Here is a 44,340-nt window from a genome sequence, read left to right on the forward strand (position 1 = left end):
GCTATGTGGCGCGGGAGATTTATCACATTGTTCGTAACACGTTTCCGGTTCCTGAACGCCCTGAAGTGATTCATCCTTAGAATACAAAAAACTTGACATCTATAGGAGCATCAATACCGTACACAAGTAGAGTTGTTATTTGTAATTGTGAATAGGGCATCTTAAGAAAGATAAATGTAAGAGGCAATAGCTGCTGCATGTTACGAACAATCGCTTATGTAAGATTCGTCAAGTGACCCAGAATTTACTTATTGAAGGGCGTTACAAAGAGAATACAGCTAGATATTTACGTGCTTATACCAATTCCGTATGAAATGCAGGCAGCCTTACAATTACTGAAAGTTTTAGGGAAAGACGAAGATTAAAGTGCAACCTCAAATCAATTGGTATTAAGGATGCTGGAAGAATTACGTCGTTCTACTTTGCTTCATGAGGTACCACACGCTTGTGTTGAAACATACAAGCCCAGGTCAACTAGCAGGATGTCGTCAAGTTCCTCCAGCTAAAGCAATTATTCAATTTTTCAGTTTATAGAAGCCGTGTATGACTTATTAAGTCTGCACGACTACTGCTTGCCTGTTTGCTTGTAAACCTTATTCTCACTAAGTGTCAAAGTACAAAGATGCCATACTCCAACGTCGTTACTAACTGGAACTCATATCCTGCTGCTAATCTTCAGGTTGCTGTTTCTGGCTCAAATTATGATGCAGCTGGAGATCTCGCGAGTAATGCAGATCTAACCAACGATCCGTCGGGTGTTGCTTTATATTCTCGCTTTGACAACTCAACAGGCACAAAATATTTGCTTTTGAGAGCTGCTGTAAACAGCAGCTTTTCTCAGAAATTAATCATTAACTTCGATGTTGATGCGGGCACTGGGCTAGATGGCAAGATTGATTTTGCCCTTGTAGCTGACATGGGCGCTCTACCCAACAGCTACACGTCAGGCACCCCTGTTGCAGACGGACTTTATGTTGCAGGTAGCCAGAGTGGCAGCGTAAACACGCGACCCAATAACACTGACTTTTATCTAGCAGCGCAAGCAAGTGTTCAGAGTGCTCTGAAAATTGCTGACTCGGCGATCGCAAAAACCACGATTTTAGGGACTACGTATGTAGATCTGATCATTAACTTCAACAACATGTATACGCTTCTCCAAGATGCTTCCAGCACCGATGGAGATGCGCAAGTTGTTGCGTCACCCTATCCGAATTTCAACGAAAATACACCGATTCGCTTTGCTCTGACTTCATCTGCTAACCTGAACAACGTTAACAAAGACATCTCGGGTACTCCCACCAACGACCTAGCAGCACCGTGGACATCTTATCTCAGCTCAACAGCATCGTTTACGAACTTGGTGACAGCAGCAACACCACCGAACATTGTGGCAATTCCAGAGAATGCAGGGGGTGGGATCAACGCGACAGAAGCCGCTGATGGCACATTAGTGACTGTTGATCTTACGGGAACGAGTGCTGTAGCAGGAAATATTCTAACGCTCACTTGGGGTGGTCAAGCCGTTACCTATACCCTAACTGCCACCGATATCACGAACAACAGTGCCACCGTTACTGTTTCTGCTGCCACAATCACCACTCAAGGCAATGGCACGTTTAACGTTACGGCAAAAATTGGCTCTGGCACAGCTTCCGCAGCGTTCCCGGTGACAGTAGACACGATCGCTCCGACCGCTCCAACGATTTCTAGCATTCCAGAAAACGCAGGAGGTGGGATTAACGCAACAGAAGCTGCTGATGGCACGATCGTTAATGTCAGTTTAGTTGGAACTGGAGCGATCGCTGGAAACATCTTGACTGTGAACTGGGGCACTCAGACTACAACCTACACGCTGACCGCAACTGACATCACCGCCAATAACGTTGCTTTTCCTGTTTCGGCTACCACAATTGCGGCTCAGGGCAATGGCACCCTCAACGTCACAGCAAAGCTGACTGACTCCGTAGGAAACACCAGCGCAAATTCTGCTCCCTCCTCCGTCACTGTTGATACCGCTGCTCCCCTAGCTCCCACGATTGCCAGCATTCCAGAAGCCACAGGTGGCTTGAATGCTACGGAAGCAGCAGACGGAACGTTGGTCAACGTTAGTCTTGCTGGAACCGGAGCGAGCGCAGGTAACACGCTTACGCTCAGTTGGGGCACTCAAACGATCACCTACACGCTGACTGCCACCGACATTACCAACAACAGTGCCGCTGTGGCTGTCCCAGCTAGCACGATTACGGCTCAAGGCAATACGACCTTCAACGTCATTGCCAAGTTGACAGATCAAGCAGGCAATGTGAGTTCCAACTCCAATGCCTTCCCGGTGAGTGTCGATACGATCGCACCCACCGCTCCATCCATCTCCACTATTGCTGAAGCAACAGACGGACTCAACGCCACTGAAGCAGCTGATGGTACAACAGTAAACGTTAGCCTGACTGGAACTGGAGCTGTTGCTGGCGATACGTTAATACTGAACTGGGGCGGCGAGTCTATTAACTATGTCCTGACTAGCAGTAATATCAGCAGCGGTAGTGTTGCACTCACCGTACCAGCGTCTACCATTTCTGCTCAAGGCAATGGCAATGTTAATGTGACTGCAAGCCTCATTGACAAGGCAGGAAATGTCAGTCCCACTTCGACTGCTTTTCCAGTCACGATTGATACGTCTGCACCTGCTGCACCTGCGATTAGCAGCATTCCTGAAGCCACAAACGGCATTAATGGTGTTGAGGCTGCTGATGGCACGATCGTCAATGTGAGTTTGGCAGGAACCGGAGCTGTCGCAGGCGACAAACTTACAGTGCTTTGGGGCACACAGACCGTTAGCTACACTCTGACTGCGAGCGACATCACCAGCAACACGGTTGCTGTCACCGTTTCTACTGCCACCATCGCTGCTCAAGGAGATGGCAGCTTCAATGTGACTGCTCAAATTACCGATCAGGCAGGCAATAACAGTCCCACTTCCAGTGCATTCTCGGTTGCGGTAGATCAAACAAGTCCCACCGCTCCATCTATCTCCAGCATTCCTGAAGCAACGGGCGGACTCAATAGCACTGAAGCCAGCGACGGCACAGTTGTTAGCGTTGCTCTGACCGGAACGGGATCTGTTGCAGGAGATATCCTAACAATCAATTGGGGAGCTCAAACGGTCACTCACACGCTCACCAGTGTAGACATTACCAGCGGCAGCGCGATCGTCACCGTTCCCGTTAATACTATTACTGCTCAAGGGCAAGGTGCTGTTAGCGTTACGGCTCAAGTGAGGGATCAAGCCGGTAACTCCAGCCCCACTTCTAATCCTGTCGCAGTCACCGTTGATACGATCGCACCCACCGCTCCTCCAACCATCGATATCCCCGAAGCTACTGGCGGAATTGACGCAACAGAAGCGAGTGATGGCACAACGGTCAACGTTAGCTTGACTGGAACAGGAGCAGTCGCAGGCGACACTCTAACCATCAGTTGGGGAACACAAACCGTTCAATATACCCTGACCGATGCTGATATCACGGGCAGCAGTGCAGCGGTCACTGTTCCAGCTTCTACCATTTCTAGCCAGGGCGACGGCAACTTTAACGTGACCGTCAAACTGGTTGATCAGGCAGGCAACGTCAGCCCTGATGGTTCACCATTTGCAGTCACCGTCAATACGGCTCCTGCAAATGCTCCTACCATCAGCATTGCAGAAGCAATCGGCGGACTCAACAGCACCGAAGCCGCAGACGGCACGCCTGTTGTCGTCAACATCAGTACGACTGGAGCAGTCGCTGGCGATACCCTGAGCGTTAACTGGGGTCCGCAAGTCATCAACTACACCTTAACTGCAAACGACATCAACAGTGGGAGTGTCTCCGTAACAATTCCCACCAATACGATCGACACAGAGGGTAATGGTAGTGTAAAGGTTTCTGCCCACGTGGGTGCAAGTCCTTCTTCATCACTACTGACGGTGCTGGTCGATACGGTTGCTCCCATAGCTCCTGCAATCACAAGCCTTCCTGAAGCTACAGGTGGACTGAACAAGACTGAAGCCGCAGACGGCACGATCGTCAACATCAACTTAACAGGAACAAACGCATTGGCTGGAGACACCCTGACCCTGAATTGGGGTGGTCAGACAGTCAACTACATCTTGACCAGCACTGACATTAGCACCAACGGGGCGATCGTTACCGTTCCTAGTGGCACGATCGTCACTCAAGGAGACGCTACTTTTGATGTCACGGCGCAACTGACCGATCAAGCGGGCAATAGCAGCCTCAAATCCTCACCTGTCTCAGTGACGGTTGATAGGACTGCTCCGACTGCGCCTGTAATCAGCAGCATTCCAGAAGCAGATGGCGGGCTAAATGAAGCAGAAGCCTCAGATGATACCCCCGTTACTATCAGCCTCGCGGGAACCGGAGCGATCGCTGGAGATACCCTAGTCTTGGCTTGGGGAGGTCAAACTCTCAGCTATGTACTAACCGACAACGACATCACAGCTGATCGCGCAACAGTGGTTGTGCCAGATGCGACGATCGTGACTCAAGGAGATGGCACTTTTAACGTCACGGCAAAACTGATCGACCAATCTGGCAACAGCAGTACCGATTCCTTGCCCCTCTCTATTACGGTTGATACAGTCGCTCCCACAGCTCCTGTCATCGCCAATATCCCTGAAGCATCCGGAGGACTTAACGCCGCTGAGTCCAAGGATGGCACCACTGTAAATGTGACATTAGGTCTTTCTGGTACAGGTGCTGCCGTGGACGACATCCTCACGGTTAGCTGGGGAGGACAAACGGTTGATTACACGCTGACCAGCAGCGATATTACCAGTGGCAGTGTAGTTGTTCCGGTTTCCGCCTCGACCATTTCTGCACAAGGTGATGGTACGTTCAATGTCACTGCTAAGCTGACAGATCAAGCAGGAAACTTCGGCCCTGGCTCTAACCCAATCTCTGTTACCGTTGATACGATCGCGCCTTCTGCTCCAACCATCACCAGCATCCCAGAAGCAACAGGTGGGATTAATGCGGCTGAAGCCAAGGATGGCACAACTGCCAATATCAACCTCAGCGGCTCCGGTGCTGAGGTTGGAGATACACTCACCCTTAACTGGGGTAATCAAACGGTTGAGTACACCCTCACAAACGCAGATATTGCCAACGGCACCACAATTGTTACAGTTCCGACGGCAACGATCACTGCGCAAGGCAACACAGCGTTTAATGTCACGGCGCAACTCACGGATTCAGTTGGCAATGTCAGCCCTGCTTCTGCCCCAATTGCCGTCGTGGTTGATACGGTTGCTCCGACGGCTCCTCAGATCACGGACATTACAGAAGCCGCAAATGGACTAAATAATTCAGAAGCAGCAGATGGAACGGCAGTTAATGTCAGTTTGGCTGGAACTGGTGCAGCTGTAGGTGATACCGTGACCCTAAGCTGGGGCAGCCAAACGGTCAGCTACGTCTTGACAGACAGCGATATCACGAGTGAGAGTGCGAGTATCGTAGTCTCATCGGCGGTCATCACAGCTCAAGGCAATGGCACCATTGGCGTTACTGCTAAGCTGAGTGATCAAGCTGGAAACAGCAGCCCCAATTCTGCTGCCACGTCCGTTACCGTTGACACCACTCGTCCACTTGCCCCAACGATTAGCAGCATTCCAGAAGCAGTCGGAGGCATCAACACAGCAGAAGCCGTCGACGGTACGACAGTAAACGTCAATCTAGCTGGAACTGGAGCGATCGCCGGTGATACCCTTACCCTAAATTGGGGAACTCAGACCTTTGATCAGGTACTAACCAACACCGATATCACTAACGGCACTGTAGCAGTCACAGTTCCCGCCGGAACTATCTCCACTCAAGGCAATGGCACGTTCAACGTTACTGCGAAGCTAACTGACCAGGTCAGCAATAGCAGTCTTAATTCTCCTGCGGTTCCTGTTCAAGTCGATACGATCGCACCCGCAGCTCCCTCAATCAGCAGCATTCCTGAGTCTTCAGGCGGAATCAATAATACAGAAGCTGTTGATGGAACAACAGTGAATGTCAGCCTTGCAGGAACCGGAGCCATTAAAGGGGATACGCTCACCCTGAATTGGGATGGGCAAGCGGTCAACTACACGCTGACAAATAGCGACATTGCAGCAAACAGTGCGACAGTCACAATTCCCACCTCAACCATCTCTGCTCAAGGTGATGGTACGTTCAACGTCACTGCCCAAGTTATTGACCAAGCAGGAAACAGTAGTGCAGATTCATCTCCCTTCTCCGCCACAATAGACACAACTGCACCTACAGCTCCCGCCATCACCAGCATCCCCGAAGGCACAGATGGAATTGACGCAACAGAAGCAAGTGATGGTACAACCGTCGATGTTGGACTGACCGGAACAGGTGCGATTGCGGGTGACACGCTCATACTCAACTGGGGCACCCAAACTGTTAATTACATTCTCACAGACGCAGACATTACAGCTACCAGTGCTACGATCACAGTTTCTACTTCGACGATTGCTACTCAAGGTGATGGTACGTTTGATATCTCAGCTAAGATAGTCGATCGAGCAGGTAACACTAGCCCCAATTCTGCAACTGTACCTGTCACAGTTAACACGGTAGTTGCCAACGCTCCATCGATTAGTATTCCAGAAGCGGCGGGTGGCTTAAATAGCACTGAAGCAGCTGATGGCACCTCAGTTCTGGTAAATCTTAACGGTACTGGAGCTACCGCAGGAAATACGCTTGCCATCAGTTGGGGAAGTCAAACCGTCAACTATGTTCTGACGAGTAACGACATTACAAGCAACAGTGCTACTGTCCTCATTCCAGTTACCACCATTACTGCCCAAGGAAATAGCACGTATAACGTCTCAGCTCAGATTGGCTCAGGTCCCTCTTCCTTTGCCATTCCTGTCACAGTAGACACGACCGCACCCACTGCACCTACCATTGCCAGCATTCCGGAAGCCAGCGGTGGATTGAACAAGACTGAAGCCGCAGACGGAACTTTGGTGAACGTCAGTCTTGCTGGAACAGGAGCTTTGGCAGGTGATTCCCTTACTCTAAATTGGGGCAACCAGCTCGTCAGCTATACGCTCACAAGTACCGATATTACGAACAACAGCGCAACGGTTACGGTGCCTGCTTCCACCATTACCACTCAAGGCGATGGTACCTTCAATGTCACCGCTAAGGTGATTGACCAAGCAGGAAACAGTAGCCCCGATTCAGCTCCTGCCCCTATCACAGTAGACACGATCGCACCCACGGTTCCTGCAATTACAACTATCCCAGAAGCAACAGGTGGCATCAATGGGGCTGAAGCGGCTGATGGCACAACCGTAGATGCTAGCCTGACTGGAACAGGAGCGTTAGCTGGCGATACGGTCACCCTCAACTGGGGTACACAAACGGTGAGCTACATTCTGACAGACAGCGATGTCACTAGGGGCATCACCATCATTACGGTTCCGGTTGCCACGATTGCCGCACAAGGAGATAGCACCTTTAAGGTCACTACCGAATTGCTCGACCAAGCAGGAAACAGCAGCCCTATTTCTACGCCCACTACCGTCACCGTAGATACGATCGCCCCTGCTGCCCCTGTGATTAATATCATCTCCGAAGCCACAGGTGGCATCAGCCAGACTGAAGCATCTGATGGCACAACCGTAGATGTCAATCTGACAGGAACAGGCGCATTAAGCGGGGATGTTCTGACTCTCAACTGGGGAGCGCAAACTGTCAACTATACCCTGACCGATAGTGATATCACCAACAGCAGCGCAATGGTCACAGTTTCATCTGCAGCAATCACTGCACAGGGTGAAGGTAACATTAGCGTCACTGCTAAGATCACCGATCAAGCGGGCAATATTGGCTCTCTTTCACCAGCGGTTTCAGCAATCGTTGATACAACACTACCCACCCTGACTAGTGCAGCAGTCAATGGTACGACCTTAACGCTCAACTACAGTGAATTGCTCAACAGTGGTTTCACACCGTCTACAGATGCTTACACCATTACAGTCAATGGCACTGCTGCAGCCGTTAGTGCGATCGCCCTCAACAACTCTACCGTCACTCTGACGCTTGCCAACCCCGTTAACCAGGACGATACCGTAGCTGCCAGCTACACCCAACCCGGAAGTAACTTGACTCAAGATGCTGCGGGAAATCCTGCAAATTCTTTCACCAATCAGGCAATTATCAACAACACGGGAGACACTACATCACCTACCCTTACTAGCCTTACTTCCAGTTCTCTCATCCTTAACAATGCAACAGTAGACAACGGTACTTTCACGCTAACGGCAGTCTACAGCGAGGCAATGAATACTGCGGTCAACCCCACCCTGAGTTTTCCAACAGCAGGAGAAGACCCAGCGTCTACCATCAGCTTTGCTAGTGGTAACTGGACAAACAGCACAACCTATGTTGCAACCTACAATGTCGCTGATGCCAACACTAACCTGGCAAATATTGATGTTCAGATTACGGGTGCGAAAGACGGCGCAGGCAACCTCCAAACTTCTGCCAATTTTGCTGACCTGTTCGGTATTGATACGCTTAACCCCACTGTCAGCCTCTCTTCAGATGCACCTACGGAAGTTAAGAGTTCTTTTACAGTCACTGCGAGCTTTAGTGAAGCAGTAACAGGATTGACGAGTGATGATATTACGGTCAGCAATGGCACCATTACTACTGCTCCGACGAGTGACGATGGTGGCATCACCTATCGCTTTACCGTTAGCCCCAATGCCACTGGTGTAGTCAACGTTGAGCTGGGTGCAAACATCGCTCAAGACAAAGCAGGGAATAGCAACAGTGCTGCGCCTAGCGGGCTGAACCGCACTGCCAATCTCACCACATCTTCAGCCCCATCTTCTCCAGTACTATCCAGCAGCAGTGACACAGGAGCATCTAACTCTGATAATCTCACCAGCGACAACACTCCTACCCTGATAGGAACAGCAACAGCCAACACCACCATCAAACTGTTCAACGGAACCACTTTACTTGACACTACAACCACTGGTGCAGACGGAAAATGGAGCTTTACTCCGCAGTCACCGCTTCCAGATGGAGTCTACCAGCTGAGCAGTGCGGTTGTTGATAGCTTGGGTAATACCAGCCCAACGTCTACTCCACTCACCATCACCATTGATGCAACCCCACCTACTGCTGTCCTTGACGTGAGTGCCCCGCCCACAGAAGACAATCCACAAGGTAAGCTGGTCATCCGTTTTAACGAACCCATCAAGAACTTTGATTTATCTGATTTAGCACTGACGCACGATGGTGCACTTGTGTCGCTAGAAGGGGCCACCCTAACAAGTCCTGATGGAATGACCTGGACGATCGGCAATCTCAATGGACGCACCAATGAAGGCGGTAACTACACACTTGCCTTCACCAGTACCAACGACATCAGTGACTTACTAGGCAATCGTTTTGCTAGCACAGTACAAGGCAGTTGGACAGCAGAAGAGTGTCAACTGGGTGAGGCAATTGCAATTGACTTCACAGGGGGTGGTAAGCGTGGCAAGGTGCAAAAAGGCAATAGCAGCAAAAATCGGCTTAGCGGTACTCGCAGAAATGACCTCCTTAGAGGGTATAAGGGCAATGACATCTTAAAAGGCAAGAGTGGCAATGACAGGCTAGTTGGCGACAGTGGCAAAGACGTTCTCACAGGGGATAGTGGCAACGATCGCCTGCTCGGCGGCAGTGGCAACGATCGCCTTACGGGAGGTCGTGGCAACGATCGCCTCACGGGAGGTCGTGGCAACGATCGCCTTAGTGGTGGTACAGGTCACGACTTAATCAAGGGTGACCTTGGCAACGATCGCCTTAGTGCTAGCAGCGGCAATGACATCTTAGTAGGTGGTCGGGGTCGAGATCGGCTAACCGGCGGTCGGGGTCAAGATATGTTTGTCTTCAACACCCTGAAGGAAGGCGTTGATCACATCACCGATTTTAATGTCACCACTGATTTACTGGATCTACGTCCTATCTTTGCTCGTAAAGAATTTGGCGGAGCAGCAGCGGCACAGCGATTTCACGGTCAATTGATCCAGCGGGTTCAAGTGGGAGCCAATACAGAAATCCGTGTTGATAGTGACGGTCTGAATTCCGGCAGCAACTACACCACACTGGTCGTGCTAGATAATGTCAGCGTTGGTACTTTCGACTGCATTAACCTTGTGCTGACGGGAGATGCTTGTCGGCTGGCGAAACCCACTCCAATCCGGTTCAACGTGGGTAAACGTGGGGTAAGCATCAGGGGCACATCAGGCAACGATCGACTATCTGGTAAGAATAGGAACGATCGCCTTGTAGGAGGTACAGGCAACGACATCATGAAGGGCAACGCAGGAGCCGATCGGCTCTTCAGCGGCAGTGGAAATGATGTCTTAGATGGTGGGTCTGGACGGGATCAATTAACGGGAGGTATAGGACAGGACCGACTATTGGGACAAAGAGGCAGTGACGTTTTGATTGGTGGGTCAGGTCAAGATATTCTTACGGGTGGACGAGACAAAGACCTGTTTGTCTTCGAGAAACTATCCGCAGAGGGCGATCGCATCACCGACTTCAATGTCAGACAAGATGCACTTGACTTGCGCCGCATCTTCGCCAAACCTGCCTTTGCTGGAGGACGAGCACATGCCCTCCATACCCAATTAATCCAGTCTGTACAGATGGGTGCTGATACCCAAATCCAAGTTGACGCCGACGGAATCGGGGCAGGCAAAACGTTTGTCACCCTTGCTACGTTGCAAAATGTGACAGCTACAGCAATTAGCTGCCGTAACTTTGCCCTATAAAACAAGGTTAATGTAAGCAAGTCACCCCACCTGCTTACATTAACCATACTCTTTGGACTAGGTGGACAATTCGCATTATTTCAAGCTGGAGGATTAAGTCCAGGTTTAAGTAATGCTAATAACGTTTCTCTAAAAAGAGGCTACAGATGGAAGGGCACCCCGCTCCGCAGGGTGCCCTTCCATCTGTAGCCCTAATTTTTGGAATTGGTATATCCCCTCATTCTCCCATCCTCACCTCAACGTTTCAGATTTCTTGGTAACAAATATGTTTGCTTGAGACAGAAGATTGTTATACAAACACTAGAAGTTCATGTACAAGCAATCGCGTAATAGAACCTTAGTGCAGCTGAAATTTGAGTTTTCAGGGTTGCTATTTGGGTTTGATTTGCCTCCATCTCTGCGGCTAGACTATTGGGGAATTCTTTGCTGAGGAACTCTAGTTGGTTTTCGGCTTGCTCGATCCGTTCCATATCAACAGCATCCGTGGCGATCGCCTCTAACTACCGCGAGAGCTGATCCTGGGCAGACTTGAGTCCGAAGGTCCATCAGGGGAGGGCACCTGTGAGAATGGCGATCGCATCTCCTGCTGCACCTGACCCAAAAATTCCGTTGCCTGAAAATCAGATTAAACGCTATACGACCGAGGCTGGTTGCTGCTGTTTTTGTTCGTCTCTTCTTAAGTCAGGGTTATTAAAGTTGAAAGGATGAGGCGATCGCTCTATCAACTTCATATGAGCATCAACGTCAAACAGATGCCACACCCGTAACACGATTATTGCAGTAACCTACCTAGGCTAGCTGGAGATCAGAAGTCTCCATGAGCAGCCTGTGAGATGAACTCCAAACGCTTACGCTGCTCTAGCCACTGAAGACAAACCTGTTTGACTAACTGAACATCTTCGGCAGCTAACTGTTCATCGTCCTGTTCAGAAGCAAGAATCTGAGCCACTTTCACGGCTTGATCACGCGGTATACAAGCCTTAACTAGCTCAGATTGAAAAAGCTGCTCTTTCTCCTGGACGGACATCGGTAACCTTCGGTTCATAGCTTTTGCCTTGGAGTCACCTTCAAATCTTCTAAAGTGCCTTCAATAGATCCTATTTTTATAACTGACGCTGAACTGGTAGGACAAAGGACGACGAGCCAGCCACAACCACAAGAGTTTAGCCGTTAACACGTTCTAATCTATCCGCTAAAAGGGTATATATGCTTACCACTTTAGATAGAGAAGATTTAGATCGATAACAAACTTCTTCGCCCTCAGTTTTGTAGGAAAACATCATAACGGCACAAAAAATAGTGATCTGTGGGTTCTGTAGTGCACATTTTTTGCCATTTCAGCTAGGTACAGTGTGGCTCAAATAGGCACTGTCGAATTCGGATTGAGGAAGGGTTTGACGCTATGGCAGATACATCCGTCCTATTCCTACCCAGAAGGGCGAGAGTTCTCTGTCGGAGGAGCGAAGTATCGAAGCAATAGGCTTTGTAGACTTTCAAAAGCTTCTGGTTAATGCTTCGCCCCTACAACCGGAATTGAAGCGTTTGACCAGTAAATGTTGAAAATCTTCCATCTCTTTACACTTTTAGGAGCTCAATTATGAAACCAGGACAATACTTTTCCCTGACCGTCGGTATCATCTTCTTACTTGTTGGCATAGCCGGATTTATTCCAAGCTTTGTTACTCCCCCTGCCGCTGACCCTGATATGGTGGGTCTCGGAGTCACTAATGGATACGGTTATCTAATGGGGTTATTCCCAATCAATGTTCTACACAACGTTGTTCACCTGACAGTAGGGCTTCTAGGAATTCTTGGCGCTACCTCATTGGGTAGTGCTCGTCTTTTTAGCGGAGTGCTAGCACTCTTCTATGGAACGCTAGCGATCTTGGGACTGTTTCCTGCGACTCAGTCCACCTTGGGTTTAGTCCCCATTTTTGGTAACGATGTCTGGCTACATGCACTTACCGCTGCGATCGCCACCTACTTTGGATTTTTTGCTACGCCCAACCTGGCAGAACTGGGTGAAGAAAGCATTCAAAATTAAGCTGCTACTTTCACTCTAAATGACGGGAAAAAAGAGGTTGGGCTTTGTCCAATCTCTTTTCTTTTGTTTTCAACTTCTTTTGTTCGGTGTTGAATCCTGCTAGACAAGATACTGTGTCCTTTGATTATTCGCGTAGAAGTTCCCACGTTTTGAGACCTCCTATGCCAAGGTGAGTGGGACTTACAGCAATTTCTCAATGGGTAAGCTATAGCGTAGGGGTGGTTCGCGAACTGCCCCTACAAAGTTTGTAATTCATACAAGTAGAAATTGCTGTAAAGTATGCGCGTAGTGCTATGAACACGACATGACATCGTAGGGGTGAGTTTGATAGACAATGGAACTGAGGTTCAACAGCAAAACCTGCCCCGCCGAAAGTAATAGTTAATTGAAATGGCGCAAATCAGCTATGAGAGGCACAGCTCTTTAGGAACACACCTCTCACAACTTGCGTAGAATACAGCGAACAACATTACAACTGTGTCATGGTGGGGTACTCACTCAGTAACTCATCCCTAGAGAGAACATCTCTAGAATCTTGGGGTGACCACAGAAGCTCAAAGACCAACAGCTCATTCGCAGGAATAGCTCCCAGGCGTTGTAGGGCAGCTTGCAGTTCAGTTGTAGAGTGAATTGCGCTCAATAGAGGACGATCGCCTCCAGTACCTAACAGCAACGTAACGACAATATATCCACTGTCAGGATTATTCTCAGTGCTAAATTGGGCTGTCTGTCGATGTACCTGCCCTCCTACGTTAGCCAGAGTCTCTGAACCAAATTTACTGCGCTCTTCAATCGAGAGTTGCTCAAATAAACGGCTTGCTTCCTGGCGGCTGTTTGCCGTTTGAGAATCGACTCGAACATGGCTCCAATATTCAGGCGATCGCAAGAGCGTCAACACGGTTTCTTGCAGCATTGCACTCAAGCCTTGTTTGGTTTGCAGGTTGTGACGAGTAGCAATTTGCTCAAGCGCTGCCTGAAGAGGGCGTGCCCCTGCCAACAGGGATACCTGAAGTCGGGTAACGGTAACAATGTCATTTAGAAGTTCTCCATTGGGCGATCGTCGTCCGGTTAATCGGTTGCCCGAACGGCTACCCAAGGTGTTAAGCCGCGATGCCATCAGGAAAAAGGGAGCAAAGAAGAATAAGGCGATCGCCGCCAAAACAAAGATAGGCGGAATGCCAATGCTAGCACTAGGGTAGCCCGGACCTGAATCGTAAGGTGAACCGTAGGGAACGGTATTCGGAAGGGGAACTACGACAGGCGGTTGACGGTAGCGATCGCGGGTGTAGTACGGATCTGATCGCCTGCTGGGATAACTGTAGGGGTCATTGTAAGGTGAACCGTAGGGATCGCTGTAACCATAGGGATCACTTTGATAGGGCGGTTGTGCATAGCCCCCACCTCCCCCATAACCTCCCCCATCGGGGACGGGTTCAGCGGGAGCAGGTTCATCAAATGACCCTCCTCTTGCCCGTCCTCCCGTTGTTGCCACGGCGCGATCGCTCGTATCTAAATATTCAGCAAGCGGCAAATGGGCATTGCCCATGTGAATAAGACCAAAGCTAAGGGCAGTTGCTCCTAGCAGCCGGAGTTTTGCCATGAATCCCATGAGACCATTCCTACCAATACCATTTGGCTCATGCTATGAAAAAATCCCAGCGCGCTCGTCTATTGAAGGAAGATATTGGATTGGAACTAAAGGTAGAAAGCTTTGCTTCGTTTGTCTTGGGATTAAGAGATGGAAGCGCGTTGTGCCTCCACCTCTTAATCAGGAATTTGTGCTACATCGTGACAAACGTGGTCTGTGCTGCTGCAATCAGCTCACTGCTGTTGATGCCACGCAGTGTCGCCAGTATGCTGTCATCAGCGCTAATGACCGTGCTGCCGCTACTTTGGGAGAACGAAAGCTGGTCATAGGTGACTCCGTTCATCAGGGCGATAAGATCTTCGCCAATGCGGAAGTCGCTAAACGTATCAGCATCCTCACCAGTAGCGATAACAAAGCGATCGCGGCCTTCCCCACCTAATAGGGCATCTTGCCCCAACCCCCCATAGAGCAAGTCATCGCCCGCATCACCATAGAGTTGGTCATTGCCTTCGCCGCTATAGAGCTGGTCATCGCCGCCCTGCCCAAAAAGGCGATCGTCGCCTTCACCGCCACTGAGAAGGTCATCGCCACCCGCATCATCGCCAGCCTGAACCGTGTTTAAGTCACCCCGGATCAGGTCATTGCCCTCCTCACCATAGAGAAAGTCATCATTGACTGAGCCTGCGATCGTGTCGTCGCCTTCATTACCCCGAACTAAGTCGCGATCGGGACCACCTAAGAGAGTTTCTGCCTGGGGAGTTCCTTCGACTAGAGTAGGCAAAGCATTCTGACCAAACAGCGTCCGGTACATCAACTCATAGATGTACGTATTTTCGTGAGAACTAGGCAAGTCTCCCGCATTCAAGCCATAGGTTTTGGTCAATACGCTGTCAGGAACATCGTTCAGCGTGGCATAGGCAATGCCAAAGGGGAACGTGTTTCCGTTAGCATCTTCAGCCGTGATAAAGGGTTCAGTGTTCCGTCCCTCTTGTCCATCAAGGGGCACTTCAACCGCATCAGAGTCATCAGGCAGGGTAGGGTTTACTTCAACCGTGCCGACGGGTTCATCTGCTTCATCAACGTCATAGACTTGAGGTCCACCCGCATTGCTATCAGCAGATGTAACTAGCAGCGTATTGGGGTCCTCATTGTTGATGAAGTCCATCGCTACGCCGATCGCATCATCTGCCCGTCGAGTTGCTTCAATCAGTCCACGACCGTTGTTGTTGTTACCAAAGTTATCGGTGCCTTCTTCTTCCAGCACCACCATGAAACCATCGGGGTCACGGTTCAGGATGGGCAAGGCTGCTTCTAGCATTTCGGCAACGGTGGGTGGGTCTTCGTTGCCTGGTTGTCCATAGTTGTCTAATCCTGCTTCCGCGTTGGCTTCTTCGGTCGTGTCATTGTAGGTATCTTCTGCCGCAAATATGCCTAGGACATTGGTCGTGTCTTCAGAAAGGTTTTGTAGTTGCTTACGGTTGTAGACTACTGTGTAGCCTAAATCCTCAGCTTCCTCAATCAGGTTGCGTCCGTCGGTGCGAGTACCCTCTTCACCAAAGAAGCCTGTAGTTCCTTCTGGCAAATAGTCTGTTTCACCCCCACCTAAAATAACGTCAACACCCGATTCCACAATTTCTGCGGTGATAGCTTCGGTTTCACTGCGGCTTTCCACATCGGCTAAAAAGACCCCTGTACCAGGTTCTGCGATGAAGCCAGAGTTGATTACAGCAGTCGCTTTACCAGCGGCGATCGCCTCCTCCATGATGGTCAGGCCCTGTTTCCCAGAGCGTGAAATTACGGGTTCACCCTGTTCATCTAACCCGTAGGAATCGGCTTGAGGCGTAGTGCCCATTGAATGAACGACTGCTCCGGCATTGGAACTGGGGGTCAGTTCATCTTCGATGCTGTTGATGTAAACGCCTGCATCAGACATCATGTCCCAGTTGAGGCGACCGTCGGGACCTTCTTCCTCTAACCGAGCCAGGGTGAAGTAGGCTGGGGTGGTGCCATCGGGGTGAATGAAGATGACGTTGCCCGTGTCCTCAGTAGTGGCAGGAGCAGAGACAGGTTCCGGCGCTTCAACAGGAGATGGCAGGGCTTCATCAAACAGCGTTTGATACATCAACCGATAAATTGTTGTGTTGTCGTGGGTGCTGGGCAGCAAATCGGAATTTAGCCCATAAGCTTTGCTGACAACGTCAGAGCCAAAGTCTGGTAGCCCTGCATAAGAAATGCCATAGGGAAAGCGAGTGCCGTCTTCATCAGGTCCGGTAACAAATGGTTCTGTGTTGCGTCCTTCCTCACCATCAAGGGGCACTTGAATAGCATCGGAGCGATCGGGCTGAGTGGGGTTTACGGGAGTAGTGCCAACGTTGCCACCCGCTTGAACGTCTACATCGGTGGTTTGCAGTCCGCCTGCATTGCTGTCTGCGGTAGTGATTAACAGCGTGTTTGGTCGTTCGCTGTCAATGAAATCTTGAGCAACGCCGATCGCCTGATCTGCCCGAATCGCAGCTTCTACAACACCCCGACCGTTATTGTTGTTGCCAAAATTGTCCGTTCCTTCTTCTTCTAGAACGACAAAGAAGCCATCCTCATCCGCAGCCAAAATCGGGAGAGCCACCTCCAGCATTTCAGCAACGGTAGGTGGGTTAGGATTTCCCGGTTGCCCATAGTTCTCTAGTCGCTCAGCAGCGTTGGCTTCCTCGGTGGTGTCATTGTAGGTGTCTTCTGCCGCAAAAATGCCCAGGACTTTGTCGGTGCCCTCGGGCAAACTTTGCAATTGCTCAGGGGTGTAGATCACCGTGTAGCCCATCTCCTCAGCTTCTTCAACTAGGTTGCGTCCATCGGTGCGGGTGCCCTCTTCGCCAAAAAAACCTATGGTTCCTTCGGGTAAATAGTCGGTTTCGCCGCCACCCAGGATGATGTCAACGCCCGATTCAACAATTTCTGCAGTGATGGCTTCGGTTTCGCTACGGCTTTCTACATCGGCGAGAAAAACACCTGTTCCGGGTTCTGCAATGAAACCAGAGTTAATTACAGCGGTCGCTTTGCCAGCGGCGATCGCCTCCTCCATAATTGTCGTTCCCTCATCAGTCAAACCTTCTTGAGCAGAAAGGGAGGTAATCGAGTTGCCCTCTTCGTCCAATCCGTAGGAATCTGCTTGAGGCTTTACCCCATAGGCATGAACAACTGCACCCGCGTTCGAGGTTGCTGTGAGCTGGTCTTTGATGTGCGATAAATAGGAGCCAGCGCTATCCATCCGATCCCAGTTAATGCGACCATCTGGACCCGCAGTCTCATAACGCGCCAAAGCATAGTGAGAGGGCGTAGTGCCATCAGGATGAATGAAAATGACGCTGTTGTTATTTGGAGTATTGCTGCTGTTATCTGACATGGTATTGTCTGGTGTAGAAATTAAGAGTGGATTGAGCAAACCATCGTTAATTCGTTGAGCGTCATCAAATCGCCACTAAGTATTTCTGCTTGTCCAAACATGTCCTATTCCTGAAACTGAGGCACAGCAAAGCCTCCGTGAATCTCGCAGAGCTTCACAGGCTGCAATGACCACAATGCGGGTGCGTAGCCTTTAATTTGAGCTCAAATTTTTAGGAGTAGCCGTGTTGGAGATGAGGGAGTCGGGTTAAGTGAGCGGTCAACATGTACAAGGATTAACCCGCTACGTTAAGAAATGCCCCTAGTAGGACGTTAAGAGTAAGTAAAGCTTGACCGATCTCCGTCTACAGTCATAGAAAGGTCAAACTTGAAATGTAAACAAGCTAACAGCAGTTTTTCACAAATTATTCAAGATTTCTGAGCTTAAGATTTCTATATGTTGCGAGATAGTCACTCTCTACTCATAAAATCTTAGGATCTGTTCTGGTCGGGCAATCGTTTGCGCTTGAATGGTTTTTCCGCCACGCCCGCTTTCTTTACGTCCCCTAGAATCGTTAAAATACAAGCGATATCTGAGTCAATGTAACTAAATCACCGCCATATTATGAGTGTAGTTAGCCAAGTTATTCTCAACGCCGACGATGAACTCCGCTATCCTACTAGCGGCGAACTTGAAGGTATCAAAGAGTTTTTGCAGACCGGGGAGCAGAGAATTCGGATTGCTGCTGCCCTTTCTGAGAATGAGAAAAAGATTGTGCAAGAAGCCAGCAAGCAGCTTTGGAAAAAGCGCCCTGACTTTATTGCTCCAGGCGGAAATGCTTATGGCGATCGCCAGCGTGCCCTCTGCCTGCGCGACTACGGCTGGTATTTGCGCCTAATTACCTACGGAGTTTTGGCGGGCGACAAAGATCCAATTGAGAAAATTGGTCTAATCGGCGTGCGTGAAATGTACAACTCACTGGGTGTACCAGTTCCTGGTATGGTTGAGTCGATTCGCTGTCTTAAGAGAGCTTCGCTCAGCTTGCTCACTGAGGACGATGCTAAGGAAGCCGCGCCTTACTTTGACTACATCATTCAAGCAATGTCGTAGCGTTGACACGAACCTAAAAATTAACTAAATTTGGCTCCCCACGTTTTGTAGAAATCCTGGCCGCTAATGGTCAAGCTTTTTACAAAATGCGGGGAGATTTTGATCTCAAGCTAAGTTAAAAAAACTCCAACAAAGCGCATGAAACTGGGAAAAGTAGTCAAATCAAATTCTCACTGTGACTATGTCGTGCAGCTAGACGACAAACTAGAGGTGAGCAATCCGCCTCAGGCAGAGGACTATGGATTTGGCAGCTTTGTCAAACTGGAAGAATTAGGCGGACGGCACTGGGCAGTCGGGTTAATTTACAATACTCAACTGTTTAATCCCACGTTTCTCAGCAATGGTCCCCGTCTTTCTAGCGAACCAGACCCTCTGTTTGCGCCGGATTTGGTTACCGAAACCCGAACTTTGCTGGGCACGGTTTTGGTTGGGACGCTGGAGGTGGAGGACGATCGCACCTACGGAATTCATGGAATTCCCCGCATCGTTGTTCCGGTCAATACTCCCGCATACAAAATGTCTGAGGCTGAGGTACACCAGTTTCACCGGAATCAGATGCAGCGTCCTCAGTTTTGCTATTACAGTCATTTGCTGCGCTGCGGCGGCAGTTTTGCGGCTCAACTCACCCAACAGGTGCTACAAGAGTTGGCAGACAGCAACTTGTTCCCAGATGCCGATCAGCGAGCTTTAGAAATTCTTTGCAAAGAGTTGTCCTGGAAGAATACGATGGGGGCAATGCGCTAGAGAATGTTTGACTAGAGCTTGCTAAAGTTACTATTGCTTACCAAAAGTCGAATTTTCCCAATCGACTGTAAAGTACGCGCAAAGTAGGCGCTGTGTATTGCCAGGTGTTTCAAAAGGGTGCGGTTTCTATTAGGGCTGCGCTAGGCTATGAAAAGCTAATAAAAAACCGACAGATTCCGTACGGAGACTGTCGGTCAGTCGTGTGTTCCCTGTTGATGACTCGGCTAGAGTTGAGTCTCCTACAGTATGTCTGGACTTAGATAGGGCGATCGCGATCCTGATCAGTCTCGTCCGTGATTGTGATCACAGATCGCGATCGCTCTATCGTCTTCCTTTAAAGGCGAGGATTCACATCTTTAGCCATTTCGCGATATTGCTCTGGGTCGCTAGTTGGTTCACTTACTAAAGTAGTAGCTTCCGGCTCAGGCAATTTTTGCTTAGGGGCAGTGGCGGCTTCAGCAGCTCCGCTGCCTTCTGAGGTTTGGTCAATTTCGCTGGTGCTAAAGGCTTTTGAAGCTTCATAATCATCCTGAACGTTCACATCAGGCTGTTTTTCAGTACCAGCAGCAATATTCTCAACGGCTAGTTGAGCATCAAAGTTTTGACCTTCTTTAGGAGATTCAGGCATAAAAGACTCCGATAGTGTTTATGTATTAGCAGAGCCATCCTACCGAGTCCGATCGCCCTTCTCTAATATCCCTGGGAGAGATTCGACCTCTCTCTTCAGACGGGAATTGAGCAATCAAAAAACGGTGCCATCGCTCTCCAGTTGAATCGGTGGAGTGCCGCCTCTGAGCGTTGCAGCAACCTGTCGTCCTGCACTCCAGGTACCGCCCTGTAGAACTTTGACTAGGGGCAGGGTCGTTTCTTCCATCCCTAGTTTGGTACGAATGGCTGTGGCGATGTGGTCTAGCAAAATTACAGTCAGCGATCGCCATTCAACAATCACTTCGGACTGTGGTAGATGTGGGGTTTGGGTGACAGCCGCATGTTTTGCCTGTAACAGTCCCAAGTCCAAACACAATCCGCCGTTGCGGTATTCGGGCAGTCCGGTGAGCTGGTCTAGCCCAGTAATTTCTAATCCCAGTTCTTGCAAAGGCTCTAGGAGGGAGTAGGTCAGCCATTGAGAAAGCTTGTGAAAGGGCACGAGCTGTGAACCTAACTCCGTATCGCGTAGGGCTGAATGCGCCCACACGTCACCCAGATTGACGTGGGCGATCGCAATTCGTCCTGCCCAAATGTCACCCAGTCCAGCCAAAATCGCCTGTAGAACCGCATTGGTGGGCAGTTTTCCATCTACTGCCTGATTCACCAGATAGCGCACTAGATGTCCGGGACGCGGTTGCTCGCTGCCAAATAGCTCAGAATGTTGCGATAGGACTTTACCCAGGTTTCGCAGTAGGTTCAAGCGTCCCTGCAGTCCGACTAAGGGATTCTCGTCTGTAACCTGAAAACCTTGTGTTAAGTCGGATTCGGTTAACTGCTGTAGTCCCGCTGCGTCTGCTTGTAGAGTTTGGCGATCGCTGGAAAACAGCCCATCACAAAATAGGTTGAAGCTGGCAACTGCCAAACCCTCAGAGCGGCAAAATACTTCACCCGTTTCTGACTCGATGTACTGCCAGGTGGCTCCAGCTCCAGCATCAAGCAGCACGCTGGTAATCGCCAGGTCAAACTTTGCCTCTGCTTTTTCAATCGGGGAAAGGTGAGCAAGGCGCTGATCGATCTGTGCCAAACGCTGCTTGCTTGTGCCTACTTCAAAGTGTCGCCAGCGGCTATGGAATGGAATTTGCAGGTTAGGATAGGCTTGCTGGGTCACCTGAATCACGTAGTCGGCAACAGATTCCAACTGGCTCAAGTCACAGCGAAAATGCTGAAGCTGATCCTGGCACGCCAGGTCAAAAATCTGCCCGCACCGTTCCCGAATTGCTGCTGGAGAACGCAGGTAAGCGATCGCCTCTCGCTCTGCTGCTGATAAGTTCTGCACATCAATGTCCATTGTTCAGCACCCCATTTAGCACTCTGCATCGCGTTGATGTCATTTTGTAGGGCGCGGCATTGGGAAACTCTATGCCCGATTCACCGTCAGGTTCTTGTCCGAATGCTACGCCCGATTCGGATACAACTTCTGGCGAACCTCATGCGCCGTTCACCGTTGATTTTTGTTTGAACACCGCGCCCGATTCGACCGCCATGCAGATTTATGCCGAGCTGGGCTTAGCATTCGGATTGATGATTTTGCTTTTTAACGCTAATTTTTGCCCGAATGCCAAGCCCCTACAACGGTTGACTTTAGGAACGCTGCATTTGCAGATGAATTCACACTAGTTACAAGCGGTCATATGAGTAGATTCTAAGCTGCGTATTGTTGAACGGCTAGCACCAGTTTGTCTGTCCAGTGCTGCACCAGTTCAGCGTCGGCTGCTTCCACCATTACCCGAATCACGGGTTCCGTGCCGGAGGCTCTGACGAGAATGCGGCCGCGATCGCCCATCTCGGCTTCTGCCTGAGCGATCGCCTGCTGTAAGCGGGCGTTTTCTTTCCAGTTGAGGCGGCGATCGCGGTCTTCTACGCGCACATTCCGCAGCAGTTGCGGATAGGTTTGAAAGCTCTGATCAACCATTTCAACAAGGGAAACGCCAGATTGACGCACGATAGTAGCCAAATGCAGCGCCGTTAGTAACCCATCACCTGAGACACTGTAATGCGGACAGAGAATATGACCAGACTGCTCACCGCCCAGCATATAACCGTGTTTCACCATTTCTGCATGAACGTACTGGTCGCCTACGGCAGTGCGAATGAGCTTACCGCCTTGCCGCTCCCAGGCGCGTTCAAAGCCCAGGTTTGCCATTACGGTCGAAACGATGGTGTTGCCGGGAAGCCGGTTTTGCTGGCGCAGAGTTTCGCCCCAAAAATAAAGAATGTAGTCGCCATCTACAACGCGTCCCTGAGCATCGACTGCCATAGCCCGGTCTGCATCACCGTCAAAGGCTACGCCCAAATCGGCATCGTGTTCTTGAACAGCAGCTTTGAGTGACGCAAGGTGGGTAGAGCCGCAGTTGACATTGATGCGATCGCCATCTGGGTAGTCGTGCAGACAAATTACGTCTGCCCCCATTGCCTCAAAGACTGCTGGGGCTAACTGTGCTGCTGCGCCCCAAGCCAGATCTAGCACGATTCGCATTCCTGTCAAGTTGCCGTGGGGAATCAGCGGTTGCTGAAGCGACTCGACATACGCTTTTACCAGTTCTGGTCGGTGATAGTGCTGTCCTGGCTGAAAAGCAAGCTGTTTTTGCTGGCTAGCCCAACCGCCTTCACCCCGCAGCGCGGATTCAATTTGGGTCTGCAATTGGGGTGAGAGCTTAGTGCCGTTTGCGGCAAAAAACTTGATGCCGTTGTCTTCGGGGGGATTGTGGCTCGCAGAAATCATCACGCCGCCAATCGCCTCTGACGTGCTGGTCAGGAAAGCCACGGTAGGCGTAGGGCACAATCCCAAATTCCAAACTTCTAGACCCGCTGCGGTCAATCCAGTAGACAACGCAGTCGCTAACATCGGGCTAGAGTTACGAGAATCTTGTCCCAGGATGATCAGCCCCGGTTTTGCTGTAGTTGCCTGCAATACTCGACCGGCCCAAAACCCCACCTGTAGTGCTAGGGGCACGCTCAGCAAGTCATCCACTTGCCCACGAATGCCGTCCGTCCCAAATAGCTTTGTTGCAGGTAAAACGAGAGGTTCCCAATCCGCGCTGTGCAGCGTCACGGGTTGAGTTGCAGTAAAACCTGAGTTAGTCTGACTGGGACGGGATGTCCAGTCAGAGGATACAGAAGATAAAACCATATCAGACACTCCACACATCTCACACACTGGAGCATACCACCTTCGTAAAGATCCCTAAATATTTCCGATGAGAGAGCCACAATTCGTGCTTGCATTCTTCTCATCCTGAATAGTTGCAGTGGATTACATCTCTCTAAAGGTTTTTTCTCAAGAGGACGCTTCCCGTTGAACACACTCTTGTACAGACGCAATGAATTGCGCTTCATCAGGATCAATTCGTGTGGAGACGTAAATAGGACGCACCGGAGTGCGTCCTATCTAAAAATTCAAATCTAAAAATTCAAAACAAATTTTTCTACAGCCCGACTTCTGCCAGGAGCGATCGCATTTCTACCCAGGTCAACCCCTGCTGAATGTAGTGAGGAATTTGGGGGTTGTAAGGACTTTCTACTCGATCGATTGAGATGATTTCTGCCTCATCCGGTAAGACTGGAATATCTGGGTCAGCGGCAGTCGGGTGCATCAGCGAACTGGAAAAGCCCCTGAAAATTGCGATTTGGTCAGCCTCTCCGGCGATCGCCACTTCTACCAGCAGCACTTCATCTGGACGTTTAATCGTGTATTGTTCCAGTCGATGCCCCACGCCGCGCTCCATATGCTTCACCTCTGCTTATTTGCGCTTATCAATGGATCTACTGCTGCACCGCAGAACGTCCCTGTTTGCCCAACCTGACCAGAACAAAGTAAATCAGATACAGCATGTAGATAATCAGTCCAACAATTCCCAGAAAACCGAGGAAACCGGGAGCCGAGTTGGCGTGAAAGAAATCTTTGTAAATCAGAGGAGCTTCTAACCAGACCTGACAAATCGGCAAGCCAAATGTTTCTCTCGACAAGGCACAGCGCACAAAAGGAACGGTAGCGATCGCTGCCACAATGCTATAGACGGTCACTGCCCAACGCCAGGAAGTAAAGGTCAGCTTCAACGGCTTGATGGGCTGGTCGTCAATCTCCTCATTTAAGTCCACCCAAAACCAGAGGCAAATGGGGATCAGAACTGTCGCTATCAAACCGGCGATGAAACCGACTAAAATTCCCCCAATCATCAGATAAACCGTGATAGCTAACAGGCTAGCAACACGCCAGTAGATTAGCAGGAGCCGCTGCATCGGTTCATTCTTTTGCACAAATGCCCAGATCAAAAGAATCAGGGGAAATAGAACCGTGAATAGAAGAGCCAGTCGGTAATCAGTCCAAACGAGCGATCGCAGAAGTTCCTCTTGCATAACTTGCCTAACTTAATGTCCCAGAAAAACCCAAAACTTCCGATTTTTCCACACTCCAGCGTAACATTCTCAGCTTCATCCCGATTTCCCCTACCCCTAACTCAGGAAATCGTACATACTCAATCAATACGCTCGTCCCAACTTCTAATCATTTCATTTCAAGAGAACCATGAAGCTGATCAAGCTTCTATTTATCCGACATGCTCAATCCCTTGGCAATCGGCAGAAACGAATGCAAGGGCATGGCGATTTTGAGCTTTCAGCCGAAGGAGTAGAGCAGGCAAAAAAGCTGGCTCAGCGGTTGGTGCTGGAACATAAACGTCCCAGCTACATCTACAGCAGTCCTCTCAAACGAGCAGCCCAAACTGCAGAAATTTTGCTTACCCATGTTTTGTCTGCGACTGCTGCATCTTTCAAGAGTGCGTCCAGCCTGAATCCGGTTTCTAGCTCAACTCCGGATGAAGCTAAGCTCCTTAGTCTTCAGGTGGAGTACGCCGATGAGTTGAAGGAATTTCAGAACGGAATTTTTGAGGGATTGACCTGGGCTGAGGCAAAACAGCGCTATCCGGCTCTATGTGAAGCGCTGGAAAATTCTCCAGATTGGATTCAGATTCCCGGCGCAGAGTCGCTGCAAGAGGCTCGCGATCGCGCCCGCCGATTTATTCAAACTCTGCTGACTCGCCATACAGAAGACACGCAAATTTGGGTTGTCACGCATAGCTGGATTTTGCAGCATTTGATCGCAGAATTATTGGGAAGCGATCGCTCCTGGCGACTGCACGCCCACAACACCGCCATATTCGAATTTTGGCTCGACCGCTCCCGCTGGCATCACACCAATCAAAACCGCCTCAACACTGACCTGTGGCAAATTCGTCGCTTCAATGATTATCGCCATCTAGGTTAACTGGACAAGCTTGCAATGCTGTTTGAATAACCTTGAGGAGATCGGTGCGACTGACTCCACCAGCAGCTTGCAATGAATATAACGGTTCTTGCTTGAGTGGAATACAAAGCATGGCATAGAGCAGTGGCGCAATGCACTACTGTTCTATGCTGTGCAATTGAGAATTGATATAGATGCTGCCATGAAGGCGATCGCTAAAACTGTTACTGACGTTCACGAAGGCGATAAACGGAGATACTCTAACATCCGGAAATTATTAAAAATCAGTAACGCTTAGGGCCTGACCGTGCGATATTGTTAAGGCAAATATGGGGTATTCTCAAATACCTAACTCATTGCTGAATCACCATGCCAACCATGGTCAATCCAATGGACGATATCGCTAGACAAGCTCGTCAGGGCAGCGTCGCCGCGATCATTCAAGTTCTCAACGAAAAGCTGACAGACTCTGGTGTAAGAACCAGGGTCATTTTGGCTGAAGGGATTTTACAACTCTTGTGTGAAGCCCCTCGTCTCGACCAGCTAGAAAAGCCTGTCCTAGTCAACCAAGTTCGTCAGATTCTAGAATCACTTCAGCCTCGCGGCATTCGGCGCGTCAGAATTAACAGCCGCATTGTGCGAGAACAGCAACTCCTATGGTTAGAAGAAATTAACCGCGATCCAGAGAACCAAGTGCTTTGGTCAGAAGAAATTCGTCTATCCAAGGTAAATCCGTTACAGCGACTCTCCCAAGATTGGAAAACTCAAAAAACAGAGTCGAGTAAATCCTTACCCAAGGCAGTAAAATCTTCAACTCTGCGTGAAAAACGGCAGTTTTTTCGCGGCATCTTAGGGGGAGCTGTTCTCTGCTTGCTGCTGCTGCTGGGGGGAGGGTTACTCTACAGCCGATTGGGGTTCGGGCTGCTAAATCAAATTCAACCGGATGGGTTGGCAGAGTCTGAAGCTAGAGAAGAAGCTACAAGCGTTGCCAGTCCTCCGCTTGATGCTCCAGATTCCTCAGCGGAGGCTCAGCCAGAGAACGAAGCTTCAGGCTCAGCGGCAGTTACTCCGTCGGGAGACCCGTTTGTCGAGGCAGTTAGGCTGGCAGAACGGGCAGCAACAGAGGGGCAGATCGCTCAGTCTTCCGCCGATTGGCTGGAGTTAGCAACCTACTGGCAGAGGGCTTCTGACTTGATGGCGCAAGTTGCTCCCGGAGATGGGCGTTACCAAACGGCACAAAACCGGATGCAGGTCTATCGGCAAAACAGTGAAGCAGCGCTTCAGCAGGCTCAGAGCAAACGCACCCAGCCAGAGCAGCCCACTCAAACAGGCAACTAAGCCTACTAGACTGGCAAAATCCAGCTATCATAGCGTGGTGGTGGTATTTAAACAGTGTTTTCAGTAGCGTTTCAAGTTGACGCTGCTCAAATTTCTGTGCTGGCACCTCTACAACGTTCGTTGCAGCAACTGAAGATATGGGCAGACAACGGTTACTTTTGGCGGTGATTTTGGCGCTGGCATTTGCTGCCGCGGTAGTGATTGTAGCGGTGCCAGTGCGGTTAGGGCTAGATTTGCAGGGCGGGTCACAACTGACGCTTCAGGTCAAAACGACTGAGGCTGTCCCAGAAATTACGCCAGAAAAGCTGGAGGCAGTCCAGCAGGTGGTAGAAAATCGGATTAACGGACTGGGTGTGGCTGAAGCCGTGGTGCAAACGGCAGGCGAGGACCAGCTTTTGGTACAGCTACCAGGAGTCAGCGACCCTGAGCAGGCAGAACGAGTTTTAGGTGGCACAGCTCAGCTAGATTTTCGCTCCCAACGCCCCGGCACGGAACAGCAGCTTGGAATCACTTTTCAAGCCCAGCAGCTTTTGCTAGCTGAGAAAGAGCGAATTCGAGACGGCGGAGATGAGGAGGCGATCGCCCAAAACCAGGAGGCTCTCGATCAAAGCAATGTTGCGATCGCTCAATTCTTTGACAAAACTGGGCTAACAGGCGACATGTTGCAAAACGCTTTTGCAGCCCCCATTGGCACCAATTCCTGGGAGGTTGGGCTCGAATTTAACCAGGAAGGCGGTGAAAAATTTGCCCAATTGACCAAAGGTATCGCGGGTACAGGACGGACTCTAGGCATTTTCCTGGACAACGAGCTGCTGAGTGCCCCAACAGTTGCCGTTGACTATGCTCAAACAGGCATTACGGGCGGAAGGGCCAGCATCACCGGCAGATTTGACGCTCAAACCGCAAGTGAGTTAGCCGTTCAGTTGCGAGGGGGGGCTTTGCCCGTTCCGGTTGAAGTGGTTGAAAACCGGACTGTTGGTGCAACTCTGGGACGAGATAGTATCCAGCGCAGCATCTACGCAGGAATCGGCGGCTTGCTGCTGGTGTTGATTTTTATGGTGGTTTACTACCGTTTACCCGGTTTAATCGCGGATATCGCTCTGATCATCTACTCAATTCTCACCTTCGCTATCTTCAGTTTGCTGAACGTAACGCTAACGCTTCCTGGAATCGCAGGCTTTATTCTCAGCATCGGTATGGCAGTTGATGCAAACGTGCTCATTTTTGAGCGTACCCGTGAAGAGTTGCGGGCAGGAAAGACGCTCTATCGCTCTGTTGAAGCGGGATTTTACCGTGCTTTCTCTAGCATTCTCGACAGTAATGTCACCACTTTGATTGCCTGTGGTGCCTTGTTTTGGTTGGGCGCAGGTTTAGTCAAAGGATTTGCACTGACGCTGGCGATCGGTGTTTTAGTCAGTATGTTCACAGCGCTGACCTGTAGTCGGACTTTGTTATTGGTGGCGCTAGGGTTTCCAGGGTTACGGAAGCCCAAGTTGTTCTGCCCTAACCTGCCCACTTCCACCTCATCTCAGGCAGGAGTAACGTCATGAAGCTACAGGTAATTCGACAGCGATCGCTCTGGTGGACGATTTCCTCGGTGATTATCCTGAGCGGCATCGTCGCAATGGTGATCTCTTGGAATCAGATCGGTTCTCCTTTGCGTCCCAGCCTCGACTTTGTTGGAGGCACACGCCTACAGCTAGAGCTAGACTGCACCCAGCCCAACAATTGCGATGACTCGATTGAGCCAGGAGAAGTCCGTCAAGTTTTAGCAGAGCAAGATTTGGGCAGCAGCAGCATTCAAGTCTTGGGAGACGAGCGGCACGCCCTCTCCATTCGTACCAGTGTGCTAGATGTCAATCAGCGAACTCAACTGCTAAGTGCGTTAAGTGAACAGATTGGTACCTTTGACCCTCAAGCCACCCAAATCGATACCGTTGGACCTACCCTGGGTCGTCAACTTCTCTCCTCAGGGTTATTAGCGCTGGTTGTTTCCTTCGTTGGCATTACGGTTTATCTAAGTCTACGATTCCAACTGGATTACGCCGTTTTTGCCATTGTTGCGCTATTCCACGATGTGTTAATCACAGTGGGAATTTTCGCCATTCTGGGATTAACCATTGGTGCTGAGGTAGACAGCTTGTTTATCGTGGCTCTGCTGACTATCGTGGGCTTTTCGGTGAATGACACTGTTGTGATTTATGACCGAATTCGCGAAACGATGCAGCAGGAGCCAAGTCGCAATATTAACGACATTGTAGATGACGCGGTAAATCAAACTCTGACGCGATCGATCAATACTTCGGTTACAGTGCTGTTGACCCTTTCCTCAATTTTCTTGTTTGGTGGAGAGACATTAAAGTATTTTGCCCTAGCATTAATTATTGGGTTTACGATGGGTGCTTATTCCAGCATCTTTATTGCGAGTACTTTGCTCGCTCTGTGGCGAGAGCGTTTTGGGCAACCAATTCCTGTCCCTTTAGATTCTTCTAGCTCAGACGATGCCTGACCATGGTTGAGTCCGAATCTTCAGCCCAAGACCATCCTCTGCATTATGATCCGGCTTTTCGGCGGGAGCTTGAGCGGCTACATCGGCTCACAGTTTATGGCAGGTGGGGAACGGTTTGTTTGCTGTGGCTACTGTTGGCTCCGCTGAGCCTATGGAGCTTGCGCTCGGAGTTTGTGCTGTGGATGGACTACTTCACTTGGACGGCTGTTCGCTATACGATTGCCTATAATCCCATCCAAGCCTTTTTTTTGTCATTGTGTATTGGTATGACGGTCGCGGTTTTGTTGTGGCAGAGCCGCAACATTCTTTGGGGAATCTCCGACCGCCAAACCAAACGCCTAGAAAAGCAGCTATTGCAAATTCGCCAACAGGGCCCAAGTCACCCGCTCTGGCGCTGGGTGACGAATGAGCGTTCAGCGCCTTAGTCAGCGCCTAACAAACTGACCAACAGTGCCTTTTGAGCATGAAGGCGGTTTTCTGCCTGATCCCAAATCTGCGAGTGGGAGCCTTCCATCACCTCTTCGGTAATTTCTTCGCCTCGGTGGGCAGGGAGACAATGCAGCACGATCGCCTTGGGATCAGCGATGTCCAGCAGTTGTTGATTGACCTGATAGGGTTGAAAGACGGGAATGCGAGTAGCGGCTAAATCTTCCTGTCCCATGCTGGCCCAGACATCCGTGTAGAGAACGTGTGCGCCATCCGCTGCTGCTGCTGGATCGGAAGTGAGTAGGATTTGGGTGCGATCGCCTGCCAACTTCTTTGTTAACTGGACAATTCCCTCATCTGGCTGATACTCGGCTGGAGTCGCCACTCTGACATTCATTCCCACCAGCGCACAACCCAACATCAAGGAATGCGCTACGTTGTTGCCATCGCCTAAGTAGGTCAACGTCAGCCCCTCTAAGCCGCCAAACTGTTCTTGAATGGTCAACAGGTCTGCCAAAACCTGACAGGGATGCTCTAGATCGGTTAACGCATTGATGATCGGAATCTGGGAATAGTGGGCAAAAGTCTCTAACTCCTGCTGTTCATACGTCCGAATTGCCAAAATATCGAGATATCGATCCAACACTCGCGCTGTGTCAATCGTCGGCTCCCCCCGGCTAACCTGCGTAGTGCTGGTGTTGAGGTCAATCACCTGTCCACCCAGTTGATACATTGCCACCGAAAAGCTAACGCGAGTTCGAGTAGAAGCCTTCCGAAAGAGTAGCCCTAAAACCTTGCAGCAGCGGGAGCGAACTTTTCCTGCCTTTAAAGCTGCTGCCAAATCTAAAAGACCTAATACTTCATCAGTATTTAGGTCAGCTAAACTGAGCAAATCCCTTCCCTTTAGCGCTTCTACACTCATCCCTACGTCCCAAGTAAAACTGTCCTAAAAACCCTACCAGATATTTTCAAAGCAAAATCAAGTTGAGTCCGTTATTTTTGCAAATTTGTGAAGTTACCATTCCTTGTTGGTTCTTTGGCATTTGAGAACGCCCAATGACCCATGACTTCTTCAAGTGCTTTCTTGAATCGCAAGCACAAACTGTGGATCTAAGCGATCAGATAAGTTAGGAATCTGGGCAATTTGTTCCTGATTTTTGAGGAAGTTTGCTAGATCATCCATTGGCTTTAAAACATAGAGATTGCTGTCAGAATTATTGAGCATCTCAATATTCGCGTTTAGGTTTGCCAGCTTAACTCCTTTTAACTGTTCGCTTAGATCTTGTGGAGTTAACTCTAGCTGCTCAGCGGCGATCGCCAACCCCTCGTTAGGATTAGTGGTGAGGAATTCTAATCCTTTAAGGTTGCCTTGAATAAAAGCGGCGATCGCCGCCGAATTGTCTGAGATTGCCCCAGTGTTAAAGATGAATAAATCAGCGATCGCCGTCGGTGTTGCTAACTTTGAACTGTCATAAATAACCCGCCCATCTGACTGAGCCTGCTCTGCGGTAAACAGAAACGGTGCATAAGTGACAGCAACCTCAACATTGCCAGATTGATAAGCCGCCGCTGCCGCATCTGGCGTAACATTAACCAGCGTTACATCCGCTTCGGATAATCCCGCTTCAGACAACACTTCAAGTAAAAAGAAATGGCTGACTCCACCGATTTCAACCGCAATTTTTTTATCTCTGAAAGCAGCAATATCTGGAATGCTATTTCGAGCAAGGATGCCGTCACCTCCATTGGAAGTATCTACCACATAAACCACACGGTAGTCTGCCCCATTCGCCGCAAGCAAAACCGCCTCCGACGGCACCAGTGAAAGACCGTCGATCTGCCCTGCGGCAAAAGCAGCACTGGCATCTGTCCCAGAGCTAAACACCTTCACATCCAGATTTAGCCCCAATTCCTCAAAAAATCCTTTTTCCTGAGCAATATACAGAGGGCTATAGCCAATCCAGGTGACGATCCCCACCGCAGCAGAGGTAGAATCTGCTGCGGTCTGAGAGGGTTGGGCAGCCTTAGTACAGGCATGAAGAGCAATTCCCCCTGCAGCGCCAGAAATAAGCTGTAAAGCCTGCTGCCTAGTCCAACTTGATCCTATGAACGTGACCGCCTTTGCGCTAGGTTCGCCAAAAGCATCATGACATTTGGGTAAGTAATTTGTGTAATCTAAGCTACACCCATCAGGATGTGACTAGAGCGGGATGTAAGGTGAGAATTTCAACCCCATCTTCAGTGACAACGATTGTATGCTCAAACTGAGCCGAAAGCTTGCGGTCTTTGGTCAAGGCTGTCCATTTGTCAGCCATCACCTCAACTTCCCAAGTCCCTTCATTAATCATTGGCTCAATCGTGAATACCATCCCGGGTCTCAACTTTTTGCCTTTACCTCGGGTGCCGTAGTGCGGAATTTGGGGAGCCGTGTGAAAAATACGGCTGACTCCGTGTCCAACAAAGTCTCGAACGACTGAGAAACCTTCTGCTTCCGCATATTCTTGAATGACTGCCCCAATATCACCAATACGGGCACCAGGTTTCACTGCTTTAATGCCCCGGTTTAAGCATTCTTCAGTAACCTCAACTAGCTTTCTAGCAAGGGGAGAAGGTTCACCCACAAAAAAGGTGCGGGAGGTGTCGCCATGATAGCCATCCAGAATTGGAGTGACATCAATGTTGATGATGTCACCCTCCTTTAAGATTTGCTTGGCATTAGGAATGCCGTGACAGACGACCTCGTTAATGCTGGTACAGATAGATTTTGGGAAACCGTGATAGCCTAACGGAGCGCTTTTAGCACCATGTGCCTGAGTCCAGCGCTCAGCTTCATCGTTCAGGTCTAAGGTGCTAACTCCAGGCTTTACCATCGGGGCGAGGTGGTCAAGGAGTTCAGCCGCCAGTTGTCCAGCCCGACGCATTTTATCAATTTCTCGGCTCGACAACAAAACAATGGGTTCGTTATCCATGAATTTCTAGCTACTATGTTTCCCTTCTTTTACTTTAACCTGCTCTCATTGGACTTCTTGCAGATTGAAGGTTTTGGCTGGGATCAGTAACGCTTACCGGACTAGCTTTTCCGTTGGTGAGGCGTAACATATTTAGCAGGAAATGCAGCTGTTTGCTTTACCTTCATGTGGGTCTAATGTGCATGAATTCAGTGCATTCGACCACAGGGGACTGGTCTGCAACAGGTCAGGTTGAGAGAACAAGCCAGATTGAGGAAACAGATCGGGTCGAGGAGAGTAGCCACGTGCATCTCGCCGCCGCATCATTCTGACAAACGTACTCCAGTTCAGCGCTTTTTGTTTCATTCTTTCTTTTAGCGCTTTTGCTGCAAGCGTATAGCCACCGTCTGCTCCGTCTACAAAATGCACCTGAGGACCGTTTCGCTCAAATACCATGCAGGTCATTAAGGCGCGATCGGAGGTATACGTCCCGTATACTAGTTTGCCTTGCTTGTATTTTGTTTCCAAGTAGCTATTTAGTGCCTCCCGTTGCGCGGCTGTGCCTGAAATCACCATCCGTAGCATGTCGTCAAACTTTTTATAGTCAGTTGCGCCAACCACGATGTCTTTGTAGGTGCCCCAATCCATTTCCCCTGCCTGAGTTTTGAAATGCATTAGGAACAGACCTAAAAGGTTTTCTAGCTGGATTTTCCATAAATACAGCTGTTTATGAAGCCGACTGCCTGATTTTGCCCGTAGTTTAGTTTCCTTTGAAAGCTTTTTAGAGCTGAATGTTAAGTTAAGCGTCTTGCTATGAACGGGACGATAGTCTACCTCATCGCCATAAATTTGCTGAATTTTATTGATGATTTCAGCGTAGAGGCTTGCTAAGTTTTCGCTGCCATAGGCAGTTGCCATAACTATTAGGCTGACAAATTCTCCATGCTGGCTAGGAATGTCTTGCCAACGACACTCTAATCCAGACAGATCTACATCTGCGAAAGACTTTTCAGGTGTAATCCTATAAACTTCTGTAGCGTTTGGGTCTTTCAAAAGCTCTGTTGCGTAGGTTAACCCACCTCCAATGAAAACACTTTGGCTGTAGTTTTCTGAGACTTTTAGTTTGGCAACCTTTACGTCGTAGTTAGCGGCAATCGCCACTGACACAGGCACGATTCCGACGCGTAGATCCATCCCAAATTCTTGAACTGCCAACTGTTGTACAACGCTCAAAGCCTGTTTTGTTTTAGCAAAAAGACTCGGTGGAATCAGAATGGTTGCCCCATCTCCACCAAACACAAACGGAATATCGGTTGTGTCCTTATGACTATTTGCTCCATTTCCCAATGTGTTTAGCACTGCAACAATTGAGCAAGCGCCTAGCAGATTGACATCCTTGTAGTGCCCTGACTCAATTGCCTTAGTTGATTCAACAATGTCAGTAATCACGATGTACCAGTCTTCTGGCACGGGTATGAAATTGCTGGAATTAGTGATATCCAGAAAGTCCGTTAAAGTTGGAAGTTCTGAGTAGAAGTTTGCTGTAGACATGCTTTTGTCCTGATCTTGAATCAAACTGCTGGATCGCGATTCAAGCACCCAATAAAAGTCATTAAAGCAGTCGTTGCTCTGCTGACGGTATATTCTAAAGTTAGAAACAAAAGGTGAAGAACTAGAGAAAATAACTGAATTTATTTTGGAGATTTTGGGCTGGCTTCAGAGAAAATCGCAAACGGCATCAATACTATTATGGCAGTTCACTTACTTCAGCATCTATGTGGGACTACGTAAGTCAGCAGAACTTGAATAGAAGCAAAATTTCCTGCTGGGATACGCTCCACTTCGGGAGCAGTGCGTACAGCATTGTCCTATCAAAAAATGGGGTGAGTTCAAAGCTCTCACCCCATTTTGTTCTAGATTAAGGCGATCAACGCTATAACCGTCTATTTAGCAGCAGCAAATTGTTCTGCTACATAATCCCAGTTAATCAAGCTGTCTACGAAGGTTTTAGCGTAGTCTGGGCGACGATTTTGGTAGTCGAGGTAGTAAGCGTGTTCCCAGACATCCATCGTCAGCAGCGGAGTCTGACCTAAGGCGATCGGGTTTTCGGCGTTGGAGGTTTTGGTTACTTTCAGGGTGCCCTTGTCTAACACGAGCCATGCCCAACCGCTACCAAACTGGGTGCCACCCGCTGCAAGAAACTCTTCTTTGAACTTGTCGAAGCTGCCAAAGTCAGCGTTGATTTTGTCGGCTAGCGCTCCAGTAGGGGTACCGCCGCCATTAGGCTTCATGCAGTTCCAGTAGAAGGTATGGTTCCAGGCTTGGGCTGCGTTGTTAAAGATCCCGGTTTTACTAGAGTCGCCGTAGGTTGCTTTGATCACTTCTTCGATCGACTGACTAGCAAGTTCTGTTCCTTCGACCATCTTGTTGAAATTGGTCACGTAGGCAGCGTGATGCTTATCGTGATGAAACTTCAGGGTATCTGATGAAACATGAGGTGCTAAAGCTTCGTAATCGTAAGGTAGGGGGGGAAGTTCGTAAGCCATGTGTTCGTGCTCTCCTATTCAAAGGTTTTCGGGATCTAGAGCTGAAAAGCTTGATAAAACTTGCCAATGGACTGGAGCGATTGCTCTGACCATTGCAGCGCTATCGATAGGATTTTATATCAAAAATCCTCCCAATAGATAGAGCTACAGAATACTAAACCCTTTCAAAACGGTGGAGAAGCTTTGATTTACGAGGGAAAACGCAATTGGAACTTTTGATAGATTTATCTTTCAAAAGTTTACAATAAGGTAAGCGTGATGACTCCAATAGGAGGAAAACCTATGGCTTTTGAATTGCCATCCCTTCCATACAGCAATGACGCGCTAGAGCCTTATATCGATGCGCAAACCATGCAAATTCACCATGACAATCATCATGGAACCTACGTGAGCAAGCTCAATGCTGCGTTAGAAAAGCATTCTGACTTACAGAACAAGTCTGTTGAGGAATTGATTCGTGACTTGAATACGCTGCCCGATGCGGTGAAGACAGCGGTACGCAACAACGGGGGCGGTCACTTTAACCACACCATTTTCTGGACGCTTATGGCTCCCAATGCTGGGGGAGAGCCAAACGGGGCGATCGCCCAAACAATTACTGATACGTTTGGTGATTTTGAGAACTTCAAGCAACGGTTTAATGATGCGGGTGCGGGTCAGTTTGGTAGCGGTTTTGTTTGGCTAGTTCGCACTGCTGACGGCAAGCTAGACGTGGTTAGCACCCCAAATCAGGACAACCCCCTAACCGAAGGGCATTTCCCCATCATGGGCAATGACGTATGGGAACACGCTTACTATCTGAAATATCAAAATCGCCGCCCCGAATACCTAAAGCAATGGTGGAACGTGGTCAACTGGAACGAAGTTAACAACCGCTTCGCTCAAGCTAGCCGATAGGGTCACGATTTAAAGGATCGGATTTGGTCACTGGTCTGATTTAGAGAACTTGCAGGGACGTTTTACGAAGCGTTCCTGCAAAGCGTAGATGTTGGCGAATCAGATCTGGGTTTAGCAATCTGGATTTAGTAACGGATGACTTTGCTCTACTGAAAGTTAACAATTCGGGCAAAGTCAGATGGCTCGAGGCTGGCACCACCTACCAACGCACCATCAATTTCGGGCTGAGCCATTATTTCGTCAATGTTGCCAGGTTTTACAGAGCCGCCATATTGGATTGGCACGTTTGGATTAGTGAGCTGGTTACGAATCAGACTAATTACCCGGTTTGCTTCGATCGCCTCACAGGTATCCCCCGTGCCAATCGCCCAAATGGGTTCATAGGCAATTACTAGATTGTCTTGATCGACTTCCACCAAGTCCCGCTTTAGCTGTTGGGTGATTACAGTTTCAGTCTCACCCTGGCTTCGCTGATCCCCAGTTTCTCCAACACAAAGAATTGGCGTTAATCCGTGCTGTTGAGCTGCTTTGAGCCGCAGGTTCACCGTTTCGTCGGTTTCGCCAAAATACTGTCTACGTTCACTGTGCCCCACGATTACGTAGCGCACCCCTAGCTCTTTCAACATGACGCCAGAAATTTCACCTGTGTAGGCTCCTGCGGACTCCCAGTGGATATTCTGTGCACCGATTTTGATGCGGCTTCCGTGCAAATTTTTGGATAAAGCTCCCAGAGCGGTGAATGGAGCGCAAAGCAAAATTTCCCGATCATCGGGAGTTTCATTCAGATGGTTCATAAACCCTTGCAGAAATTCCAGCGATTCCGCCTGGGTTTTGTACATTTTCCAGTTGCCAGCAATAACAATCTTTCGCACGGATGCCACAGTGTAGGGTTCAACACATTACGCAATGCATCCTACAGTTTAAGGTGTACCTGGATCAATCCCAGAGTTTTTTGTAACGATTTCAGGCAAACGCAGGTCAAACAGATTTGCTTAGATAAAATAAATCTTCATCTCTGCTTCAAAATCTCTTGATTGTTGCGTCGCGATCGCCTTAATTTCCTGCCATAAAATAAGGCAATGGGCGCAGTACAAATCACTAGGTTTTCTTGCTTTTCCTGATGTCTGTTCTATCTGGCGATTTTGTCGGGCAATCCGTGTCTGAGCTACCAGCACCTTTACAAAGATTTAGACATCTATCAAGTCGATACAGGCTGCTACTAGTAGCGCACAGTTTATGAATGGGCGAGAAAATGGGTCTAGTACAAATAACCATCAGTGCCAACTCGTTTCAGAATGCTCGAGTGAGTCCGATATTCTGAACCAGATTAAGTGTGGGCATTTGCTAATGGTGAATGACCGACGACGAAATGGTCTGATTTTGTGTAAAGCCTATCATGCTGAATTTGCTGGACCCGGTGCCGCAGTAGGCAGCTTTTTTGACGTAGACTGCGAACGTGTTGTACCTGTTGGCGACCTGTCTTTAATTTCCCCTGAATCTCACGAGGAGCGTCAAAAAGCCTATCTCATCCGGCGACAGTGGATTCGCCTGACGCAGCAGTTTACTGATAAATCACAGCCGCTCCAGCGGGCGCAGATGATTCTGAATCAGTTTGAGAATTATTTTGACCAGGAAACGATTGAGCGAATTCCTGATGACGCATTTGCGCTATTAGTTGGGGTTTTGCCCTATTCGGTGAGAATGGTACGCCGCCCTCCTGGGCAGCTCAACGTTAAGGTCAAGGTTTAGGAGTTCGCAACACATCAATTCCTATGAAGCGCGTACTGTGGTGCGCCTTCATCCATATCTGCAACATCTTCACACCAAACTAGTGGCATGTCGAGCTTAGAATGTTGGGTTCCGCTGCGCTTCACCCAACCTACACAAGCTACACAAGTTGAGAAGAACTGTAGGTTGGGTGGAGCAGAGCGGAACCCAACACTTTAGACTTGCCGTACTACTAGTGTAGAGTTTCAGAATTTGGGTGCGATCGCACTAATGACAATTAACAAATAGTAGTTCACGACCTAAAGCTGACAAAAGGTTTGAATTTCTCGCCAGATTTCAGGTTGAACATTCGCTAGAGCATGGTCGCTGTCGAGTTCGATCAGTTTGACCCAGGGGCGTTGATTTGCAAAGTCGCGGCTCGCCTGGATAGGAATCACCTCGTCAGATTGACCATGCAGAATCAAGGTAGGAAGCGATCGCTGTAGCTTTGTTTCTTCATATTGGGCAGCGTCAGCCACAAAGTCGTAGTGTAGAGGCAACATCCGCTGTGCACTGTAGTGATAAACCGATAAATATTGCTCTGTCTGCCAGCGCTGCACTTGCTCTGTGCCAAGTTTGGGCAACCAGTGCGCTAAAAATCGAAATGCAGGGGCTAGCAGCACTAAGCGCTCGACCTGATGCTGATATTCCCCCAACCAAGCGGCGGTTAGTCCACCCAAACTAGACCCAATCAAGGTGACAGGTTGTGGAGTCGACGGAAATGCGGATTGGATTTGCTGGATCTGACGGCTCAAGGTCAGATGAGTGAAGTCTTCTTGATTCAAATCGGGAGTTTTGAGGTCGATTTTGAGCGATTGGAAGCGCTCGCTCAAATACACTGCTTTAGCTGATTGAGGGCTAGAGGCAAATCCATGTAGATAAATAAAAGTATTCGTTGAACTCATCGTGGAAACCTATAAATAAAAATCTATAGAAACATGCCTGATGTTGATTCACAGTTTGCAGAGTCGAGATAGATGCGCGACACTATCTTCTTTAGGGGTGACTCGTCACAATGGACTTGTTGGAATATCAGGCTAAGCAATTGTTTCACGAGATGGGAATTCCCATCTTGCCCTCGCAGCAAATCAACCATCCGAAGGATCTGAAGGGCTTAAAGATTCCTTATCCTGTTGTACTAAAATCTCAGGTCTACACAGGTGGGCGGGGCAAAGCAGGCGGGATTCGCTTTGTAGAAAATACAATCGATGCAGTTGCTGCGGCTCAAACTATTTTTAATTTGCCAATCACAGGCATGTATCCTGCTGTGCTGCTGGCAGAAGCAAAGTATGACGCGGATAGGGAGCTTTATCTAGCCGTGATATTAGACTGGTCGGCCCGTCGTCCACTCTTGCTGGGTTCCCAGCAGGGCGGGCTGGACGTAGAAGCGACTATTGGCGCAATGCAGCAAGTTATTGTGGATCAGGAGTTTTCTCCTTTTTATGCTCGCAGGCTGGCGCTAAAAATGGGGCTGCAGGGAGAACTGATTCAGTCGGTGAGTGACATTTTGGAGAAAATGTATCAGCTATTCCTGCAAAAGGATTTGGATTTGGTTGAAATCAATCCTTTAGCAGTGAGTCCTGCGGGAGAACTGATGGCACTAGACGGCAAAATTACAGCGAATGACGACGCATTGGGACGACATCCGGATTTGGCTGCTCTCCAGGCGAAAATTCCCAATCAGATTAAAACCAGAATCTTGCCAAGGGACTTATCAGAAACGACATTGGTGGAACTGGAGGGCAATATTGGCATCCTCTGTAATGGGGCAGGGCTAACAATGTCCACGGTGGACTTGGTTCACCAGGCGGGAGGGCGGTTGGCTAGTTTTCTAAATCTGGGGAGTGAGTATCGGCACAATGATTCGCCTGCGGTTTTGCGCGACCGGATTCAGCAAGGGTTAGAGTTAATGATGCAGAGCAAAAATCTAAAAGTTGTATTGGTGAACATCCTGGGAAACGTAATGCTTTGCAAGCAGACTGCAGAGGCGATCGCCACTCATTTACAGCGTCAGCTTGATAGCTGCACAACACCTTTTGTGGTCAGACTAGTTGGGGATCAGTTTGACGAGTCCCGTCAGATGCTCCAAGCGTTGAACCTCCCTTTGTTTGACGATTTAGACGAGGCGATCGCCGAAGCAATTTCTCTTAGCAATAGCGTTTTAAGGGCAAAATGAATTTCACTTCAGAGAGCAAGGTACTGGTTCAGGGCATTACTGAACCACTCGGTTCTATCTATGCGCCGTTGATGCAAACTTATAGCGGTCAAATTTTAGCTGGGATCAGTCCTGGGCATGGCGGGCAAGAACTAGAAGGAATTCCAATATTTGACCTGGTTGAGCAGGCTTTGTTTAGTGTAGGCACAGTGGATACAAGCGTAATTTTTGTGCCGCCCTATCAGGTGTTAGATGCGGCGCTGGAGGCGATCGCTGCCGGAATTCGTCAACTCATCGTGGTGACAGAAGGGGTACCACCGATGGACATGATGCGCTTGTGCCGCATTGCAGAAGCGTCCGAAACCCTGGTTGTCGGGCCAAACTGCCCCGGAATTATTGTGCCTGGTCAGATTTTGCTAGGTACTCACCCAGCGGAGTTTTACACGCCTGGGAAGGTGGGGATCGTGAGCCGTTGCGGAACGCTTACTTATGAAGTGGCAAGAGAGCTGTCTCAGGCTGGGTTTGGGCAGTCGATCGCTTTGGGAATTGGGAGCGATCGCGTCATTGGTTCGACCTTTCAGCAGTGGCTTCAAATTCTAGACGAAGATGAAGAAACCGAGGTAATCGTGCTGGTCGGCAAAATCGGCAGCGACAGTGAAGAAGTTGCAGCTCGGTACATTATTGAGGCGATTGATAAACCTGTAGTTGCGTACATTGCGGGCGGTACGTTGCCTCAGAGTCAATACACAGGACATGCTGGAGCGGTAGTCTCTTCTCAAATTGCTGGATTGAGAGATGAAGTAGGCACTGCCAAAAGCAAAATTGCTGCCCTCAAGCAAGCAAAAGTTCCGGTTGCAGAACGTCCCTCTCAGTTACCTGATTTGCTGAAGCAAGTGCTTAGGGGTGGCACCAAATCCAGCCCTAAAAAGAGCTAGGGCAAAATTTCTACCGTGCCTTGCTGTCCGTCAATCTGTACTTGCTGCCCATCTTGCAATCGTTGAGTGGCGTTGCGAATGTCCATAACTGCCGGAATGCCATACTCACGAGCAACGATTGCTCCATGCGAGAGCCGTCCCCCTACTTCTGCAATTAAGCCGCCTGCCCTTGCCAACAGGGGTGCCCAGCCAGAATCGGTGTAGGGCACGACCAGAATCGTTTCACGATCGACTTCTGGCAATCGCTGCAAATTTTGTAGCACTTTTACCCGTCCGATGACTCGACCTGGGCTTGCTCCAATGCCGCGCAGTTGGCGGGCAGTTTGTCCAACAGACTGCGATTGATAGGTCAGCATGGGCGGATCGTTGCCGTACACCAAAGCTGGCACTGACCGAAGCCGATGGTCTTGCTTGAGCTGCGATCGCCGTTCTGCAATCAGGTATGACAAGTTTTCTCGCAGTTTTAGATCTGACTCAGCAATGAGTCGCTGAATCTCATCGAATTTGAGAAAGAAGATATCTCCTGCTTGCTCCATTACACCTGATGACAGCCACAGTCGCTCCAGTGCTACAAAGCTCCAGCGCAGTTCTGCCAGCAGGCGACTGTAGAGCACCGTAACCTGCGCCTTCAGGTTTAAGCGAGATTGAACCTGGGTTGCCTTCCAGCTCTGCCGTAACTTAACTGCTGCGTCAGATTCTGCTGGCGGGTTAAACAGAAACTGGGTAAATAGGTCTTTGACGGGCTGCGGATCTTCTTTCCAGGTAGAAACTGCGATATCCGTTCCTACACGGCTGAGATAGCCATAGCGATCGAGAAACTGGTTGAACTGCTCCAGAACCGTATTTTTGACATCATCCGGGTTGTCTATAAGAGCAGCAAAAACCGCAGAACTGTTAGGCTGAAGCGAGTCCAACGACATTGAAGAACGAGCATTTGCGGTTAAGGTTTGGAGCGATCGCAAAGCATCTACTTCGGGCATCTGGCTGGTGTCTAACTCTGCATCTTCGACTTTAAATAGCGCTTGCCGAATTGAGACGCTGAGTGGAGCCAAAATACTGTAGTAGGTTGCTCGCTTCAGCAATTCCAAAATTTGATTGATGCGTCCCAGCAGCGCTACGCTCGACAGTTCCTCCACGGGCTGAGCTTCGAGGTCAGCAAATCCTGAAACAAAATGTTGCTGTTGATCCTGGTCAAAATCCTCTACCAGACGCAACTCTCGTCCCATGAGCCGCAGGAGTCCCGGTACATTTTTCAGCGTTGATGTTAAGGGCGGCTTGCTGAATCGGGCTCCTCTAGTGAGAAAGTCCAGACTTTCTGGCGGCAAACCCATGCGGCGAAAAATTTGCCCCAGCAGCGAAGCATTGAAGTAGGCAGAGGAGTGGTGCAGCGTTGCCGTTTCATTGAAATCTAGCCCACGAGCGCGATCGCCCAGCACAATGGTAAAAATTTCACCCCAAACACCACAGGTGAGAGGACGGTTAATCGACCAGGTTAAGGGATGAATTAAGCCAGGAATTACTTCCGCCGCAATCTTGCGCGTCCAAATAGGCAACAGCGTTGTAATGGGACGCGACTGCAACAGCCAGAGTTGCTGACCGTCATAGCTCCACTCAATGTCCTGGGGAACGCCATGATAGCGGGCTTCCAGATGACGAACCAGATAAGCTACCTGCTGAATCAGACGAGGCGGCACGTCCCCCGAACCTTCCACCTCAAGCGACAGCATATCGGGCAATCGCCAATCAAACGGATCGGTTTGGGGATCTTCACTAAAGTGAAACTCAATATCCTCGACCCAAACCCGATATTGCTCTGGGGTAAACTGCCCTGATACAATCCGCTCTGCACCACCGGGTAAGGCTTCGATGACAACTGCATCTCCTTGACGAGCGATCGGGTCACGGCTAAAGGCAACTCCCGAAAAAACACCCTGGATCTGATGCTGAATCACAACCGCCATTGCGCTTTCTGCCACTTTTAGGTCTTGCCGATATTGAACAGCGGCAGGACGGCTGTAGGAAAGCTGACATTGGGCGATCGCCTGCTCCAATACGGGCTGACTCGTCACTCTCAAAATCGACTCATACTGCCCTGCTGCGGATGCGATATCGGAGTCTTCACCGATTGCAGAAGAGCGAACTACCAATGGTTCTTCAGCAGAGGGTTGCAATAACTCCAGTAAAGGAGCAGGATCGTCTCCTGGAGGCAGCACCCAACCCATTGGCACTGGATAGCCCCAACGACGCAACTGGGAAAGCGTTGCTGCTTTGTGACCAACTTTGTCAGGATTGAGGTTGCGATCGAGCGAAAGAATGGCGCGATCGCCCCGAAAAAACTGAAACACAGACTGAGAATCTCCTCGTACTGCACCAGTGGATAGATTCAGGTCATCAGGAATTTTTTGATAAATCCAGGCTAATAACAGACTCAGGGTTACTGCTGCGCCTACCACTTCACCGCTATGGGGATGGCGCAGAGCCGTGACTAGTGGCAACAAAATCAGAACAGATGTGCGTCCTTGCTTACGCTCACGCAGAATTGTAAAGGTAGCGGCGCTAATCAAAAAAATCAGTCCTGCCCCAACCCAGTCAAACGCAATGTAGCCCCACACTACGTTAGTCGTACCTGCGCCATTGCTGATCCAGAAACGTCCCATCACCAGCGCAATCAGCGCCATCAGTTCCCAAACTGGGTCAGTTGGAAAGAATTGCCTCGCTAACCAAACAGCCGCAATTCCCTTCAGTGCTTCTGACAAGACGGCCAAAATTCCAACAAGTCGCCCACCGTGATAAAACGCCGCTGAAACACTGACATTTCTCGTACCAATCTTGGATAATTGCCGACCTGTCAGAGCCCGTGTAATCCAACTGATCAGGGGTAGACCACCCACAAGTGGACAGACTAAGAAAATGAGCAGTGATCCCCAAACCTGCGTCAGTGTCATGAGCGTATCTAATCTCAGCAATTTTGGGATATGTCCCTGGATGATTATAGGGGCGATCGCTCAGTTCAAACGCTCTATCTCAAACCAAAATGCAAAAAGCGCCCCCTTTCGGGAACGCTTTTGCTTGAGCTGTGACTAGAGTCTAGCCAACAATGCTAGGAGCCTTCACAGAAGCGAGGTCGAGCGGGAAGTTGTGAGCATTGCGCTCGTGCATTACTTCCATACCCA

At 49.5% G+C, this 44,340-nt stretch carries 30 protein-coding genes; 14 read left to right on the forward strand and 16 right to left on the reverse strand.

What is annotated here, in order from left to right:
- Positions 1-622: 622 nt before the first annotated feature.
- Positions 623-10,834: an Ig-like domain-containing protein gene (locus tag H6G00_RS08520; protein WP_190796431.1), complete on the forward strand. Its 10,212-nt coding sequence runs from the start codon at positions 623-625 to the stop codon at positions 10,832-10,834.
- Positions 10,835-11,639: 805 nt separating this feature from the next.
- Here H6G00_RS08520 and H6G00_RS08525 read toward each other — a convergent pair.
- Positions 11,640-11,879 (reverse strand): hypothetical protein, encoded by a 240-nt coding sequence (locus H6G00_RS08525; RefSeq protein WP_190641112.1) that lies wholly within the window; start codon positions 11,877-11,879, stop codon positions 11,640-11,642.
- 552 nt (positions 11,880-12,431) lie between these two features.
- On the opposite strand from H6G00_RS08525, the gene H6G00_RS08530 reads away from it, so the two are divergent.
- A complete protein-coding gene (locus tag H6G00_RS08530; RefSeq protein ID WP_190641113.1) occupies positions 12,432-12,878 on the forward strand; it encodes a DUF4383 domain-containing protein in 447 nt (148 codons plus the stop codon).
- A 469-nt stretch (positions 12,879-13,347) separates the two neighbouring features.
- Here the strand turns inward: H6G00_RS08530 and H6G00_RS08535 are convergent, their stop codons facing one another.
- Complete coding sequence (locus H6G00_RS08535; RefSeq protein WP_190796432.1) at positions 13,348-14,487, reverse strand: DUF1517 domain-containing protein; 1,140 nt, start codon at positions 14,485-14,487, stop codon at positions 13,348-13,350.
- Between the two features lie 172 nt (positions 14,488-14,659).
- Positions 14,660-17,863, reverse strand: coding sequence for an alkaline phosphatase (locus tag H6G00_RS08540; protein WP_190796433.1), 3,204 nt, complete (start codon positions 17,861-17,863; stop codon positions 14,660-14,662).
- 603 nt (positions 17,864-18,466) lie between these two features.
- Between H6G00_RS08540 and apcD the strand changes: the two genes are divergently transcribed.
- Positions 18,467-18,952, forward strand: a complete 486-nt coding sequence (gene apcD, locus H6G00_RS08545) for an allophycocyanin subunit alpha-B (RefSeq protein WP_190641116.1) — start codon at positions 18,467-18,469, stop codon at positions 18,950-18,952.
- A gap of 138 nt (positions 18,953-19,090) precedes the next feature.
- Positions 19,091-19,696 (forward strand): hypothetical protein, encoded by a 606-nt coding sequence (locus H6G00_RS08550; RefSeq protein ID WP_190796434.1) that lies wholly within the window; start codon positions 19,091-19,093, stop codon positions 19,694-19,696.
- 334 nt (positions 19,697-20,030) lie between these two features.
- Here H6G00_RS08550 and H6G00_RS08555 read toward each other — a convergent pair whose 3' ends face one another.
- Both H6G00_RS08555 and H6G00_RS08560 read right to left on the reverse strand, forming a co-directional pair.
- On the reverse strand, positions 20,031-20,324 hold the full coding sequence (locus H6G00_RS08555; RefSeq protein ID WP_190796435.1) for a hypothetical protein: 294 nt from the start codon (positions 20,322-20,324) through the stop codon (positions 20,031-20,033).
- A gap of 114 nt (positions 20,325-20,438) precedes the next feature.
- A complete protein-coding gene (locus tag H6G00_RS08560) occupies positions 20,439-21,692 on the reverse strand; it encodes a URC4/urg3 family protein (RefSeq protein WP_190796436.1) in 1,254 nt (417 codons plus the stop codon).
- Between the two features lie 71 nt (positions 21,693-21,763).
- Here H6G00_RS08560 and H6G00_RS08565 point away from each other — a divergent pair, with 71 nt between their 5' ends.
- Positions 21,764-22,021 carry a hypothetical protein gene (locus tag H6G00_RS08565; protein ID WP_190796437.1) on the forward strand — a complete coding sequence of 86 codons (258 nt, stop codon included), beginning with the start codon at positions 21,764-21,766 and terminating at the stop codon, positions 22,019-22,021.
- Positions 22,022-22,046: 25 nt separating this feature from the next.
- Here the strand turns inward: H6G00_RS08565 and glmM are convergent, their stop codons facing one another.
- The 3 genes from glmM to H6G00_RS08580 all read right to left on the reverse strand — a co-directional run bounded on the left by glmM (position 22,047) and on the right by H6G00_RS08580 (position 24,760).
- Positions 22,047-23,534, reverse strand: a complete 1,488-nt coding sequence (glmM, locus tag H6G00_RS08570) for a phosphoglucosamine mutase (protein WP_190796438.1) — start codon at positions 23,532-23,534, stop codon at positions 22,047-22,049.
- Between the two features lie 295 nt (positions 23,535-23,829).
- A complete protein-coding gene (locus tag H6G00_RS08575; RefSeq protein ID WP_190641138.1) occupies positions 23,830-24,129 on the reverse strand; it encodes a hypothetical protein in 300 nt (99 codons plus the stop codon).
- A 37-nt stretch (positions 24,130-24,166) separates the two neighbouring features.
- Positions 24,167-24,760, reverse strand: coding sequence for a DUF3177 family protein (locus H6G00_RS08580; protein ID WP_190641121.1), 594 nt, complete (start codon positions 24,758-24,760; stop codon positions 24,167-24,169).
- 169 nt (positions 24,761-24,929) lie between these two features.
- Between H6G00_RS08580 and H6G00_RS08585 the strand changes: the two genes are divergently transcribed.
- The 5 genes from H6G00_RS08585 (at position 24,930) to H6G00_RS08605 (ending at position 29,918) form a co-directional block, all read left to right on the forward strand.
- Complete coding sequence (locus H6G00_RS08585) at positions 24,930-25,667, forward strand: histidine phosphatase family protein (RefSeq protein ID WP_190641122.1); 738 nt, start codon at positions 24,930-24,932, stop codon at positions 25,665-25,667.
- A 348-nt stretch (positions 25,668-26,015) separates the two neighbouring features.
- The gene (locus tag H6G00_RS08590; RefSeq protein WP_242042191.1) at positions 26,016-26,984 is read left to right on the forward strand and encodes a hypothetical protein; all 969 of its coding nucleotides are present in this window, start codon (positions 26,016-26,018) and stop codon (positions 26,982-26,984) included.
- A 137-nt stretch (positions 26,985-27,121) separates the two neighbouring features.
- The gene (gene secD, locus H6G00_RS08595; protein WP_190641123.1) at positions 27,122-28,534 is read left to right on the forward strand and encodes a protein translocase subunit SecD; all 1,413 of its coding nucleotides are present in this window, start codon (positions 27,122-27,124) and stop codon (positions 28,532-28,534) included.
- Positions 28,531-29,493: a protein translocase subunit SecF gene (gene secF / locus H6G00_RS08600; RefSeq protein WP_190796439.1), complete on the forward strand. Its 963-nt coding sequence runs from the start codon at positions 28,531-28,533 to the stop codon at positions 29,491-29,493. Before secD ends, secF begins: the two co-directional genes overlap by 4 nt.
- Positions 29,494-29,495: 2 nt before the next feature.
- Positions 29,496-29,918, forward strand: coding sequence for a hypothetical protein (locus tag H6G00_RS08605; protein ID WP_190796440.1), 423 nt, complete (start codon positions 29,496-29,498; stop codon positions 29,916-29,918).
- Here H6G00_RS08605 and argF read toward each other — a convergent pair.
- The 5 genes from argF to H6G00_RS08630 all read right to left on the reverse strand — a co-directional run bounded on the left by argF (position 29,915) and on the right by H6G00_RS08630 (position 35,413).
- Positions 29,915-30,841: an ornithine carbamoyltransferase gene (gene argF / locus H6G00_RS08610; protein ID WP_190796441.1), complete on the reverse strand. Its 927-nt coding sequence runs from the start codon at positions 30,839-30,841 to the stop codon at positions 29,915-29,917. The genes H6G00_RS08605 and argF overlap by 4 nt on opposite strands.
- A gap of 150 nt (positions 30,842-30,991) precedes the next feature.
- Positions 30,992-32,026, reverse strand: a complete 1,035-nt coding sequence (locus tag H6G00_RS08615; RefSeq protein WP_190796453.1) for an ABC transporter substrate-binding protein — start codon at positions 32,024-32,026, stop codon at positions 30,992-30,994.
- Between the two features lie 82 nt (positions 32,027-32,108).
- Positions 32,109-32,888: a type I methionyl aminopeptidase gene (gene map / locus H6G00_RS08620; protein ID WP_190796442.1), complete on the reverse strand. Its 780-nt coding sequence runs from the start codon at positions 32,886-32,888 to the stop codon at positions 32,109-32,111.
- Positions 32,889-33,020: 132 nt separating this feature from the next.
- Positions 33,021-34,418 (reverse strand): DUF3095 domain-containing protein, encoded by a 1,398-nt coding sequence (locus H6G00_RS08625; RefSeq protein WP_190796443.1) that lies wholly within the window; start codon positions 34,416-34,418, stop codon positions 33,021-33,023.
- A 392-nt stretch (positions 34,419-34,810) separates the two neighbouring features.
- A complete protein-coding gene (locus H6G00_RS08630; RefSeq protein ID WP_190796444.1) occupies positions 34,811-35,413 on the reverse strand; it encodes a superoxide dismutase in 603 nt (200 codons plus the stop codon).
- Positions 35,414-35,695: 282 nt separating this feature from the next.
- On the opposite strand from H6G00_RS08630, the gene H6G00_RS08635 reads away from it, so the two are divergent.
- Complete coding sequence (locus tag H6G00_RS08635) at positions 35,696-36,310, forward strand: superoxide dismutase (RefSeq protein WP_190796445.1); 615 nt, start codon at positions 35,696-35,698, stop codon at positions 36,308-36,310.
- Positions 36,311-36,456: 146 nt separating this feature from the next.
- Here H6G00_RS08635 and tpiA read toward each other — a convergent pair whose 3' ends face one another.
- On the reverse strand, positions 36,457-37,182 hold the full coding sequence (gene tpiA, locus H6G00_RS08640) for a triose-phosphate isomerase (RefSeq protein WP_190796446.1): 726 nt from the start codon (positions 37,180-37,182) through the stop codon (positions 36,457-36,459).
- A 364-nt stretch (positions 37,183-37,546) separates the two neighbouring features.
- On the opposite strand from tpiA, the gene H6G00_RS08645 reads away from it, so the two are divergent.
- Entirely contained in the window at positions 37,547-38,059 is a 513-nt protein-coding gene (locus tag H6G00_RS08645; RefSeq protein WP_190796447.1) for a hypothetical protein, read from the forward strand.
- Positions 38,060-38,337: 278 nt separating this feature from the next.
- On the opposite strand, the gene H6G00_RS08650 is transcribed toward H6G00_RS08645, so the two are convergent.
- Positions 38,338-38,982, reverse strand: coding sequence for a YqiA/YcfP family alpha/beta fold hydrolase (locus tag H6G00_RS08650; RefSeq protein ID WP_190796448.1), 645 nt, complete (start codon positions 38,980-38,982; stop codon positions 38,338-38,340).
- A gap of 110 nt (positions 38,983-39,092) precedes the next feature.
- Here H6G00_RS08650 and H6G00_RS08655 point away from each other — a divergent pair, with 110 nt between their 5' ends.
- Both H6G00_RS08655 and H6G00_RS08660 read left to right on the forward strand, forming a co-directional pair.
- Positions 39,093-40,253, forward strand: a complete 1,161-nt coding sequence (locus H6G00_RS08655; RefSeq protein ID WP_190796449.1) for a succinate--CoA ligase subunit beta — start codon at positions 39,093-39,095, stop codon at positions 40,251-40,253.
- Positions 40,250-41,167, forward strand: coding sequence for a CoA-binding protein (locus H6G00_RS08660; protein ID WP_190796450.1), 918 nt, complete (start codon positions 40,250-40,252; stop codon positions 41,165-41,167). The genes H6G00_RS08655 and H6G00_RS08660 overlap by 4 nt, the downstream gene beginning before the upstream one ends.
- Here the strand turns inward: H6G00_RS08660 and H6G00_RS08665 are convergent.
- A complete protein-coding gene (locus H6G00_RS08665; RefSeq protein WP_190796451.1) occupies positions 41,164-44,112 on the reverse strand; it encodes a glycerol-3-phosphate acyltransferase in 2,949 nt (982 codons plus the stop codon). The genes H6G00_RS08660 and H6G00_RS08665 overlap by 4 nt on opposite strands.
- Positions 44,113-44,340: the final 228 nt, after the last annotated feature.

The organism is Leptolyngbya sp. FACHB-541 (assembly GCF_014695875.1).
Classification (GTDB): Bacteria; Cyanobacteriota; Cyanobacteriia; order Elainellales; family Elainellaceae; genus JAAUTN01.

Bases quoted from the DNA above. Each gene is read 5' to 3' on its own strand.
- H6G00_RS08520 (WP_190796431.1), top strand. From the start codon at position 623: ATGCCATACTCCAACGTCGTTACTAACTGGAACTCATATCCTGCTGCT.
- H6G00_RS08525 (WP_190641112.1), bottom strand. From the start codon at position 11,879: ATGAACCGAAGGTTACCGATGTCCGTCCAGGAGAAAGAGCAGCTTTTT.
- H6G00_RS08530 (WP_190641113.1), top strand. From the start codon at position 12,432: ATGAAACCAGGACAATACTTTTCCCTGACCGTCGGTATCATCTTCTTA.
- H6G00_RS08535 (WP_190796432.1), bottom strand. From the start codon at position 14,487: ATGGGATTCATGGCAAAACTCCGGCTGCTAGGAGCAACTGCCCTTAGC.
- H6G00_RS08540 (WP_190796433.1), bottom strand. From the start codon at position 17,863: ATGTCAGATAACAGCAGCAATACTCCAAATAACAACAGCGTCATTTTC.
- apcD (WP_190641116.1), top strand. From the start codon at position 18,467: ATGAGTGTAGTTAGCCAAGTTATTCTCAACGCCGACGATGAACTCCGC.
- H6G00_RS08550 (WP_190796434.1), top strand. From the start codon at position 19,091: ATGAAACTGGGAAAAGTAGTCAAATCAAATTCTCACTGTGACTATGTC.
- H6G00_RS08555 (WP_190796435.1), bottom strand. From the start codon at position 20,324: ATGCCTGAATCTCCTAAAGAAGGTCAAAACTTTGATGCTCAACTAGCC.
- H6G00_RS08560 (WP_190796436.1), bottom strand. From the start codon at position 21,692: ATGGACATTGATGTGCAGAACTTATCAGCAGCAGAGCGAGAGGCGATC.
- H6G00_RS08565 (WP_190796437.1), top strand. From the start codon at position 21,764: ATGCCCGATTCACCGTCAGGTTCTTGTCCGAATGCTACGCCCGATTCG.
- glmM (WP_190796438.1), bottom strand. From the start codon at position 23,534: ATGGTTTTATCTTCTGTATCCTCTGACTGGACATCCCGTCCCAGTCAG.
- H6G00_RS08575 (WP_190641138.1), bottom strand. From the start codon at position 24,129: ATGGAGCGCGGCGTGGGGCATCGACTGGAACAATACACGATTAAACGT.
- H6G00_RS08580 (WP_190641121.1), bottom strand. From the start codon at position 24,760: ATGCAAGAGGAACTTCTGCGATCGCTCGTTTGGACTGATTACCGACTG.
- H6G00_RS08585 (WP_190641122.1), top strand. From the start codon at position 24,930: ATGAAGCTGATCAAGCTTCTATTTATCCGACATGCTCAATCCCTTGGC.
- H6G00_RS08590 (WP_242042191.1), top strand. From the start codon at position 26,016: ATGCCAACCATGGTCAATCCAATGGACGATATCGCTAGACAAGCTCGT.
- secD (WP_190641123.1), top strand. From the start codon at position 27,122: ATGGGCAGACAACGGTTACTTTTGGCGGTGATTTTGGCGCTGGCATTT.
- secF (WP_190796439.1), top strand. From the start codon at position 28,531: ATGAAGCTACAGGTAATTCGACAGCGATCGCTCTGGTGGACGATTTCC.
- H6G00_RS08605 (WP_190796440.1), top strand. From the start codon at position 29,496: ATGGTTGAGTCCGAATCTTCAGCCCAAGACCATCCTCTGCATTATGAT.
- argF (WP_190796441.1), bottom strand. From the start codon at position 30,841: ATGAGTGTAGAAGCGCTAAAGGGAAGGGATTTGCTCAGTTTAGCTGAC.
- map (WP_190796442.1), bottom strand. From the start codon at position 32,888: ATGGATAACGAACCCATTGTTTTGTTGTCGAGCCGAGAAATTGATAAA.
- H6G00_RS08625 (WP_190796443.1), bottom strand. From the start codon at position 34,418: ATGTCTACAGCAAACTTCTACTCAGAACTTCCAACTTTAACGGACTTT.
- H6G00_RS08630 (WP_190796444.1), bottom strand. From the start codon at position 35,413: ATGGCTTACGAACTTCCCCCCCTACCTTACGATTACGAAGCTTTAGCA.
- H6G00_RS08635 (WP_190796445.1), top strand. From the start codon at position 35,696: ATGGCTTTTGAATTGCCATCCCTTCCATACAGCAATGACGCGCTAGAG.
- H6G00_RS08645 (WP_190796447.1), top strand. From the start codon at position 37,547: ATGAATGGGCGAGAAAATGGGTCTAGTACAAATAACCATCAGTGCCAA.
- H6G00_RS08650 (WP_190796448.1), bottom strand. From the start codon at position 38,982: ATGAGTTCAACGAATACTTTTATTTATCTACATGGATTTGCCTCTAGC.
- H6G00_RS08655 (WP_190796449.1), top strand. From the start codon at position 39,093: ATGGACTTGTTGGAATATCAGGCTAAGCAATTGTTTCACGAGATGGGA.
- H6G00_RS08660 (WP_190796450.1), top strand. From the start codon at position 40,250: ATGAATTTCACTTCAGAGAGCAAGGTACTGGTTCAGGGCATTACTGAA.
- H6G00_RS08665 (WP_190796451.1), bottom strand. From the start codon at position 44,112: ATGACACTGACGCAGGTTTGGGGATCACTGCTCATTTTCTTAGTCTGT.